The sequence below is a fragment of the Streptomyces sp. NBC_01498 genome (genome assembly GCF_036327775.1).
In the GTDB taxonomy this organism is placed as follows: domain Bacteria; phylum Actinomycetota; class Actinomycetes; order Streptomycetales; family Streptomycetaceae; genus Streptomyces.
The window spans coordinates 5,403,956-5,461,626 of the sequence record NZ_CP109598.1 but is presented as its reverse complement, the minus strand read 5'-3'; the positions used below and the strand labels follow the sequence as shown (position 1 = coordinate 5,461,626).

At 71.3% G+C, this 57,671-nt stretch carries 40 protein-coding genes (1 of these 40 cut by a window edge); 15 read left to right on the top strand and 25 right to left on the bottom strand.

Features of this window, described 5'->3' with window-relative positions; all coding sequences use genetic code 11:
• The first annotated feature begins 211 nt into the window (after positions 1 to 211).
• Positions 212 to 445 carry an SCO2195 family GlnR-regulated protein gene (locus OG875_RS23310; RefSeq protein ID WP_330176170.1) on the top strand — a complete coding sequence of 78 codons (234 nt, stop codon included), beginning with the start codon at positions 212 to 214 and terminating at the stop codon, positions 443 to 445.
• A 19-nt stretch (positions 446 to 464) separates the two neighbouring features.
• On the top strand, positions 465 to 1,163 hold the full coding sequence (locus OG875_RS23305) for a DUF4191 domain-containing protein (protein WP_330176169.1): 699 nt from the start codon (positions 465 to 467) through the stop codon (positions 1,161 to 1,163).
• 137 nt (positions 1,164 to 1,300) lie between these two features.
• Here the strand turns inward: OG875_RS23305 and OG875_RS23300 are convergent, their stop codons facing one another.
• The gene (locus OG875_RS23300) at positions 1,301 to 1,765 is read right to left on the bottom strand and encodes an RDD family protein (RefSeq protein ID WP_330176168.1); all 465 of its coding nucleotides are present in this window, start codon (positions 1,763 to 1,765) and stop codon (positions 1,301 to 1,303) included.
• 294 nt (positions 1,766 to 2,059) lie between these two features.
• On the opposite strand from OG875_RS23300, the gene glnA reads away from it, so the two are divergent.
• A complete protein-coding gene (glnA, locus tag OG875_RS23295; protein ID WP_330176167.1) occupies positions 2,060 to 3,469 on the top strand; it encodes a type I glutamate--ammonia ligase in 1,410 nt (469 codons plus the stop codon).
• Between the two features lie 517 nt (positions 3,470 to 3,986).
• Here glnA and OG875_RS23290 read toward each other — a convergent pair.
• The 5 genes from OG875_RS23290 to OG875_RS23270 all read right to left on the bottom strand — a co-directional run bounded on the left by OG875_RS23290 (position 3,987) and on the right by OG875_RS23270 (position 8,308).
• Positions 3,987 to 4,595 carry a hypothetical protein gene (locus OG875_RS23290; protein ID WP_330176166.1) on the bottom strand — a complete coding sequence of 203 codons (609 nt, stop codon included), beginning with the start codon at positions 4,593 to 4,595 and terminating at the stop codon, positions 3,987 to 3,989.
• Positions 4,592 to 5,194 (bottom strand): 3'-5' exonuclease, encoded by a 603-nt coding sequence (locus OG875_RS23285; RefSeq protein WP_330176165.1) that lies wholly within the window; start codon positions 5,192 to 5,194, stop codon positions 4,592 to 4,594. The genes OG875_RS23290 and OG875_RS23285 overlap by 4 nt, the downstream gene beginning before the upstream one ends.
• Positions 5,191 to 5,685, bottom strand: a complete 495-nt coding sequence (locus OG875_RS23280) for a hypothetical protein (protein ID WP_330176164.1) — start codon at positions 5,683 to 5,685, stop codon at positions 5,191 to 5,193. The genes OG875_RS23285 and OG875_RS23280 overlap by 4 nt, the downstream gene beginning before the upstream one ends.
• Positions 5,686 to 5,926: 241 nt before the next feature.
• On the bottom strand, positions 5,927 to 6,628 hold the full coding sequence (locus OG875_RS23275) for a DJ-1/PfpI family protein (protein ID WP_330176163.1): 702 nt from the start codon (positions 6,626 to 6,628) through the stop codon (positions 5,927 to 5,929).
• A 171-nt stretch (positions 6,629 to 6,799) separates the two neighbouring features.
• Positions 6,800 to 8,308 carry a DUF4246 domain-containing protein gene (locus OG875_RS23270; RefSeq protein WP_330176162.1) on the bottom strand — a complete coding sequence of 503 codons (1,509 nt, stop codon included), beginning with the start codon at positions 8,306 to 8,308 and terminating at the stop codon, positions 6,800 to 6,802.
• Between the two features lie 765 nt (positions 8,309 to 9,073).
• On the opposite strand from OG875_RS23270, the gene OG875_RS23265 reads away from it, so the two are divergent.
• Positions 9,074 to 11,137 (top strand): glycosyl hydrolase family 28-related protein, encoded by a 2,064-nt coding sequence (locus OG875_RS23265; RefSeq protein WP_330176161.1) that lies wholly within the window; start codon positions 9,074 to 9,076, stop codon positions 11,135 to 11,137.
• Positions 11,138 to 11,268: 131 nt separating this feature from the next.
• Here the strand turns inward: OG875_RS23265 and htpG are convergent, their stop codons facing one another.
• The 5 genes from htpG to OG875_RS23240 form a co-directional block, all read right to left on the bottom strand.
• Complete coding sequence (htpG, locus tag OG875_RS23260; protein ID WP_330176160.1) at positions 11,269 to 13,191, bottom strand: molecular chaperone HtpG; 1,923 nt, start codon at positions 13,189 to 13,191, stop codon at positions 11,269 to 11,271.
• A gap of 231 nt (positions 13,192 to 13,422) precedes the next feature.
• A complete protein-coding gene (locus OG875_RS23255; protein WP_330176159.1) occupies positions 13,423 to 16,101 on the bottom strand; it encodes a glycosyl hydrolase family 95 catalytic domain-containing protein in 2,679 nt (892 codons plus the stop codon).
• 134 nt (positions 16,102 to 16,235) lie between these two features.
• Positions 16,236 to 18,764: a PQQ-dependent sugar dehydrogenase gene (locus OG875_RS23250; protein WP_330176158.1), complete on the bottom strand. Its 2,529-nt coding sequence runs from the start codon at positions 18,762 to 18,764 to the stop codon at positions 16,236 to 16,238.
• 150 nt (positions 18,765 to 18,914) lie between these two features.
• A complete protein-coding gene (locus OG875_RS23245) occupies positions 18,915 to 20,639 on the bottom strand; it encodes a ThuA domain-containing protein (protein WP_330177872.1) in 1,725 nt (574 codons plus the stop codon).
• Between the two features lie 420 nt (positions 20,640 to 21,059).
• On the bottom strand, positions 21,060 to 22,019 hold the full coding sequence (locus tag OG875_RS23240) for a hypothetical protein (protein ID WP_330176157.1): 960 nt from the start codon (positions 22,017 to 22,019) through the stop codon (positions 21,060 to 21,062).
• Between the two features lie 171 nt (positions 22,020 to 22,190).
• On the opposite strand from OG875_RS23240, the gene OG875_RS23235 reads away from it, so the two are divergent.
• The gene (locus OG875_RS23235; protein WP_443079179.1) at positions 22,191 to 23,717 is read left to right on the top strand and encodes a CoA transferase; all 1,527 of its coding nucleotides are present in this window, start codon (positions 22,191 to 22,193) and stop codon (positions 23,715 to 23,717) included.
• Positions 23,718 to 23,825: 108 nt separating this feature from the next.
• Here the strand turns inward: OG875_RS23235 and OG875_RS23230 are convergent, their stop codons facing one another.
• Positions 23,826 to 24,113: a hypothetical protein gene (locus tag OG875_RS23230; protein ID WP_330176155.1), complete on the bottom strand. Its 288-nt coding sequence runs from the start codon at positions 24,111 to 24,113 to the stop codon at positions 23,826 to 23,828.
• Between the two features lie 241 nt (positions 24,114 to 24,354).
• Here OG875_RS23230 and OG875_RS23225 point away from each other — a divergent pair, with 241 nt between their 5' ends.
• Positions 24,355 to 25,053, top strand: a complete 699-nt coding sequence (locus OG875_RS23225; RefSeq protein ID WP_330176154.1) for a hypothetical protein — start codon at positions 24,355 to 24,357, stop codon at positions 25,051 to 25,053.
• A gap of 126 nt (positions 25,054 to 25,179) precedes the next feature.
• Here the strand turns inward: OG875_RS23225 and OG875_RS23220 are convergent, their stop codons facing one another.
• Positions 25,180 to 26,115, bottom strand: a complete 936-nt coding sequence (locus tag OG875_RS23220) for a Gfo/Idh/MocA family protein (RefSeq protein ID WP_330176153.1) — start codon at positions 26,113 to 26,115, stop codon at positions 25,180 to 25,182.
• Between the two features lie 584 nt (positions 26,116 to 26,699).
• Between OG875_RS23220 and OG875_RS23215 the strand changes: the two genes are divergently transcribed.
• Together OG875_RS23215 and OG875_RS23210 are read left to right on the top strand one after the other, a co-directional pair.
• Positions 26,700 to 27,620: a DUF6891 domain-containing protein gene (locus OG875_RS23215; protein WP_330176152.1), complete on the top strand. Its 921-nt coding sequence runs from the start codon at positions 26,700 to 26,702 to the stop codon at positions 27,618 to 27,620.
• 317 nt (positions 27,621 to 27,937) lie between these two features.
• Entirely contained in the window at positions 27,938 to 28,498 is a 561-nt protein-coding gene (locus tag OG875_RS23210; protein ID WP_330176151.1) for a winged helix-turn-helix domain-containing protein, read from the top strand.
• 75 nt (positions 28,499 to 28,573) lie between these two features.
• On the opposite strand, the gene OG875_RS23205 is transcribed toward OG875_RS23210, so the two are convergent.
• Positions 28,574 to 30,136 (bottom strand): PepSY-associated TM helix domain-containing protein, encoded by a 1,563-nt coding sequence (locus OG875_RS23205; RefSeq protein ID WP_330176150.1) that lies wholly within the window; start codon positions 30,134 to 30,136, stop codon positions 28,574 to 28,576.
• A gap of 57 nt (positions 30,137 to 30,193) precedes the next feature.
• The gene (locus OG875_RS23200) at positions 30,194 to 30,880 is read right to left on the bottom strand and encodes a hypothetical protein (protein ID WP_330176149.1); all 687 of its coding nucleotides are present in this window, start codon (positions 30,878 to 30,880) and stop codon (positions 30,194 to 30,196) included.
• Between the two features lie 248 nt (positions 30,881 to 31,128).
• On the opposite strand from OG875_RS23200, the gene OG875_RS23195 reads away from it, so the two are divergent.
• The 4 genes from OG875_RS23195 (at position 31,129) to OG875_RS23180 (ending at position 36,066) form a co-directional block, all read left to right on the top strand.
• The gene (locus tag OG875_RS23195) at positions 31,129 to 32,133 is read left to right on the top strand and encodes an NAD-dependent epimerase/dehydratase family protein (protein WP_330176148.1); all 1,005 of its coding nucleotides are present in this window, start codon (positions 31,129 to 31,131) and stop codon (positions 32,131 to 32,133) included.
• A 265-nt stretch (positions 32,134 to 32,398) separates the two neighbouring features.
• The gene (locus tag OG875_RS23190; protein ID WP_330176147.1) at positions 32,399 to 33,694 is read left to right on the top strand and encodes a sensor histidine kinase; all 1,296 of its coding nucleotides are present in this window, start codon (positions 32,399 to 32,401) and stop codon (positions 33,692 to 33,694) included.
• On the top strand, positions 33,679 to 34,332 hold the full coding sequence (locus tag OG875_RS23185; RefSeq protein WP_330176146.1) for a response regulator transcription factor: 654 nt from the start codon (positions 33,679 to 33,681) through the stop codon (positions 34,330 to 34,332). Before OG875_RS23190 ends, OG875_RS23185 begins: the two co-directional genes overlap by 16 nt.
• 219 nt (positions 34,333 to 34,551) lie before the next feature.
• Positions 34,552 to 36,066 (top strand): DUF1996 domain-containing protein, encoded by a 1,515-nt coding sequence (locus OG875_RS23180; protein WP_330176145.1) that lies wholly within the window; start codon positions 34,552 to 34,554, stop codon positions 36,064 to 36,066.
• A gap of 85 nt (positions 36,067 to 36,151) precedes the next feature.
• Here the strand turns inward: OG875_RS23180 and OG875_RS23175 are convergent, their stop codons facing one another.
• Positions 36,152 to 36,691, bottom strand: a complete 540-nt coding sequence (locus OG875_RS23175; RefSeq protein WP_330176144.1) for a hypothetical protein — start codon at positions 36,689 to 36,691, stop codon at positions 36,152 to 36,154.
• Positions 36,692 to 36,836: 145 nt separating this feature from the next.
• Between OG875_RS23175 and OG875_RS23170 the strand changes: the two genes are divergently transcribed.
• On the top strand, positions 36,837 to 39,983 hold the full coding sequence (locus OG875_RS23170) for an alpha-N-acetylglucosaminidase (RefSeq protein ID WP_330176143.1): 3,147 nt from the start codon (positions 36,837 to 36,839) through the stop codon (positions 39,981 to 39,983).
• A gap of 149 nt (positions 39,984 to 40,132) precedes the next feature.
• Complete coding sequence (locus OG875_RS23165; RefSeq protein WP_330176142.1) at positions 40,133 to 41,083, top strand: hypothetical protein; 951 nt, start codon at positions 40,133 to 40,135, stop codon at positions 41,081 to 41,083.
• A 20-nt stretch (positions 41,084 to 41,103) separates the two neighbouring features.
• Here OG875_RS23165 and OG875_RS31060 read toward each other — a convergent pair whose 3' ends face one another.
• The gene (locus tag OG875_RS31060; RefSeq protein WP_443079178.1) at positions 41,104 to 41,979 is read right to left on the bottom strand and encodes a hypothetical protein; all 876 of its coding nucleotides are present in this window, start codon (positions 41,977 to 41,979) and stop codon (positions 41,104 to 41,106) included.
• 52 nt (positions 41,980 to 42,031) lie between these two features.
• On the opposite strand from OG875_RS31060, the gene OG875_RS23155 reads away from it, so the two are divergent.
• Entirely contained in the window at positions 42,032 to 42,769 is a 738-nt protein-coding gene (locus OG875_RS23155; protein WP_330176141.1) for a TetR/AcrR family transcriptional regulator, read from the top strand.
• 16 nt (positions 42,770 to 42,785) lie between these two features.
• Here the strand turns inward: OG875_RS23155 and OG875_RS23150 are convergent, their stop codons facing one another.
• The 8 genes from OG875_RS23150 to OG875_RS23115 all read right to left on the bottom strand — a co-directional run.
• Entirely contained in the window at positions 42,786 to 43,490 is a 705-nt protein-coding gene (locus OG875_RS23150; protein ID WP_330176140.1) for a DUF4230 domain-containing protein, read from the bottom strand.
• A gap of 116 nt (positions 43,491 to 43,606) precedes the next feature.
• Entirely contained in the window at positions 43,607 to 45,643 is a 2,037-nt protein-coding gene (locus tag OG875_RS23145; protein WP_330177871.1) for an ATP-binding protein, read from the bottom strand.
• A gap of 249 nt (positions 45,644 to 45,892) precedes the next feature.
• Entirely contained in the window at positions 45,893 to 51,223 is a 5,331-nt protein-coding gene (pulA, locus tag OG875_RS23140) for a pullulanase-type alpha-1,6-glucosidase (RefSeq protein ID WP_443079177.1), read from the bottom strand.
• Between the two features lie 149 nt (positions 51,224 to 51,372).
• Positions 51,373 to 53,073 (bottom strand): carbohydrate-binding module family 20 domain-containing protein, encoded by a 1,701-nt coding sequence (locus OG875_RS23135; protein WP_330176139.1) that lies wholly within the window; start codon positions 53,071 to 53,073, stop codon positions 51,373 to 51,375.
• A gap of 481 nt (positions 53,074 to 53,554) precedes the next feature.
• On the bottom strand, positions 53,555 to 54,616 hold the full coding sequence (locus tag OG875_RS23130) for a LacI family DNA-binding transcriptional regulator (RefSeq protein WP_330176138.1): 1,062 nt from the start codon (positions 54,614 to 54,616) through the stop codon (positions 53,555 to 53,557).
• Positions 54,601 to 56,304 carry a glycoside hydrolase family 13 protein gene (locus OG875_RS23125; protein WP_330176137.1) on the bottom strand — a complete coding sequence of 568 codons (1,704 nt, stop codon included), beginning with the start codon at positions 56,302 to 56,304 and terminating at the stop codon, positions 54,601 to 54,603. Before OG875_RS23125 ends, OG875_RS23130 begins: the two co-directional genes overlap by 16 nt.
• 126 nt (positions 56,305 to 56,430) lie before the next feature.
• On the bottom strand, positions 56,431 to 57,321 hold the full coding sequence (locus OG875_RS23120) for a sugar ABC transporter permease (RefSeq protein WP_330177869.1): 891 nt from the start codon (positions 57,319 to 57,321) through the stop codon (positions 56,431 to 56,433).
• Between the two features lie 5 nt (positions 57,322 to 57,326).
• On the bottom strand, positions 57,327 to 57,671 hold the end of the coding sequence (locus tag OG875_RS23115; RefSeq protein WP_330176136.1) for a carbohydrate ABC transporter permease. It continues 669 nt past the right edge of the window; the window shows 345 of its 1,014 coding nt (coding positions 670-1,014); its start codon lies off the right edge, out of view; it ends in the stop codon at positions 57,327 to 57,329.

The following is a 57,671-nucleotide window of genomic DNA, read 5'->3' as shown; positions in this document are numbered from 1 at the left end:
CACGGCCGTTTGACCGCTTGGTCACCCACTGGTAACACCGGGGAGCGACCCTGGTGACCACGCGCCCTCGTACACCGGTTCGCGGCCCGGCCCCGGGTCCGAACCACCCCGCCGGTTCCACGACCCGTACGCGTACGGACCCCGCACCCGCACTCGCGCCGCACCCGCACCCGTAACCCGCCCCGTACTCGTTCCCAGGAGGAACAGCCACATGCAGGCCGCCCCGGAAGGACCGCTCACCGAGGTGATGGCGGCAGCCACCCGCCCCACCCCGCTCCCCTCCGTCTCCCACGCCCTGCGCGCCATGGAGTCGCTTCTGCTCAGCAGCGGCCAGCGCCGGGCCCGCAGGAACGCCTGGACGGCCGTCCTCGAGGACCGCCGCAGGGCCCAGGACCGGGTCGAGGCGCAGCACGTACTGGAGGCCGCGTCGGGCCGCACTCCCTGAGCCACGTAAACTGCGGTTCATGGCGAGGAAGGAAAACGCAGACACTGCGGCGGAAACTGGGCGACTGAAACAGATCGCTCTTACCTACAAGATGACCCGACGGGTCGACAAGCGGGTCGGTCTCGTCCTCGCGGGCGTGGGAATCGTCACCTTCGGTGTCCTCCTCGCGATCGGCTTTCTGGTCGGTCACCCCGTCTACCTGGGCATCCTTGGCTTCATTCTGGCCTTCCTCGCGATGGCGATCGTCTTCGGCCGCCGTGCCGAGGCCGCTGCCTTCGGGCAGATGGAGGGCCAGCCGGGAGCTGCGGCGGCCGTGCTGGAGAACGTGGGCCGGGGCTGGTCCACCACTCCCGCGGTGGCGATGAACCGCAGCCAGGACGTGATCCACCGCGCGGTCGGCAAGGCCGGCATCGTCCTGGTGGCCGAGGGCAACCCGAACCGGCTGAAGGGGCTGCTGGCGGCCGAGAAGAAGAAGATGGCCCGCATCGTCATCGACGCACCGGTGCACGACATCATCGTCGGCGACGGCGAGGGCCAGGTGCCGCTCAAGAAGGTCCGTACGACGATGCTCAAGCTGCCCCGGGTGCTGTCCGGCCCGCAGGTGACGGCCGCCAACGACCGGCTCCGGGCGATGGGCGACCTGATGAGCAACATGCCGCTGCCGAAGGGCCCGATGCCGAAGGGCATGCGGATGCCGCGCGGCGGAAAGATGCGCTGACCGGTCTTCACCGGACACCAGGAGGGCGGCGGGAACCGAGTTCCCGCCGCCCGCTTTGCTTCCTCTCCGTCTTTCCCCGCTGTCGTCGCCGGATCCCTCGTCGCTGTCGTCGCCGGATCCCTCGTCGCGCCGGATCCCTAGATCCGGACCTGTACGGCGCGGGCGAGCCGGTCGTGCAGCCCGCGCCCGTCGCGGTCCCAGATGAGCGCCGGTACGGCGAGGCAGAGCAGCACGGCGCGGACCACTGCCCACCCGAGGCCGAGCCGGTCACGGCCCTCGGAGATGACGCGCAGCCCGAAGACCCGCTTGCCGGGCGTGGAGCCGATCGTCCCGACGGTGACGACGTGCAGGAGCAGCAGCACACCGAGCGCCCAGTTGGCCGCGGTCTGCGGGTCACGTGCGAACAGTCCGTACGCGATCAGCAGGCACAGCGCCCAGTCGAGGAAGAGCGCGCCGAAACGCCGACCGAAGGAGGCGACGGAACCGGGCCCTTCCTTAGGCAGCCCGAGCCGCTCGCCCCGGTACCCGAAGTCCGCGCCCATCTCCTCGGCCGTCGCGCGCGGTCCGGAGAGCCACGATCCGATTGCTTGCCTGTTGTCCACCCGACCACGGTACTGCGCGGGGGTGCGTACACCCGCTCCCGGGGGGTACGGATCACCACGGACCCGACAACGCACCGGCCCACGCGCCTGCTGCCGTCCGAGCGGTTTCCGGCCGCCGTGGCCGATCCGTGGAACGGCGCACATCCAGGCCGGTTAACTTCAGCGAAACAAATGGGTCATGCTTGAGAAATCACGCATACCTATGGTCGGGTCCTGCGTGTGCCACCGCACTGGCCGCACGACCAGTAGCGACAAACCCCCGCCCCTCCCCGGGACGGGAGGAGGAGGAGCTGGATGTTCCAGAACGCCGACGAGGCCAAGAAGTTCATCGCCGACGAGGACGTGAAATTCGTCGACGTCCGGTTCTGCGACCTGCCGGGCGTGATGCAGCACTTCACGATCCCGGCCAAGGCGTTCGACCCGGCGGACGAGCTGGCTTTCGACGGCTCGTCGATCCGCGGTTTCCAGGCGATCCACGAGTCGGACATGGCGCTTCGCGCGGACCTGTCGACGGCCCGGGTCGACCCCTTCCGCCGCGACAAGACGGTGAACATCAACTTCTTCATCCACGACCCGATCACGGGTGAGCAGTACAGCCGCGACCCGCGCAACATCGCCAAGAAGGCGGAGGCGTATCTCGCCTCCACCGGCATCGCGGACACCGCGTACTTCGGCCCCGAGGCCGAGTTCTACGTGTTCGACAACGTGCGCTTCAACACGACGTCGAACGAGAGCTTCTACCACATCGACTCCGAGGCCGGCGCCTGGAACACGGGCTCGACCGAGGACAACCGCGGCTACAAGGTCCGCTACAAGGGCGGCTACTTCCCCGCCCCGCCGGTCGACCACTTCGCCGACCTGCGCGCCGAGATCTCCCTGGAGCTGGACCGCGTCGGCATCGAGGTCGAGCGCCAGCACCACGAGGTGGGCACCGCCGGCCAGGCCGAGATCAACTACAAGTTCAACACGCTGCTCGCCGCGGCCGACGACCTGATGCTCTTCAAGTACATCGTGAAGAACGTCGCCTGGCGCAACAACAAGTCCGCGACCTTCATGCCCAAGCCGATCTTCGGCGACAACGGCTCCGGCATGCACGTCCACCAGTCCCTGTGGGCCGGCGGCGACCCGCTCTTCTACGACGAGCAGGGTTACGCGGGCCTCTCGGACACCGCCCGCTACTACATCGGCGGCATCCTGCGCCACGCGCCGTCGCTGCTGGCGTTCACCAACCCGACGGTCAACTCGTACCACCGCCTGGTCCCCGGCTTCGAGGCCCCGGTCAACCTGGTCTACTCCCAGCGCAACCGCTCGGCCGCGATGCGCATCCCGATCACGGGCTCCAACCCGAAGGCCAAGCGCGTCGAATTCCGCGCCCCGGACCCGTCGTCCAACCCGTACCTCGCCTTCTCGGCCCTGCTCCTCGCGGGCCTCGACGGCATCAAGAACAAGATCGAGCCGGCGGAGCCGATCGACAAGGACCTCTACGAACTGGCCCCCGAGGAGCACGCGGGCGTGGCCCAGGTCCCGACCTCCCTCCCTGCGGTCCTCGACGCCCTGGAGGCGGACAACGAGTACCTCCAGGCGGGCGGCGTCTTCACGCCGGACCTGATCGAGACCTGGATCGACTACAAGCGCACCAACGAAATCGCCCCGATCCAACTCCGCCCGCACCCGCACGAGTTCGAGCTGTACTACGACATCTAAACCGCAAGGTCGGGCCACTTGGGCGGAAGGCTCATAAACAGGCACTGACCGGCGAGAACACTTCTCACCAGTTCTCACAGTGACCGCTCGCTTTCCACCCCTTGTGCACCGAGTGTGCGCCGCAGGATCGATGTGCTGACGTGACGTCAGAACACTACGAGGGCCGCTACCCCATTGCCGGGGTGGCGGCCCTCGTCGGCTTGTTCGGTCGCTGTGTGCGGCGGCAGGTATCCGAGAGCCGCCCTTCAGCCGCAACTGCAACCACGCAAGTGGCCGCTCTCAGTCGCGGCGCTCGGCTTCGCGTCGTCGCCTCCTCCTGAGCATGCGACGGCCCGCAGGTACACGGGGTGGCCGTGCGGAACCCACCCGTTGGGAGTCGGCCGGACCATGCCGACTTTCGTCGCAATGGTCGCCGGAGTCGCCCCAGGTGCCGAGGTCCGGTCAGGCGCGTGGTGTCGAGATCGAGGCGGGAGACGGTTTTCCCGGCGATGTCATGGCGCCGCTGGCGGCGTGCTGCTCATGGCGCGGCCTGGTTGAGGCAGAGTTGAAGCGCCAGTTCGACGGCATGCGCCTGGCTGTCGGGGTCGCTGGTGACGCGCTGGTGCGGGATCTCGTCTTCGGCGAGGAACGCGTGCGTGTGGTGATCGACCAGGGCTCGGTAGCGGGCGTCGTAGTCGTGCTTGCTCTCGACCGGTAGGGCCTCGTCGAGGACCGTGGCCAGGAGCAGGTGGTACTTCTGCGCCTGCGTGGAAGTAAGGAGCCGGAGCCGTTCGCACTCCAGCGGGTCGGGGGTTTCCTGTCGCCATGCTTGGGCGGCGTGGAAGTGGGCGAGGGCGTCCCAGACCGCGCGGTCGGCGAGGATGACCTGGATCGGTTCGGGACCGGGGTGGGCGGTTGCGGCGATTTCGTCGGCGATGCCTTGGGTGATGATCCACTCGGTGGAGGCGGCGGTGTGGTGCTGCATCTTGGGCAGGCCGGTGAGTGCGGCGCGTTTTCCGAGTCGGCCGGTGCGGGTTACGGGGATTCCGTGGGCTCGTAATTCCATTTCGATGCGTTTGAGGAGTGTGGTCTTGCCGGTGGAGTGGGTGCCCATGACGCCGATGCGGACGGGCTGAGGGGTGGTCACCACAGGGTGGGGTCCTTGTCTGGTTCGGGGGCTCCGGGCAGGCCGGGCGGCACGGCCGCGGCGACGAGCTGGTCCCAGGTGTCGTACCGGTCGGCCATGAGGATCAGGAGCTGGGCGGTGGCGTAGGCGTCGAAGGTGGCGCGGTGGCGATGTGCGGGGGCCCGGGTCAGGTCCGGGCGGAGGTGTTCGATCAGGGCGTCGAGGGTGTATTTGGGCAGGCCGGGGTGGGTGGTTTTGGCGAGGCGGAGGGTGTCGATGACTCCGGCCGGCTGCCACGTCGGGAGGTGTGCGGAGAGCACTCGGTGGTCGACGTGTGCGTTGTGGGCGCAGATCCATGAGGTGCCGAGGAGTGTGTGGACCTGGTCGGCGATCTCCTCCCAGCCGGGTTCGTTTTCCAGCCGGTCGTTCGTCAGGCCGTGGACGCGGGCGGCGAACGGGGTCACTGGATGCCGGGGCTTGGTCAGCCACGCACCCGCCGTGCCAGTGTCCGGGTGTCCCTCGCGTACGGGGAGGGCGGCGACCTCGACGAGGTCGGGCGGGTTGGCGCCGTTGCCTTCGACGTCGACCACGAGCAGCGGGGGCCAGGAGGAGAAGTTCATGCGGGGGTGGGTCCGTTCTCCGCCGTCCAGCCGATGGGGGCCCGGCCGTGTTGGCGGTGGTGGTGGGGTCTGGTGCGGTCGTGGCACTGGTAGCCGAAGCCGTGCTGGAGGAAGTAGCGCGGCGGCTCGTCCAGTCCCTCCACGACGATGGCACGGTCGTTGACCTCCACCACACCGGTCGCACCGAGTGCTCGGGCTTCGCGCGTGACGGCTGCCGGATCAGGCTTGACCCACGCGGCCCGGCACCGGGCGATCTGGTCCTCGGGGCAGATGTCGCACAGTTCCCGGATGCCGAAGTGGCCGTTGTAGTCGGCCTCTCCGTGCGCGTACGCGACCCCGCAGCTCGTCTTGCGGAACAACGCCCCCCACGTGCCGTCCTGTTGGAAGGCGTCGAGGATCCGCTGCTCGGCGACCTCCGGCATGATCTTCCGTCGTGCTGTCTCGTCGTAGGCGCCAATAAAACGTCGGGTCAGCTCCTGTGCTCCCCGCACCTGCGAGGTTGGTCCCCTGACCCCGCACCCGATCCGCCTGTACGACGCGTACTCCCCGCGCCGGCGGGGTTTCTGGTCCCCCGGACCTGCCCGTCGACGTCGTACGGCCGGATCGCGCGGCACGTCGGGTGTGATCGGCAGGACGTCCGAGGCTCCGTGAGGGCCGCGACTCAGGCACCAGAAGCGCGGCCCCTCCGGATGTGTGGCCACAGAACGCCAAGTGCCGTCTCCGGGCCGTCGTTCAGGGCCGTCGCCAGACCGTGCCGCGTCGCTCGTACTCCAGGACCGTCTCCACCCGCTGGGCGAGTTCCGCGCCGACGAACCGCTCCACCAGCCACAGTGCGACGTCCAGGCCGGAGGTGATGCCGCCGCCGGTGATCAGGTCGCCGTCATCGACCACGCGGGCGCTGATCACCGTCGCGCCTTGAGCTGCCAGATCCGCCTTCGCGCCCGCGTGGGTCGTCACATTGCGCCCCTTGGTCAGCCCCGCCGCGGACAGCACCATCACGCCCGTACAGATACCGACCGGCAGGGTCTCGGACGCGGCCAGCCGGCGGAGAAGACCCCGGTCGGCGATGAGCTTGTTCACGCCCGGTCCGTCCTTGGCCGTGTAGCCGCCGCCCGGCACCACCAGTACGTCCGCCGCCCGAGGCGACCAGCCGTTGTCGACCCGCACCTTCGTCCCGTAGGTGCAGGTGATCGTGGCCGGCCGGTCGGTGGTCACCATGGCTGTCGTCAACGCGCCGGCACTCATCCGCCCCGCGAGTCCGAGTACCTCCACCGGGGCGATGAAGTCCTGCTCCTCCACACCGTCGAACATCAGTATCCCCACACGCAGGGGATTCGCCGCCGATATCGCCGACGCGCCCTCGTCGAGTGCTCCGACACCGGCTGCCGCGCCGACGGACAGAGCCGAAGCGCGCAAGAACGTACGTCGTTCCATGACCGACCTCCCTGGATTTGTCGTCCCCTCAGACGTCGGCCGGTGTCCGCATTCAGTTCCCGGGCTCCCCGAATCTGGAGTCCGGCTGCGGCTCCGGTCGTTCAACTCCTCCGACGGGTTCCCGGCGAGGGTGGTGTTCTTGAATCTTCCGAGGAAATCCGGAGGGCCGGATCAGTGCTCGCAGAGGGAGAATTCGCGCTCGTAGAGCTGCTCGTTGTGTTCGTCGATGAAGAACTTGCGTTCCCGCATCAGTTGTTCGCGGTAGTTATTGGCTTGTTCCAGCGTCATGGTCGAGTCGTCGGACCATGGTTGTTGGGGTGGCACGTCGGAGGTCGAGACGATCGTTTCCGACGGGTCGACCAGGAAGAAGGCGAGGATTTTTCGGTGTCCCGGCCGGGCGGGGTCCGTGAGGCGGAATGAGCCGACGCGGTGTTGCAGCATGTTCGGGAATGCCAGGCAGCGGCCCGCCGGGGTCGATGCCGATCCCAGCGGCTGGTTCAGCGCGTCTTCGTCCTCCAGGCCGTAGACCTCGCGGAGGCCGTTGTCGTCGTTCTGTTCGTAGTCGGGGTCGTCGAGTGCCGCGCGGAAACTCAGGCGGCTTTCGGTGATGTTCTCGCTGTCCCAGTAGTAAATCGCGGTCGAGACGATCCGTTCGTTCAGCATGCCCTCGACATGCCAGGAACCGCCTGGGTACTCGGGCTTGTCCGGGGTGAGATGAATGGTGGCGAGCTTGGCGATGACCTGGAGACGCCGGCCGCGCAGGTCGACCCGGGTGGATTCGTCGGGCAACTGGGGTGGGGCGAAAGCCGGGGCGTCGGGGACGACCGGGCGGCGGTTCTCCCACCAGTCGTCCTGGGCCGCTTCCCACGCGTGGAGGGCTTCATCGTAGGCCGCGTCATCGCTGAAGGAGGATTTGTCCGGAGGCTCCGGCTCCGAGTCGTACCACCCGAAGGGATTGACCTTGATACGCGGGGGCCGCGGATGGCGCAGATCGGTGAGCACGTTCTCCAGCAGGGGACGCAGGCGGGCGAACAGGTCCGGCAGGACGGAGGCCAGTTGGCGATGATTCTCGGGGTGGACGTTGTTGACGTACGAGCGGAAAGTGACATCGCCGTCGTCACTGACGTCGACATCCGTGGGCAGCCACTGGAACCTTTCCGAGAATTCGTACTTCGAGTACCGGTTCGTCGGATTCTTCCAGGCCCGCTCGGGAGCCCCGCTCACTTCTCTCACCAGGCAGAACAGCGAGGGGTGTACCAGATCCAGTACCTGGCCGTCGGATCCGGGATGCCAGTCCTTTTCCGCTTCGGGGACCTGCTCCAGGACCCGGACCGCCTCACGCAGGCGGGATCGGAGTTCGTCGTCGATCAGTGCGTCCGACTGCCACACTCCGTCGACGGCGGAAACCTCGACGCCGGTTCGTCCGTCCCGCAGCGCGGCGTAATGCGGGAGTTCGGCGAGTACGTAACGAACCTGCGCCTCCGTGAGGCCCTGGGCGACCGCTTCCCGGGTCCACCTGGCGACAATTCCGGCATCGTTCATCTTGTCGAACCACCCCGGCTTCGCCCGGATGTGTGAGCTGCACTGCATCATCTGAATTTCCCGCAGCGTCCGGGGAGTCGCGAACGATATGGAACGGGAAGCATGAAAGGGCAGCGGGAAAGCGGACAGGCCGGTCAATTCGCTTGGTCCTCCGAGTCGCTGTGCAATGGCGGGAAGGATACTTCAGCGGACTGACAGTCCCGCCGTGGTCCGTGATGCCGCAAGCGCGACGAGGGCCCCGGCCCCCGCGGCGACACCGAGGCCCGGCCCGTCTCGTGGTGTCGGCGCCTGGCGAAGCCCGGTCCCACTGGCCCAGGAGCAGTCCCTCGGCGTACGGACTCCACTCGGTGAGACCACCTTGTCGCTGCCGATCGCGACCGGTACGAGCCGGTGGTCGCACTCGCCACCACCGGGCACGACGCCCGAGGCGACCAAGCGCTTGTACAGCTCCGGTTCATCGATCCGGTGCCCGTGGCCCGCGGCCCTGACGAGAGCGTTTCTGGAGCGGGTCCTCGCCCGCGTGGCGGGCGCCGCTGAGCAGCGCGGAGGTTCTCAGCAGTGCGGTCGACCTGTTGCGCGCGAATTCCATGAACCTTCCAGGCGCGTGGCATCCCTCGTCACCTACTTCTCCCGGCGGGACGGCGCTGCCCCGCCTACCCGTGTCGCCCTGCATACCCGCGCTGACGCGCGGGAGGAGCCTCGCTGTGCCGGACCCCGGAACTCGTAAAGGATCTTGATGTTGACGCAAGAAATTGACGCACCAACGCACTTGAGGTGCAGACTCACGAAAGCTCGTCGCAGGCATCTTGTGGAAGGGACCGCCCGGCGCCTAGTGTCCACCACACCCCCCACGGCTTCCGCGCCCGGTGTTCGTGTGTCCTCCTTGAGAGAATCGAGCCTTAGATGTCGTGGAGATTCACCCGTGGGCGCCGCGGTGGTGCCCGTCAGCGGGGGGCCGTTGCCGGGGTGTTGGTCGTTGCGCTCGGGGTCGGGCTGCTGAGCGGGAGTGGTACCGCCGTTGCCTCGCCGTCGGACGGCAGGGCCCCCGTGAAGGGGCCCGTCGTCACCCGGGCCGGGGTGGATCCCGCGCTCGTTGCCGGGCGTGGGGCGCGGGTGGGGTTCGTGGAGCAGGAGGCGGAGGGCGCGGTCACCGACGGGGTGGTCATCGGGCCCGGACGGGCCGCGTACACGCTGCCGTCGGAGGCCTCCGGGCGCAGCGCCGTGAAGCTGACGCCCGAGCAGTACGTCGAGTTCACGCTGCCCAGGGCCGCCAACGCGATCACCGTGCGCTACAGCATTCCCGACGCGCCCGGTGGCGGGGGGATCACCGCGCCGCTCGATGTCACCGTCAACGGCAAGGACCGCCGGACCATGACGCTGACCTCGCAGTACGCGTGGCTGTACAACCAGTATCCGTTCTCCAACGACCCAGGCGCCGATCTGCTGCATCCCGACTGGTGGATCACCGAGTGCGCGTGTGTGCCCGCCGCCACCACGCCGGCGCCGGTCATCGCCAAGCCGTTCCGGCCGAGTCATTTCTACGACGAGCAGCGGCTGAGGCTCGGCAGGACGTACCGGGCCGGTGACACCGTACGGCTGACGGTCCCAGCCGGCAGCCGGGCCGACTGGACCGTGGTGGACCTGCTCGACTCGGAGGTGGTCGGGGCGCCGCACGTGCGGATCGTCGCCGCCAACGTGCTGCTGTTCGGTGCCGATCCGACCGGGCGGCGGGACTCGGCCGACGCGTTCGACCGGGCGATCGCGTACGCGAAGCGCAAGAAGCTCACCGTCTATCTGCCGCCCGGCACCTACCAGGTGAACCGTCACATCCTGGTGGACGACGTCACCATCGAGGGCGCGGGCAACTGGCACACCGTCGTCAAGGGCCGCCAGGTCACCCTCGACGAGCCCGCGCCGGACGGCTCCGTCCACACGGGGGTCGGCTTCTACGGCAAGGACGCGGCGGACGGCGGCAGCCGGAACGTCCATCTGTCCGGCTTCGCCATCGAGGGCGACGTACGTGAACGGATCGACACCGACCAGGTCAACGGCGTCGGCGGGGCGATGAGCCACTCCACGATCACGGGGCTGCACATCCGGCACACCAAGGTCGGGCTGTGGTTCGACGGGCCGATGTCCAACGTGCGGATCTCCGGGAACATCGTGGTCGACCAGATCGCCGACGCCCTCAACTTCCATACGGGCGTGACGGATTCGGTCGTGTCGGACACCTTCGTCCGCAACACCGGGGACGACGGCCTCGCGATGTGGTCGGAGAAGACCGCCAACGCGCGGAACACGTTCACGCGCAACACGGTGCAGTCCCCCGTCCTCGCCAACGGCATCGCGATCTACGGCGGTACGGACACCACCGTCTCGGGCAATCTCGTCGCCGACCCCGTCCGGGAGGGCAGCGCGCTGCACGCCGGGTCCCGGTTCGGCGCGGAGCCGTTCACCGGGGCGCTGCGCTTCACCGGCAACACCACGCTCCGCGCCGGGACGTACGAGCTGAACTGGAACATCGGGCTCGGAGCCATCTGGCTCTACGCGCTCGACAAGGACATCGACGCCGACGTCCGGGTCACCGGCGACCACTACCTGGACAGCACGTACAACGCGATCATGCTGGTCAGCGACTACGCGGTGAAGGACCTGTACGCGATCGACGGGGTGCGCTTCAAGGACGTACGGATCGACGGGACGGGTACGTCGGCGGTCAGTGCCCGGGTGAAGGGGTCGGCGTCGTTCGAGAACGTGGACGCGCGCAACGTCGGCGCGGTCGGCGTCAACAACTGCGGTTCCTTCAACTTCACCCCGGCCGGTTCGGAGTTCGCGCTCACCGACCTCGGTGGCAACGACGGGGGCCGGGGCACCGAGTCGTGGCTCGCGCCGTGGCTGCTGCCGAACACCATCACCTGCGACGACCGTCCTCCGGTGGTGGCCCCGCCGGCGCCCGCTCCCTGGTGATCGACCGGTCGGCGCGGGAGGGGAGTTGAGACCGGGTCCCGCACTCGGGGCGACCCTCGGCGTCGTACGTCCCCGTGGCCCGGAGCGCACAGCGCGCTCCGGGCCACGGGGCGCTCAGCGCCCGGCGTGATTCACAGGGTGCGCTCCAGGCGGTCGGCCATCAGCCTGACGAAGCGTGCCGGGTCGGCCAGTTCGCCGCCCTCCGCCAACAGGGCGAGGTTGTGCAGGAGTTCGGCCGTCTCCTGGAGGCCGGTGGCCTCGGCGTCCGCGGCGTACGCCCGGTTCATGCCGCTCACCAGCGGGTGTCCCGCGTTGAGTTCGAGGATGCGCCGTACGCGCGGCACCTCCTGGCCCATGGCCCGGTACATGTTCTCCAGCGCGGGCGTCACGTCGTGGGCGTCCGAGACGACACAGGCGGGGGACACGGTCAGACGCGAGGAGAGCCGGACTTCCTTGATGGTCTCGCTCAGCCGGTCCGTCATCCAGGCCAGCAGCCCCGCGTACTCCTCCTGTTCCTGTTCCCGCTTGCTCTCCCGCTCCTCCTTCTCCTCCTTCGTACCGAGGTCGACCTCGCCCTTGGCGATGGAGAGCAGCTTCTTGCCCTCGAACTCGGGCACCGCCTCGACCCACACCTCGTCCACGGGGTCGGTGAGCAGCAGGACCTCGATCCCCTGGGCGGTGAACGCCTCCATGTGCGGGGAGTTCTCGATCGACTGGCGGGAGTCGCCGGTGAGGAAGTAGATGTGGTCCTGTCCCTCCTTCATCCGCTCCGCGTACTGCCGCAGGGTCGTCGGCGCGTCCTTGTCGTGGGTGGTGGCGAAGGAGGACGCCGCGAGGATGGCGTCGCGGTTCTCGTAGTCGCTGAGCAGTCCTTCCTTGAGGACGCGGCCGAACTCCCGCCAGAACGTGGCGTACCGCTCCGGCTGGGCGGTCATCATGTCCTTCACCGTCGCCAGCACCTTCTTGACCAGGCGGCGGTGCATCAGCTGGATCTGCCGGTCCTGCTGGAGAATCTCGCGGGACACGTTCAGCGACAGGTCCTGGGCGTCCACGACGCCCTTGACGAAGCGCAGGTACGGCGGGAGCAGCGCCTCGCAGTCGTCCATGACGAAGACGCGCTTGACGTAGAGCTGCACGCCGCGCTGGTAGCCCTGCTGGAAGAGGTCGGCGGGCGCGTGGGACGGGATGAACAGCAGCGCCTGGTACTCGAAGGTGCCTTCCGCGTGGAGCCGTACGGTCTCCAGGGGGTCGTTCCAGTCGTGGCTGATGTGCTTGTACAGCTCGTGGTACTCGGCGTCGGTGACCTCGTCGCGCGAGCGGGCCCACAGGGCCTTCATCGAGTTCAGGGTCTCGGGCTCGCGCGGGGCCTCGTCGTCGCCGTCCGGGTCGCCGACCGGGGCCGGCATGACCATGCGGATCGGCCAGGTGATGAAGTCCGAGTAGCGCTTGACGAGTTCGCGGATCTTCCACGGCGAGGTGTAGTCGTGGAGCTGGTCCTCGGTGTCCTCGGGCTTGAGGTGGAGGACGACGGAGGTGCCCTGCGGGGCCTCGTCGACGGTCTCGATCGTGTAGGTGCCCTCGCCCGTCGAGGTCCAGCGGGTGCCCCGGCTCTCGCCCGCGCGCCGGGTCAGGAGCGTGACCTCGTCGGCGACCATGAAGCTGGAGTAGAACCCGACACCGAACTGTCCGATCAGCTTCTCGCTGTCGGCGGAGTCGCCGGCTTCCTGAAGTTCCCGCAGGAACTTGGCCGTTCCCGAGTTGGCGATCGTTCCGATGAGCCGCACGACCTCGTCGTGGGACATGCCGATGCCGTTGTCCCGGACGGTCAGTGTGCGGGCGTCCGGGTCGGTCTCGATGGCGATGTGCGGGTCGGACAGGTCCGCGCCGGACACCTCGTCGCGCAGCGCTTCCAGCCGTAGCTTGTCGAGAGCGTCGGACGCGTTGGAGACCAGCTCACGCAGAAACACGTCCTTGTTCGAGTAGACCGAATGAATCACCATCCGCAGAAGCTGGCGGGCTTCCACCTGGAACTCGAACGTCTCAGTCGTCGGCATATTCCGTATTTCCCTCTCGGGCCAATCAGGTGACGAATACTGGCGTTCGACACTGTAGAGGAATCGGTCGCGACGCCCTTCCGGGTCACCTGAACCCGTCCGCCCGGAGCGCGCGGCCCGCCGGGACGGTGTCCGTCAGGGCCCGCCGGGGACGGTGTCCGGCCGCTGTGTGCGGACAGGGGTGTGGCCCCGCTCGGCGTCCCTCCGCGCGGGGCCACAGTCATGGTGCCGTCAGGGGGTGATGCGCAGCGCGTCCACCATCCCGACCGCCGTACTGCGGTTCACGATCCTGATCGTGTGCGAACCGCTGCCGAGCCCCTGTTTCTGCCACACGACCTGCTGGGCCTGTCTCGCGCCGTCGACGCGGAGGTTGACCGTCGCCTGGAAGACGTTGTCGAGATAGACGTCGACCGTCCCCATGTCGCCGTTGCGTTCGGACAGGTACTGGACGCCGGTGCCGCTGAACGTGTACGACGCGGCGGCGTTCACCGTGTTGCTGTGGTGGGTGTCGTCGTTGTAGTCGCCGTAGCCGCGGCCGGTGGTGAGGTACCAGTTGCTGTCGTAGGTCAGCGCCGTGTTGTTCACCATGGGGTCGGCGGTCCCGTTCGACCCGAGGGTGGAACTGGTACCGGCCAGGGACTTCATACCCTGGTTGGCGGTGCCGGTGAGCTGCGTGGACGTGTAGTTGCTCAGCGGCTTGGCGGTGCGCTCGACCACGTACACCTGGTTGGCCGCGGTGTTGAAGGTGATCTCCCCGGCCGTGGAGGTGGTGAGGATCGCGTTGTCGGAGGTACGGCGGACCCGGACCTCCTGGGTGCCCCACGGGTTGACGACCCGGGCGGCGTTCCCGTACTGGCTCCGCACGCCGACGTACTTGATCTCGCCGGCCTCCCGTTCCGAGCTGACCATGAATCCGCCCTTGGCCAGCAGGCTGAATTTGCCGACGAAGGTGGAATCGGTCGGCACGGCGGGAAAGACCCGGATCTTGTCGTTGTACGACTGGAGCAGGGATTCGTTCGTCGCGGCCAGATGCACCCCGAGGTATTCGAAGACACCGTTGGTGTTGCTGGTCATTCCGTTCGGATAGTTCTGGTACTTCTGGAGCATGGTCTTCAGACCCTGGAAGGTCTGGTTGCCGAGTCCGAGCCGGGCGGCCTGGATCGCGTCGTTGGCCCATACGTTTCCGTACGGGAACGGCCGGGCGTTCCAGGTGTTGATCGCCTTCTGCTGGTCCGGATAGCCGATTCCCGTGAGGTCGTAGGGCCAGATGATCTCGGCCGCGACATTCTCGTTGTTGCGGGTCTGCGATATCGGCGGGGTGTGCGGCAGATACACGTTGGAGTCGGACGGGTACGCGATCAGGTTGTCCAGGATCTGCTGCCACTGCGGGCGCATCCCGGCGTCCAGGCCGAGCTGGGTGCTGGCCTTGATGGCGAGCGGGAACAGGGTGCGGACCGCGGCGAGGTCGGTGATCGCGTTGGGGACGTTCCAGTACGTCTCGTGGGAGTGGGACGAGGCCACGTAGTACTTGCCGGTCGAGCTGTTGAACGACAGCTTCGCCTGGTAGAACTTGGCGACCTCCCGCATGAACGGATAGGCCGTGTTCCGCAGGTAGTTGGTGTCGTTCGTGTACGTGTACTGGAGGTACATGTTGTACGCGGCCTCGGTGCCGGTCGACCAGATGTTGTTCGTGTAGTCGCTGTTGACCGTGCCGCGCGCGTTGCCGTCCCAGCCCATGGTCTCGGGGACCCAGATGCCGTCCACGTTGTACCGGGTGCGGGTGTACGCCTTCAGCGCGTCGAAGTTACGGCTGTAGAGCTTGTTGAACCCGGCCATGAGATCGGCGTGGTTGGAGGCGAGGAACGAGTTGTAGATGTCCCGTTGATTCCAGTACCAGTACGAGTTGCTCCATTTCGTGGCGTCACCGGTCGACCGGAAGACGCCGTTGATGAAGTGCGCCGGGTAATTCCCGTAGCCGGACGCCGCGATCATGTAGGTGGAGAGGTAGTAGACGTTCTCCAGGTAGTCCGCCTCCCGGGAGCCGTTCGAGTACTGCACGAACGACTTCTGCCAGAACGCGTGCCACCAGTTCAGATAGCTGTTGTAGGTGTTCGTGTAGCCGGCGGACTGGGCCGCGGCGAGCGCGCGCTTCGCCTCGGCGACCGAGTTGTGGCTCGGCGCGTTGAGGCGGCTGCTCGCCGTGAACCAGATGGTGTAGCTGGAGTCCGGGGTGATCGACAGCCGTACCTTGCGGCCGTCCACGACCCGCGCCGTGTACGAGGCGCCCTCCACGGTCGCGCCGAGGGTGTAGCCGAAGTTCTGCGGGTCGGCCTGGCCCCGGCTGATGCCGGCGCCGGTTGAGTCCGCGTACGTCGACACCGTCCGCCAGGTGTCCATGTTCGGCACGTCACCGTTGTTGCCGAGGTTCGCGACGTCCCACAGGCTCAGGTCCAGCGTGATCGCGGAGACCCCGGAACGGGAGTCCTCCACATGGATGCCCATCACCTCGGAGTTGGGCTGGCCCATCACCGTGATGGTGCGGTTGTTGTCGTACTTGGTGGTGAGGGTGCCGTCGTAGAGGTTGAGGCGCTGCTGGAAGGTGGAGTAGCCGCTCTCCAGTGCCGGGGTGGTGGACAGATTGACCAGCCCGGCGCCGAAGGCGGTCTGCTGCGAGGTGTCCACGCCGGACACCTGCATGCTGAGGCCGTTGTTCTGCCACGCCATCGCGCCGGTACGGCCGTTGCCGACCGTGAGGCCGTACTTGGGGTCGGTGTTGGGCCGGTTGTAGACGATGTCGTGCTTGGACAGATAGCTCGCGTGGTTCACGTTCAGCATGCCGGTCGAGGAGTTGAAGGCCGCGTCGGTGGGTGAGGCGGCGGCCGGGGACACGCCCGACAGGCCGCTCACCATGCAGACCAGGACGAGGAGCGCGCCCAGGAGGCGGGCGGTACGCGTGGTCCGTCCGCCGGGGCCTCCGGGTCGTCCTCTTCTCGTCGGCGTGGTCGACCTTGTCGGCCACGCCGGTCTCAGGTGTCTCGTGCTGATCATCGCTGGTCACTCCCACGGCCGGTCACGGAGGCGGGGCGGCTGATGCCGGGCCCGGTGAAGGTGTAGCTGTCGAGGTCGAGAATCGCGCCGGAGCCGCCGGTGAAGACCACGAAGAGATCACGTGGCTGCTCGACGGCGTTGGTCACGGGCACGTTGATGTCGTTGTACGTCTCCCAGCCGCCGGTGTTGGGCACGGTCACCCGTGCCACCACCGGGCCGGTGACGGAGTCGTACCGGAAGGTCGCCACGTTCCCCGCCTTGTCGGAGGAGACCCGCGCCCGGAGCCCGGTCACGCCCTTGAGACTCACCGGGTGGTACTTCACCCATTCGTTGTTCTGCACGTCGCCGAGGCGCGCGCCGCCCTCGGCCCCGGCGGCGGTGATGACCTGCGGGCCGGACAGCTGCGCGAAGTGCTCCGCCTGCCACTTCTTGGGCCACACGCTGAGTTCCTTCTCACCGGTCAGCGGGACGGTGCCGGTGGCGCCCCTGTCCGTGTAGCTCGCCCGCACCACGTAGAACTGCGTGGCGTCCAGGCCGGAGTGGATCGGTCCGGTGTTGAACGTCGTGGAGCAGCCGGTGCCCTCGGCGACCTCGTGCGCGTGCTCCTGGTGGCCCAGGGCGATCCGTACGATCACCTTCGAGCAGTCGATCGCGCCGTCCTGCGGGTCGGTCGCCGACGCCGTGACGGTGACGTTCTCGTTCCACTCGAAGACGCTGCCCGCCGGTGGCTGGGAGATCGTCAGGGTCGGGCGGTTGTTGCCGACGACGACCGGGACGGTCGTGGTGCCGCTGCGGCCGGTGCCGTCGCTGACGGTCAGCCGGGCCTGGAAGCTGCCGTTCGACGAGTAGGTGAAGGTCGGGCTGGCGGCGGTGGAGTCGGTGCTGCCGTTGTCGGTGAAGTCCCACGCGTAGCTGAGCGGGTTGTTGTCGGGGTCGCTGCTGCCCGCGCTGGAGAAGGTCACGGCCAGCGGCGCGAGACCGTTGTCCCGGTTCACGGACGCCTTGGCGATCGGGGACCGGCCGCCCTGCACGTAGTTGATCTTGTAGAGTCCGGCGTCGGCGGCGCCCGAGAAGTAGCCGCTGCCGTACTCCAGGAGATACAGCGAGCCGTCCGGGCCGAACTCCATGTCGATCGGGTGGACGAGGTTCATCCCGGCGAGGACCGGCTCGATCGCGGTCGGTGTCCCGGTGGAGGCGTTGCCGTTGTTGAACTGGACCTCCTTGATCCAGTTGCGGCAGTACTCGGAGATCAGCAGCTTGTTGTCGTAGTACTGGGGCCACTTGACGTCGGAGTTGAGATTGGCGTCGTAGTGGTAGACCTCGGTGTGGTTGGGCGAGCCGCAGCCGCCCGGGTTGTCCAGCTGCGGCCACTCCTTGCTGCCGCCGTGCTGCTCCCACACCAACGAGGACTTGGTGGGCGGCAGTTGCTGGATTCCGGTGTTGCGCGGCGAGTTGTTGACCGGACCGGTGCCGCCGCCGCAGGGGAACCAGCCGCGCGGCTGGTTGGCCGCGAAGTCCCAGTCGTTGTACGCCACGTTGGGGCCGCCGCAGTAGGGCCAGCCGAAGTTGCCGGGGCCGGTGGCACGGTTGAACTCGTCGTACGCCGCCGGGCCGCGGGCCGGAATGGTGGCGCCCGCGTCGGGGCCGACCTCGCCCCAGTACAGGGTGTTGTTCGCCTTCTTGTCGACCCAGACCCGGTACGGGTTGCGCACGCCCATCACATAGACCTCGGGGCGGGTGCCCGAGGTGCCCGGGGCGAAGAGGTTGCCGCTCGGAACGGTGTAGGTGCCGTTGTCCTCCGGGTGGATGCGGTTGATCTTGCCGCGCAGGTCGTTGGCGTTGCCGGAGGTGCGCTGGGCGTCGAACTGGGCGTGCCGGGACGGGCGTTCGTCGATGGGCGCCATGCCCTGCGCGTCACCGCCGGAGTTGGTGTTGTCGCCGACCGCGAAGTACAGGTTGCCCGCCGTGTCCCAGGACATGGAGCCGGCCGAGTGGCAGCACATCTCCCGCTCGGTGGGCCACTCGATGATCATGTCTTCGCTGGACGCGGCGATGGTGTTGGTGCTCTGGCTGAAGGTGAACCGGGAGATGCGGTTGACCAGCGGAGTGCTCTTGGGCGAGTAGAAGAGCATCACCCACCCGGTGGTGGCGAACCTCGGGTGCAGGGTGATCCCGATCAGCCCGTCCTCGAAACGGGCGTCCAGCGGGACGGTCAGCGCGACCGTGGTGGACCGGGTCGCCGGGTTGTAGAGACGGACCTGGCCGCCGGCGGCGCTGGTGCCCCGGTTGATGTAGAGGACCTTGCCGTCGGGCAGCACGGCGAGCTCGATCGGCTCCCCCATGCCCAGCCCGCCGTCGAGTTTGACCTTCTCGAAGCCGCTGGTGGGCGGGGGTGCGGCTGCCTTGGGCGGGGCGGCGGCGGGTCTCGCGCCGCCGTCCGGGTCGGCGGCTGCCGCGCCGGGCGCGAGCAGCAGGGCGAACAGGGTGAACAGGGCGGTGAGGTAGGCGACGGCGCGCGACAACACGGAGCCTCCAGGGGCCGATCGCGGGTGGGGGCGCCCCGACGGCCCGGCGCGCGACGGGTGGGCGCGCGCCAGGTGGTCCGGGCGGTCGATCGATGAACGTGTGGTGGTGGGTGATGCCCGGCTCGGGGCGGAGCTCGGGGCGCGCGTCGGCTACTGGCCCGTGCCGAACACCGCCAGGTCCCAGAGCGAGTAGCCCCACTGGGTGGCGCGGGCGGTGCCCAGGACCCGTACGTACCGTCCTGTGCCGCTCACGGCCAGTTCGTCCAGGCCGCCGTCGCCCGCCGTGACCGTGGCGGCGGTGCGCCAGGTGCTGTTGTCGGTCGACGTCTGGACCGTGTACGCCGTGGCGTGGGCGGTCTCCCAGTTGAGCCGGACGCTCTGGAGGGTCCGTACGCCCCCGAGATCGACGGTGATCGACTGCGGGTCGGCGTACGCGCTGCCCCAGCGGGTGGCGGGGTTGCCGTCCACCGCGTTGGCGCCCACGTGCGCGCTGCCGGGCTCGACACTGGTGACCGTGACGGGCCTGCCCCGCGCGAGATCGGTGGCCACCGCGCCGTCCTGCTTGATGCGGACGTTGCGGTAGCTGATGTCGAGACCGGCGCCGTCGTTCTGGAGGCCGATGTGGCCGAGCGCGATGTCACGGGTGCTGGTGTAGTCGTTGATCTTCACACCGTTGAGGTGGATCTCGACCTGCCGGCCGTGCACCGCTATCTCGTAACTGTTCCAGCTGCCGGGCGGGTTGAGCGCTGCGGCGCGGGCCGCCGTGTCGGGTGCCTTGAAGCTGTAGACGCTGCCGGTGGTACGGGTCGGGTCACCGTCCGTGGCGTCGATCTGGATCTCGTGGCCGAGGTCGACCGGCTTCCACGGGTCGCCCTGCGGGTCGGGGAAGCCGATGAACACCCCGCCGTTGTCGTCGCCCGGCATCATCCAGTCGGCCTTGAGCGAGTAGTTGGCGAACGGTGTCACCGGGTACCAGAGCAGGCCCATGCCGCCGACCGAGGAGAGCGTGCCGTCGGCCAGGCTGAAGCTGCCGGCGCCGGCCTGCCGCCATTTGTCGAGGCTGGCCCGGCTGCCGTCGAACAGCGGGGTGTAGCCGGTCTCCGGGCGGCAGTCGGCGGCCTTGGCGCGGGCCGCCGTCTGGATGCCGCCGAGCAGCATGGTGGTGAAGGCCGGGTCGGCGTACGACTCGTCGGTGTGGCCGAGGCCGGTGTACCAGGAACGGCCGCCCCGGTAGTCCTGGCACCAGGCGATCGGATGGTCGCCCATGGTGCCGCCGGAGTACGAGGTCTCGTCCAGGCTCGCGAGGACCTTCACGGCCGCGCGCGGGTTGGCGCGGTAGTTGTACCACTCGTCGGTGCGGGTCCAGCGCTGCGGCAGGTGCGAGGTGGAGGGCGACGCGCGGTCCTCGACCTTGATCGTGGCCTGCTGGGTGGCGGGGTGGGAGGCGAAGTACGCGCCGACGAGGCCGCCGTACCAGGGCCAGTCGTACTCGGTGTCGGAGGCGGCGTGCACCCCGACGTACCCGCCGCCGCCGGCGACGTACGACTCGAAGGCGGCCTGCTGGGTGGAGTTGAGGACGTCACCGGTGGTGGAGAGCCAGACCACCGCCTGGTACTGCGCGAGGTTGGCGGCGGTGAACGCGCCCGCGTCCTCGGTGGCGGTGACGGTGAACCCGTTGGCGGCGCCGAGCCGTTGGACGGCGGCGACACCGAGGGGGATGGACGAGTGGCGGAATCCGGCGGTCTTCGAGAAGACCAGGACCTTGGTCAGGGGCGCGGCAGCGGCGGCGGGCGCGAGGGCCGCCCGCGCGGTTGCCGGGTCGGGGGCGGCGGCGGCCTCCGCGGAGGGAGCCCTCGGTACGGCGACGAGCGACATGGCCGCCAGGACGAGCGCGATCAGGGCACGGGACACAAGACGCACGATCCGGTCCTCTCTCGGGGCGCCCGGGGGCGCTGGCTGAGCGAAGCGGGGGTTCTCGACGAGGCGGCGGCGTCGTCAGGCGTAGTGAACATCGGAGGTATAGGGGGGTCAAGGGTCGGCGCTGAACATTCCCAGAATTAGTTTTGGCCCATGACAAAATGTCCCGCTTGGGCTCTCTCCTGGCCAGGACAGCCCTCAACGGCGGTCTGTGAAGCGGGAATCGGCCACGCGCGATTGATCGGATCTTCGCGGGGTCGCGAACAGGACGGGTGCGGGCGGTGCGCCCGGAGACCGGCAGGACGCGGCGACGACCGGCGGGAGAGGTGGGACGAACAGGACGGGCGGCAGCAGGTCCGGACGGAACGTACGCCGCCGTCAGCTCAGGTCGAGGACGGGGCGGACGCCGAAGTCGTCGCCGATCTCCGCGCCGTCCGGGCCGTGGAGGAATTCGGCCATGCCCGGATTGCGGTTGGCCGTCGCCAGGGGCAGCCAGGAGACGAAGGAGCCGTAACCGCCGCAGACCGCCTCGCCGCCGTCGCCGCCGTAGACCGATGCCGGATCGGACGTCACCTCCGACTCGTAGACGTCGCGGGCTATGTGGAGGCCGAAGGCGTTGGGGCTCCGCCGGTGGTCCGCCCTGTCCCCGGTGCCGGGGATGCCGGGGGCGCCGGTGTCAGGGGTGTGCGTGCCGGAGGTCCGCGGGTCGGAGGTCTGCGGGTCGGAGGTGTCCGTGCCCGGGGTGTCCGTGCCCGGAGCGACGACGTACCGGACGACGCCGCCGTACGGGGGTTGGTCCAGCGGGCAGGCCGAACCCCAGCGGAACAGCGTGTCCGCGCCCGCGCCGCAGGCGTGCTCCCACTCGTCCGGACCGGGCAGCCGCAGTCCGCGCGCCGCGAGGGACCGCGCGAGGAACTCCGCGACGAACTCGTCCTCCCCCTCGGGCTGCGGCGACTCCTCCGGCTCCACGGCCATCCACACCGTGGGCACCGTGACCGTACGCCTCGGAGTGACGTACCGCGCGACATGCTCGACGAGGTCGTCGGCGAAGCCGAAGCCGCCGGCCAGGGTCTCCGTCCGGTACGACGCGAGCAGTTCCGGCAGGGGCCGCCAGCCCGCCAGGTCGAAACCCACCCGCACCTCACCGCCCGGTATCAGGGCGAACCGCCGTCCCCCGCGCTCGATCACCGCGCGATACAGGAAGCCGCCCGGATGCGGCCCGCCGTCGAACGCGACCAGTCGTCCGTCGGCCCGCCGCGCCGCTTCGCGCGCGTGACGGTACGCCGCGTCCCGGTCCAGGGCACGCCAACGATCGAAAGTCAGGTCCGTGAGAGCCATGATGGGAAGTCTGGCACCTGCCACTGACAATCCCGTCGACCATGGGTGAGCACGCGCCCGCGCACGGACCGATACGTGAGTCGGCGCGGGGACCGGTACACGCGGAGACCAGTACACGCGGAGATCAGTACTTGGGTGAACGCGTGAACGAGCGCGGGAATGAGAGCGCGAATGAACGGGGAAGACGTCCGCACGGAGAGGACCTCGCACGTGACACAGGAGATCGACGCGGCGACCGCGCACGCCTGGACCGCCCTCGGCGGCGCGCGGGAGTCGGCGGAGCACGTGACGTACGTGACCGCGCCCGGCGTACTGCCCGCCCGGCTGCCCGTACGGCAGCTGGCGCGGGCGAGTGTGGGCGTGTGCTCCCTGGCCGCCGCCGAGTTGGCCGCGCGCCGCTCCGGGGGCGGGACACCGGAGGTCCGGGTGTACGAGGCGGCCGTCGGCGCGGCGTTCGTCAGTGAGCGGCTGCTGCGGATCGACGGGAGGTCCCTGTCCCCGTTCGCCCCGCTCTCGTCCTTCTTTCCGGCGGCCGACGGATGGGTGCGGACGCACGCCAACTACCCCCATCACCGGGCCCGTTTGCTGTCCGCGCTGGGCATCCCGGGCGGCGAGGACGACGACACGCTACGGGAGCGGCTGGCCCGAGAGCTGCGGGCGCGGCCCGCGCGGTCGATCCAGGACACGGTGTACGCGGCGGGCGGCCTGGCCGTGGAGGTGGCGGCGCCCGGTACGGAGCCCGGCGCCGAGCCCGGGACGGAGCCTGCTGCGGAGCGCGGAACGGAGTCCGGTACGCGACGCCGGCCGCTGATCGAGAGCCGGCGGGTGGGTGCCGGTGACGGAGGCGGCTTCCCGGCCGGCCGCGGACCCCGTGGCGGGTCCGGCCGCCGTCTGTCCGACGGGGCCGGTTCGCTGCCCGCGCACGGGGTGCGGGTCCTCGATCTGACACGCGTCATCGCCGGGCCGGTGGCCACCCGCACGCTGGGCCTGCTCGGCGCCGACGTCCTGCGCGTCGATCCACCCGGACTGCCCGAGGACCCGAAGGCACACGCGGACACCGGCTTCGGCAAGCGCTCCACGCGGCTGGAACTGGGCGACCCGGCCGACCGCGCGGTCTTCGGCGACCTGCTCGCCTCCGCCGATGTCGTGATCCTCGGCTACCGCGCCGGTTCGCTGGAGCGGTACGGGCTCACACCCGGCGCCCTCCTGGCGCGGTATCCCGGACTGATCGTCGCCGAGCTGAACGCCTGGGGATGGACGGGGCCCTGGCGGGAGCGGCGCGGATTCGACTCGCTGGTGCAGGCGGCGACGGGCATCGCCCTCGTACAGCGGGAGGCGGACGGGCCGTCCCCGGACGGGCGGCCCGGCACCCTGCCCGCGCAGGCCCTCGACCACAGCACCGGCTACCTCCTCGCCGCCGCCATCCTGCGGGCGCTGACCGAACGGGAGGACGACGGGGCAGGACGTCATCTCCGGCTCTCGCTCACCGGAACCGCGTCATGGCTGACGGACGGCGTCCGCCCGGAGCCGGAGGCCGCCGACGAAGGGACCGAGGACCCCGGCGCATGGCTGGCCGAGACCCCTTCCCCGTACGGCCGCCTCCGCTATGTCCTGCCGCCCGTCGCCTACGAGGGAGGGCCCCGCGACTGGCCCGGCCCGCCGTCGCTCTGGGGCACGGACGCGGCGCGCTGGCTCTGAAGGCCCTCGGGGTCAACTGACGTACGGGAAAGCCCTGTACGGGACCGGCCCGGAACGTGTTCCGGGCCGGTCCCGTACAGGACTCGGACGCTCGCCGATCGCGGCTTGTCAGCGCCCGTAACGGATCAGGGCCCGCACCATGCGGCACGTCGTGTCCGACGGCGGGTGGATGCCCACCCGGGCCGCCGTCGCGCGTATCTTCCGGTTGTTCGCGCCCGCCGGGTGATAGACCCCCGAGTCGAGCAGGACGATGGCGAGGCGCATGGCCTTCAGACGGCGGTTGTGGGTCTCGTACCACTCACGGGGCTGTCCCGCGGGCAGCGGCTTGCGACGTACGGTCGGGGCGGCTGGCGAAGTGATGTCGAAGAGTTTCGTCGTGATTGTGGCAACGGCCATCGGCGACCTCCCGGCACAGTGGTGGAACCCTCACGAACACTCCCAATTCTACCGCCCCCCACTGACAATCGCCCCTGGCCAGAGGGGGTTTGACGAGGTTTTACGGGCCCGGACACAGAACTGTGGTCGGGGTGAGGGAAGTTGTCGCCGGGGTGTTTGAGCGGGACGGGTTCGCCGGCCGTACCTAACGGCACACGGAAGCCAGCCGGCCGCCCTCGCGGCCGGGGACAGGAGCCCCCACGTGTCGCGCAAGAAGTCCTTCACCCCGAAGAAGAAGATCGCCCTGTTCGTCGGCGCGGTCGCGCTGGTCGGCGGTACGGCGGTGGCCATGACCGGCACCAGCCAGGCATCGGTGGAGTGCGACGGGCTGAACACCGCCCTCGGCAGCAACCAGCGGTTCATCGACGGCCAGCGGGCCGCCCCGGACGCGCTGTCCGACGCGCGGATCGCCAACCGGCAGGCCGTGATCGAGCAGATCAAGCGGCAGCAGGCGGCGGCCGGGTGCGAGGTGGGCGCGAGCGACCCCGGCGCGGCTCCCCCGGCGGAGGCCGCGCCGCCCGCCGAAGCCGTACCCCCGGCCGAGCAGGCTCCCCCGGCCGGGGAGGCGCCTCCCGCCGACCAGGGCGCGGGGGACGGCGGGGACGCGGGGGACGGCGGGGACGCGGGGGACGGCGGTCAGGCCGGCGCGGTCGGTGAGGTCGTCTGTGCCGGGTCGACCGTGACACTGTCCGGTGAGGCGGGCGCCCCGGCGGCGTCGAGCAACCAGTTCCCCGCCGGCACCACCCTCAAGGTGACCAACCTCGACAACGACAAGTCCATCACCGTGAAGGTGACGTCGGTGTCGGGCAGTTGCACGCTGCTGAACGACGCGGCGTTCGAACAGGTCCGTGAACCGGGCAAGTTCCTGATCCGCAACGCGCGGATCGAGCGCGTCGGCTGATCCCGGGAAACATCCGGTCCGACCGGTCCGGATGGATCCCGCCCGGTCGGACCCGGTCGAACCTGGGCGGAGCCATTCCGACCGGGACGGACTGATTCGGGTGTGTTCGGAGTCGCTCAGGTCCGGTCAGGCGCGCGTCAGTTGTGCCTCCGCCTCCGCCAGGATCTCCGTCAGCCGCAGGCCGAACCGCACGTCGCAGGCGTGCGGTTCGCCTGTGCGCGCCGCTGTCAGCAGGGCGTCGATCGCCGTCCCGAAGGCGACGGCCGGGTCGGCCCCGCCCTCGGGCAGGGTCACCGTCCCGTGCTCGCCCCGCAGTTCGACCCCCGCGCCCGCGCCCCGCGCCGGGGCGCTGAGGCTCAGCGCCGCCGAACTCGTCACGCCCGACGCGTGCGTGAGGACGAGGTGTGTGAGATCGGGCTCGGACCGTACGGCCGTCACCGCCGTCACGTCGCCCAGCACGGGCAGGAGCGCGGAGAGGGCGTGCGGGCCCACGTCCCACAGGCCGCCCTTCTCCCGGCGCCAGGGCGAGTCCGCGTACGGGCTTTTCTCGCCGCCCGCCCCGTACAGCGCGCCGAACCAGTACGCGTGGGCCGTGAACCAGCCGCCCGCCGCCGCCTGTTCGTCGACCCACTCCGCCGTCCCGGCGGCGAAACGCAGCGTGCAGAAGACCAGCGAGGCGACCCCGGCCGCCTTGGCGGCGTCCGCGACGGCACGCGCGCCGGGCACCGTCGTGGCGACCGGCTTGTCCATCAGCAGGTGGCAGCCCGCTGCTGCCGCGCGGGCCGCGAGCGGTGCCTGGATGTCGGGCGGCAGGGCGAAGGCGACCGCGTCGCTCACGGCCAGCAGCGCGTCGAGGCCGTCGAGTCCGCCCTCGCCGGGACCACCGTCCGCACCCCCGGCGTACGCGGTGGTGCCGTGGAGCGCGGCGAGCGCGGAGGCGGCCTCGGGGCGCCGCCCCCACACGCCGCTGAACGCCGCGTCCGGGTGGGCCGCGAGGGCGGGGGCGTGGGTGCGCTCGGCCCAGGGGCCGGTGCCGAGAAGTGCGATGCGTGGCTGGCTCATGGGATCAGTGTGCCGCCCGCGCCCCGCCCGGCCCAGAGCGCCCCGGAACGGGGGGCGGCCCCCGGTCGCCTGCGACGAGTCGTCGCGGCAGACACGGCGGCGGTGCCTGCCGGGCGAGGGCAGCTGCCGTCCGGTCCGGCCGCCGCCGCCGACGGGCGGCCGGACCGGACGGCGGCCCGGCCGCGCACGACGGCCGAGGCGATCGTGCGCCGTGTCCGCGCGACCGGGGAGGCTCGCGCGCGGGTCTCCGGGACTCCGGGTCTCCGGGTCTCCGGGACTCCGGCGCTCCGGGACTCCGGGACTCCGGGACTCCGGGACTCCGGGACTCCGGGACTCCGGCACTCCGGCACTGCGGGACTCCGGGACGCCGGGACTCCGGCACTGCGGGACTGCGGGACTCCGGGACTCCGGCACTGCGGGACTGCGGGACTCCGGGACTCCGGGACTCCGGGACTCCGGGACTCCGGGACTGCGGGACTCCGGCGTTCCGGGACTGCCCGAATCCCGGCACCCGTACCTGGTGGTCCCGGCCGCCGGAACTCTCCCGCGCGGGACTGTCAGTGGGCTGTGTCACTGTGGGTTCCGTGCTGGACATCAGGGTGACCACCGGGGACGGGCGGGAATACGGGCGGATGTCGGCGGGCCGGCTCGGGGAGCTGGTCGCGTCGGTCGGGATCGGGGCGTATCAGTTCGTGGCCGTGCGCCGGATACCCGATCTGCCGGACGTGTTCGTCCAGGTGGCGCGGGACGCCGCCGGGAGCTGGCTGCTGGAGCACCGGGACGGGCGGCCCGGTGTGCTGTTCGGTACCCGGCTGCCGGGCGCGGAGCCGGTGGCCCGGATCATGGTGGCGTGGGCCCGCCGGGAGGACGGCTGGGACGCGGCGGCGGGGTGGGAACGGGTGGAGCTGGGGCCGGTCGAGCCGGTGCCCGAGCTGGACACCGGGACGCGCCGGGAGGTCGAGGAGTACGTACGGGGGCTGATCAGGCGCGGTTACGACGGCAGGAAGCAGCTCGCCGAGGACGCCGAGGAGTGGCTGGTCGACGGGGGCGAGCGGCCCGTCTCGGCCGCGCAGGCCCGGCGGATCGTGGACCGGCTGTGGCTGGAGCGCGTCGAGGAACAGGCCGGGTGGGAGGGCGTGACCGATCCCGAGCGGATCACGGCGGTGTTCGCCGGGCTGGAGGCGCGGGGCGTGGTGGCGCGCGAGAACTTCACCTGCTGCCGGAGCTGCGGGCTGGCGGAGATAGGGGCCGAGCGCGAGGACGGCGATGAGGGGGCGGTGCGCGGCTTCGTCTTCTTTCACGCGCAGTGCGTCGAGGCGGTGGCCGCCGGGGGCACGCTGTCGCTCTGCTACGGGGGGTTCGACGGCTCGGAAAAAACCACGGCGGCGGTCGGCGGGGAGATCGCGGCGGCGCTGAGGGAGGCGGGGTTGTCGGTGCGGTGGGACGGTTCGCCGGGGTCGGCGATCGCTGTCACGGGCCTGGACTGGCGCAGGCGGCTGGGCTGAGCCTGGCCGGAAACGGACGGCGCCCGGCCGTGCGGGGTGGGCCACGACCGTATCGACCAGTGAAAGGGCACTGCTGCCGGGGCGGCATATCTGCTTCAATGAGGCCATGGCCAGCCATCAGCACGACGCATCGGGTCGCTTCGACCTTGAGCCGTTCTGGCCGTCCCGGCAGCACCACGACTTCGACCGGGTGTGTTGCCGCGCGAGGAACGCGTCGGCCCTCTAACGCCTCTCACCGGGCCTTCGGCCGTCGCGGATGACGTACGTCCCGTCCTGTCGACTCGACGACATCCTTCGCGCGAAAGAGCTGACTCCTCATGGCGAACCCCCGTTCCTTCTCCTCGGCCGCGTCCGCCGCCGCGTCCTCGGGCCGTCACCGGCTGCGAGCCGTCGACCGCGACGAGGTCGTCCCGCCCGCCCCGGCCGCCCAGCTGGTCGACCTCCTGCCGCCCGGCTCGACGTGGCTCCCGGCCCCGGCGCACACCCTGCCGGTCCTGCCGGGCAGACCGCCGATGGTGGGCTACCTCGTCCTCGTCCCGGCCGACCAGCACCCGGTGGCCGCCGCCCCCGCTGCTGTCCCGGCCGCCACCGACGGCCCCGGCCCCGTGCGGATCGACTCGGCCCGCCGGATCGCCGAGGTCGACGGCCGGCCGCTGGACCTCACGTACCTCGAATTCGAGCTCCTCGCCCACCTGGTGGCCCACCCCCACCGGGTGCACACCCGCGACCAGTTGGTGACCACCGTCTGGGGCTACGGCCATGTGGGCGACGGCCGCACCGTCGACGTCCATGTGGCCCGGCTGCGCCGCAAGCTGGGCGCGGACCGCCGCCACACGATCCGCACGATCCGCCGGGTCGGCTACACGTACGCCCCGTAGGACGCGCTCCACGACGTGTGAGGCCCCCACCGGTCCGCCCGGCGGGGGCCTCACACGTCGTGGACGGCGTACGGATCAGGTACCCGTCGTCGCCTCCGCCCGCTTGGCGCGGGTGCGGGCGACGAAGCCGAGCACCGTGTCGAGGACCAGGAACGCCAGCAGGCTGATGCCGAGCAGCGGCACGAACCAGCCGACCAGCGCCGTGGCGGCGAGCAGCGGCAGCAGTGCGGTCACCGGCAGTCTGCGCCAGGCGCCGCGGGGCATCGGCCGGCCCACGCCCCAGGTCCGGTCCTGGAGGGGCCGTCGCTGCCACCACATGCGGTAGCCCCAGACGATGATCAGGATCAGCGAGAGGGCGACGGCGGCCAGCACGAGCTGGTTGACGACGCCGAAGGTGATCCCCATGTGGGCGTCGATGCCGTACCGGGTGAGTTTGGCCAGCAACGGGTAGTCGGCGAAGCGCAGTTCGTCGATGATCAGTCCGGTGCCGGGGTCGACGGCGACGGAGTCCAGCCGGACCGGGAACTGGCTGTCGCGCTGGGCGACGACGTACGCCGTGTCCTCGGCGGGCGGCTTCACGACCACCGGTCCGTCGAGTCCGGCCTGGCGCGCGGCGGTCAGGGCGTTGTCGATGCCGATGTCCATGCCTTGGTGCTCACCGTCCGCCCCGCCCGCGCCGTGGCCCTCGTGCTCGTCGGCTCCGGCCGCCGTGCCCTCGCCGCTCTTCAGGGTGGCGGAGACGACAGGGGTCGCACCGCCCAACTGGTCCTGTACGGCGCCGATGTTGACGCCCGCGTAGGTCGACCAGGTCAGGCCGGTCGCGGAGAGCACCAGGAATCCGGCGGCGGCCCACAGGCCCAGCGAGCCGTGCCGGCCGAGTGTTCCGCGGCGTCCGGTGGCGCCGCGATCGGGGCGGAGCATGGCCCGCTTGGAGGTTCGTCTGCGGCCGATCCAGAGCAGCAGCCCGCCGAGCGCGACGACCCACAGCCAGCTGGCGGCCAACTCGCTGTAGATCCGGCCCGGGTCGCCGAGGTGCAGATGGCGGTGGAGTTCGGAGAGCCAGGCGCGCAGCGGGAGCGCCCCGGAGCCGCCGTAGCTGTCGAGTTCGCCGCGTATCTGGGCGGTGTGCGGGTCGACGAAGACGGCGAGGGAGGTGCTCTCCTCGCTGTCCGGCATCGTCATCAGGACGCGGGTGGACTCCTCGGACTCGGACGAGGGCCAGACGGCGGTGATCTCGCCGTCGGGGTGTGCCGCGCGGGCCGCCTCCACCTGCTGGGAGAGCGGGGCGGTGCGGTCGCTGTCCGGGGAGCGCAGTTCCTGGCGGTAGACGATCTTCTCGGCCTGGAACGAGAGCGAGTAGAGGAATCCGGTGGTGGCGGCGATCAGCAGGAGCGGGGCGACGAGCAGTCCGGCGTAGAAGTGCAGCCGCAGGACGAGGGGGCGCACGGCGCCCCAGGTGCTGCCTCTGCCCGGCCCGCCGGGATTCGTCCCGGTCGCGGGGTCGGCCGTCGGGTCGGCATTCGTGTCGGTCGCGAGGCCGGTCGCGCCGTCCGTCCGGGGGTCCGTCTCGGGGTCCGTCGTCGTGACAGGGCCGGTGCGTGAACTGTCGGGACGCTGTACGGGGTCGTCAATGGCCATGACTGTCCTAGGAGTTGGCGCGGGTACGGGGACATGGCCCCCGGGCCCCCGCCCAGGTCAGACCGTGGCGGCGGCCCCGGAGGCCGTCGTGAGCATCGGGAGGGCGCACCACGCGGGCGGGCCGCGCCGGGACACCGCGTGCGCCAGGAGCGTGCCGCGCGGCGGGTGCGGCGCGCGGGTGCGGTGCCGGGCCCGTACGGGCGGCGGCGGTACGGCGAGCGGCCGGGCCCCGGCGAGCAGTACCCGCAGGGGGGTGAACGCGAAGGCCGCGACCGTCTCCGCGAGCCGGAAGAACGCGGCCTCGCCGCGCGCCAGCCAGAGCGCGCAGACGGCGCCGGCGAGCAGATGCGCGGCGAGCATGCCGGGCGAGGTGTCGGCGGCGGCGGTCAGCAGGGCGTCGCCGAGTCCTCCGGAGACCGGGTCCTCGCCCGTGGCGGCGCCCGTGGTCGTCATCGCGTGGCCGTGGCTCCGGCCCGCCCCGGCGCCGTGGGCCCCGGCGGCGGAGAACGTCACGTGCAGCGCCGCCTGCGCGGTGAGCACGGCGGGCCCGATGAACCGGATGCCCCGGCGCCGCCCGGCCGCGAGCCACGCGAGCGCCGCGACGACCACGAACGCCACCAGCGGCACACCGGGTGGCGTTTCATGGGCGGACATGGACGAATGCCCCACCGCGGCCAGTGTCACGCACACCGCCGCGAGGATCGCGGCCCGCGAGGCGCGCATCGGCGACCGGGCATCTGTCATGGTGCGCTCATGCTGCCATCCCGGTGACGTGAGCGGCAGATGGTGCGAACGGCTCGAACCTGCTATGCCATCACGGCCGGAACCCGCTGTACCCGCGGCCCGGACGCTCCGCCACCCACGGTCCGGACCCGCCCGGTCCCCGGCCCGGACCCGCTGTCTCCACGGCCCCGCCCCGCTCTGCCCGAACCCGCTCTGCCCGCAGCAGAACGCCGCCGGGTTCCGGAGAACGGCGTGGCAGGGTTCCGGACATGCGACTTCTGATTCTGGGTGGTACCGAATTCGTGGGCCGTGCCGTGGCCGAGTCCGCGCTCGCCCGCGACTGGGAGGTGACGGTCTTCCACCGGGGCCGGCACGAGGCCCCGGCGGGCGTCCGTGTCCTGCACGGTGACCGGACCGTGCCCGACGGCCTCGCGGCCCTCACCGGCACGGGCGGCGGGGCGGCGGACGAGTGGGACGTGGTGGTCGACACCTGGTCGCGCGCGCCGTCCGCCGTGCTCGGGGCGGCGCGGGTGCTGGAGGGCCGGGCGGGGAGTTACGCGTACATCTCCAGCCGTTCCGTGTACGGGGTTCCGACGGCGGCCCGTCTCACCGAGGACGGCGCGCTGGTGGAGGGAGCCGCCGCCGACGCGGAGGAGCGTGACTACCCGCGCGACAAGGTCGGCGGTGAACTGGCCGCCCGGGCGGTCTTCGGGGACCGCGCGCTGCTGGTGCGGGCGGGTCTGATCCTCGGCCCGTGGGAGAACGTGGGGCGGCTGCCGTGGTGGCTCGGGCGCGTCGCGCGCGGCGGGCCGGTGCTGGCGCCGGGGCCGCGTGACAACCCGTTGCAGTACATCGACGTACGGGACCTCGCCGAGTGGACGCTCGACGCGGCGGGGCGCGGGCTCGGGGGCCCGTACAACCTGACGAGCGAGTCGGGGCACACCACCATGGGCGAGTTGCTGGAGGCGTGCGTCCGGACGACCGGTTCGGACGCGGAGTTGCGCTGGACGGACCCGGACACGGTCCTCGCCGCCGGGATCGAGCCGTGGACCGACCTGCCGGTGTGGCTGCCGCCCGGGGAACTGCACGACACGCTGCACCAGGGGGACGTTTCCAAGGCCCTGGCGGCGGGGCTTCGTTGCCGGCCGGCGGAGGAGACCGTACGCGACACCTGGGCCTGGCTGCGGTCGATCGGCGGGAAGTCCCCGAGGCGGCCGGACCGGCCGCCGCTCGGGCTGGCACCGGAGGTGGAGGCGGCCGTGCTGGGCCTCTGAGCGACGCGTACCGCCACCAATGCCGGGGGCCGGTGGGACGCGTACGCCACGACAGCCGGGGCGCCGAGCCGCGCGCCGTGACGGCCGTGGGCCGGTGGGACGGGGGATGTCCCGGGTGTCCAAGTGGTGCTGGATACACCCCCGATTGGGGGCCGAAACCGCTCACGCCCGGTCCACCGCTCCCGGCAGACTTGCGTCGTGCCCGGTGAACGGGCGGAGAGCCGGTCGCCGACGGGGCACGGGCGACGAGGAAAGGGACACGGCGATGAGCGGCACGACGAGCGGAACCACGACGAGCGGGGCGAGGAAGGTGGTCGTGGAGGCGGCGACCACCGCCGGCCGGGGGCTGGTGCTGGGGGTCACCGCCCTCGTCGGCTCGATCACGCTGTTCGTCCTGTCGGTGCTCTCGATCAGCTTCGTCCCGCTCGGCATCGGCGTCTTCACCACCCCGTACGTCCTGGCGGCGGTACGGGCGCACGCCAACCGCCGCCGGCTGCTGGCGGCGACCTGGTCGGACGTCCGGATCGCCGTGCCGTACCGGCCGATGCCCGACGACCCGCGCACCGGCGTCACCGGCCGGGTGGAGCGGACGACACTGCTGCTGAAGGACCCGGCGACCTGGCGGGACCTGGGGTGGCTGCTGGTCGACATGACGGCGGGCGCGGCGCTGGCCCTGTTCTCCATGGCGCTGTACGTCTACCCGCTGGAGGGTCTGCTGCTGGCCGCCGGGCTGTGGCGGGTCTTCGAGGACGATCCCTACCCGTACGTCTTCGTCTTCGTCGACAGCCAGCTGACCGGGCTGCTGGCCGCCGCGCTGGGGGTCGTCATCGCCGCGCTGGGCGTGCGGTACGCGAACGACGTGCAGCGCGGCCACTTCCTGCTGGCCAAGTCCCTGCTCGCGCCGGGCCACGACCAGGAACTGGCTCAGCGCGTCGTGCGCCTCACCGAGTCGCGGCACGACGCGGTGGACACCTCGGCCGCCGAGCTGCGCCGTATCGAACGGGATCTGCACGACGGCGCGCAGGCCCGGCTGGTCGCCATGGGCATGGATCTCGGCACGATCGAGGCGCTCATCGAGAAGGACCCGGCCAAGGCCAAGGTGCTGATCGCCCACGCCCGCAAGTCGTCCGCCGAGGCGCTGACCGAACTGCGCGACCTGGTCCGGGGCATCCACCCGCCGGTGCTGGCCGAACGCGGTCTGGGCGACGCGGTGAAGGCCCTGGCGCTGCGGATGCCGGTGGAGACCGACGTCCAGGTGGCGCTGCCCGGCCGCGCGGAGGCGCCGGTGGAGTCGGCGGCGTACTTCGCGGTCAGCGAGCTGCTCACCAACGCGATCAAGCACGCGGGCGCCGACCGGATCTGGGTCGACATGACGTACGCGGAGTCCGCGCTGCGCATCACCGTCGGCGACGACGGAAGCGGCGGGGCGTCGGTCGGTTCGGGCAGCGGACTGAGCGGACTGGAACGCCGGCTCGGTACATTCGACGGCATCCTGGCCGTCAGCAGCCCCGCGGGCGGCCCCACCATGGTCACCGTGGAGATCCCTTGCGTGTTGTCCTAGCCGAAGACCTCTTCCTGCTCCGTGACGGCCTGGTCCGGATGCTGGAGGCGTACGACTTCGAGGTCCTGGCCGCGGTGGAGACCGGGCCCGAACTCACCAGGGCCTTCAAGGAACTTCAGCCGGACGTCGCGGTCGTCGACGTCCGGCTGCCGCCGTCGCACACCGACGAGGGGCTCCAGTGCGCCCTCGCGGCGCGCCGGGAGCGGCCGGGTCTGCCGGTGCTGGTCCTGTCCCAGCACGTGGAGCAGTTGTACGCGCGCGAACTGCTGGCCGACGGCACCGGCGGCATCGGCTATCTCCTCAAGGACCGGGTGTTCGACGCCGACCAGTTCATCGACGCGGTGCGCCGGGTCGCGGCGGGCGGTACGGCGATGGACCCGCAGGTCATTCAGCAACTGCTGTCCCGCAGGGCCCAGGACAAGCCGATCGGCCAGCTCACGCCCCGTGAGCGGGAGGTCATGGAGCTGATGGCGCAGGGGCGGTCGAACGCGGCGATCGCCGCCCAGCTCGTCGTCACGGAGCGTGCGGTGTCCAAGCACACGTCCAACATCTTCGGGAAGCTGGGGCTGCCGGTCTCGGACGACGACAACCGGCGGGTGCTCGCGGTGATCGCGTATCTGGACCGGGGACAGCGGTAGGGCCCCGTCCGGCGGACCTTCGCGGGCCCGGAACGCCCGGCCGTACCCGGGAAGGAGGCCGGGTGGGGGTGTTGCGGGTATCCGCCCGGTTTGTTGATGGAGATTTCTATGAATTCCCCGAGTGGCTGAACAGGTTTCGAACGGCGTCCGTATGGGACGGAGCGCTTCCTCCCCCCGCCGGAGATCCCCCTGAACCGGCAACGAAGCTTGAGGAGTTCCATGGGACGCACGTCTAGAAAACGCTCGACAGTGGCGAACCGGGCCATCGCGGCCTCGGCCGCCTTGATTCTGGGCGGGGGTGGGCTGGTAGCGGTAAATGTCTACGCATCCGCAGGAGAAGGCCGCTCCGGTCCCGACCGTATCCAGAACGCCGGCCGGCAGATGTCCACCATCGACTGTCCTGAGGTCGTCAACGAACTGACCAGGGTGCCGCGCCGGGCGCGGGCCCAGGTCGACCGGGAACTCGCCCGGATGGACACGCAGATCACTGTCGCCTACAAGCGGTTCGCCGACAACAAGGCGAAGTTGGAGAGAGACCCGAAGCTCACCGAGAAGAAGATTCTCAAGCCGCTGAAGCAGCAGCGGCTGGTCAGCCTCAAGAAGATCCGTTCCGCGATCAAGCGCGCGGGTCACCCGCAGAAGAACCTGGACTCGCTCGCGCCGTGCACCATGCGGCCCGACGACGCGGTCAACGAGGGCGATCCGGGCGGCGGCCAGAACGGCGGCGGCCAGGGCGACAACGGCGGTCAGGGCCAGAACGCGGGTCAGGACGGCGGCCAGGGTCAGAACGCCGGTCAGGACGGCGGCCAGGACGGCGGTCAGGGCGGAGAGCAGCCGCCGCCGGCCGGCAACGGCCCCGAGGCCGGGGACTTCGTCGACATCCAGTCCATCGAGCCGAACGTCCAGGAGCCCCAGGCGGGCGAGCAGGCGTCGACGGGCACCTTCACCACCGAGTGCGGACGTAACGAGAACGGCCTTTTCAACTCGGACAACGTCATCGCCGCGCCCGGTGTGAGCAACGGCGCCCACCACAAGCACGACTACGTGGGCAACCAGGCCAACAACGCCTTCGCGAGCGACGACGACCTGGCCAACGGTGAGACGACCTGCAACGAGCAGGGTGACAAGTCCACCTACTACTGGCCCGTGATCCGTCTCCAGAACGGCCAGAACGAGGCCGACGCGGCCGAGGACGGCGGCGGCAAGGACGGCAACGTCGGAGAGATCCAGACCCCGTCCGAGGTCACCCTTCAGTTCGCCGGCAGCGCGGCGTCGCAGGTCACCGCCATGCCGCGGTTCCTCCGCATCATCACCGGCGACGCCAAGGCGTTCGTCAACGGCAACGCGAACGCGAACGCGTCGTGGAGCTGCACCGGTTTCGAGGACCGGCAGCTGAAGGACAAGTACCCGATCTGCCCGGCGGGCAGCCAGGTCGTGCGTTCGTTCAACTTCCAGAGCTGCTGGGACGGAGTGAACACCGACAGCGCGAATCACCGCACCCATGTGGCGTTCGCCGACCAGAACGGCCAGTGCGCCGAGGGATTCAAGGCGATTCCGCAGCTGCGGCAGCGCATCGTGTACGACATTCCGCCGGGCCCCGGATTCGCGGTGGACTCCTTCCCCGAGCAGCTGCACAAGCCCATCACGGACCACGGTGACTTCATCAATGTCTTCGACGACGCCGTGATGACGAAGATGGTCGACTGCATCAACACCGGTAAGGAATGCAATTGAACGAATGAGACCCAAGGTGTGAGGTGAGTTCGAAGCGCCGGCCGGGCTGTGTACGCAGCCCGGCCGGCGTCTTCGTCGTGTCCGCTCAGTTCCCGCCGGTGTGCCCGGCGTGCTCCCCGCCGTCCTCCTGGCCGGTACCGTCCTGACCGGTCTCCTCGTGACCGCCGGTGTCGTGACCGCCGCTCTCGTGTCCGGCGGTGTCACCGCCGGTGGCGTCGCCGCCCTCGTGGTCACCGCCGCCGTGCTCCGCGCCCTTCTCGACGCTCCCGCCCAGCCGGCCGCGCAGCGACTCGATCACCTTCTCGTCGCCGCTGGCGACCCATTTCCTGCCGACGAGATACGCGCCGCCGTAGTCGTTGGCCTCGTTGATCCACTCCCGCAGACCGCGGTCGGTCGCGAACGTGGTGAGGATGTATCTTCCGTCACTCGTTGTGCAGTTGGCCTGACGCAACTCCTCCGCGTCGGTCTGCACGTTCGGGTCGCATGTGGCCTTCTCGGCCAGCTGTTCGAGGCTCCCGGTCGCCGTTCTGGGCACCTTCGGGGCCGCGTCGTCCTTCGCGCCGCAGCCGCTCAGCAGGGCCAGGGCCAGTACCACCAGTGCCACTCGGGGTCGCTCTGTACGCATTCGGCCATCGTGCCCTGTCCGCAAGCCCCCGCGCGAGTGAACGACGCATCGCATCGTTGCCCACCCCCCTCCTCGTCGTTAACGTGCGCTCCGCACGCACCTGTCGTCACACCCTGTAGTCACACCCCGTAACAGAGGACCGCTGATGAACGAGCTGCCGCCGCCCCCCTCGTCCCCCTCCCGGCGCGCCGTGCTGGCGGGCGCCGGAGCCGTCGGGATCGGTACGGCGCTGACCGCGCGTTCCTCCGCCGCGGCCCTCCCCCCGGCCGCTTCCGCCTCCCGCCGGGCCGCAGACCCGGCCGCCTCGGTCGCCGCCGCCCGCGCCGCCGTCGGCCGTCTGCTCCCCGCCCACGCCGACCAGTTCCACTTCCAGGTCCCGGACGGCGGCGGCCCCGAGCGGTTCCGCGTCACCGGCTCCGCCGGCCGGATCGAGGTGTCCGGCACCGACGCCGGAGTCCTGCTCACCGGGGTGCACTGGTATCTGAAGTACACCTGCGGCGCCCATCTCACCTGGTCGGGAAGCCGGACCGACCTCCCGGCCACCCTGCCCGCGCCCCGCCGCCCCCTGGAGCGCTCGGCGACCGTACGCCACCGGTTCGCCCTCAACGACACCCACGACGGCTACACCGCCCCGTACGCAGACTGGCCCCGCTGGGAACGGCTGCTCGACATCCTCGCCCTGCACGGCTGCAACGAGATCCTCGTCACCACCGGACACGAGGCGGTCTACCACCGGCTGCTGACCGGCTTCGGCTACACCGACGCCGAGGCCCGCGCGTGGCTGCCCACCCCCTCCCACCAGCCGTGGTGGCTGCTCCAGAACATGAGCGCGTACGGCGGCCCGCTCTCCCCCGAGCTGATCGGGCGCCGCGCCCGGCTCGGCCGGCGGATCACCGACCGGGCGCGCGAACTGGGCATGTCCCCCGTGCTCCCCGGCTACTTCGGCACCGTCCCCGACGGATTCGCCGCCCGCAACCCCGGCGCCCGGACCGTGCCCCAGGGCAGCTGGAACGGTCTGCCCCGCCCCGACTGGCTCGACCCGCGCACCCCCGTCTTCGCCGAGGTCGCCGCCGCCTACTACCGGCACCAGGGCGAACTCCTCGGCCCGGTCGACCACGTCAAGATGGACCTGCTGCACGAGGGCGGCATCGCCGGCGACGTGCCCGTGGCCGACGCGGCCCGCGCCGTCGAGACGGCGCTCCGCACGGCCCGCCCCGACGCGACCTGGGTGATCCTCGGCTGGCGGAACAACCCCGTACCGGCGCTGCTCGACGCCCTCGACACCGACCGGGTGCTGATCGTGGACGGCCTGTCCGACCTCGACTCCGTGACGGACCGGGAACGGGACTGGGGCGGAACGCCGTACGCGTTCGGCACCATCCCGAACTTCGGCGGCCGTACGACGCTGGGCGCCAACACCGACCGCTGGACGGAACGGTTCACCGCCTGGCGCGACAAACCGGGCAGCGCGCTCGTCGGCACCGCCTACATGCCGGAGGCCGCCGAGCGCGACCCGGCGGCCTTCGAGCTGTTCAGCGAACTCGCCTGGCGCCGGGAGCCGGTCGACCGCGCGAGCTGGTTCCGGTCGTACGCCGATCTGCGCTACGGCGGCGAGGACACCGCCGCACGGGACGCCTTCGGGTTCCTCGCGGCGACCGCGTACCGGCTGACGACCGCCGACGGCCGCCCCGTCGACTCCCTCTTCGCCCACCGTCCCTCGCTCACCGCCCCCGTCGAGACCGGCTACGACACCGCCGAGTTCGACAAGGCGTTCGACTCGCTGCTGGAGGTGGCGGAAGGGCTGCGCGGCTCGGACGCGTACCGCCACGACGTGACGGAACTGGCCCGGCAGGCGCTGGCCAACCGGTCCCGGCTGCTGCTGCCGCAGTTGCGCGGCGCCTACCAAGGAGGCGACACCGAGACGTTCCGCGCGCTGGCCGCGCTGTGGCTGAGACTGCTGCGGCTGAGCGACACCATGGCGGGCTGCCACCGGGCGTTCCTGCTGGGGCCCTGGCTGGAGGACGCCAAACGGCTCGCGACCGGCCCCGAGGAGGCCGTGACGCTGGAGCGGACGGCACGGGCGCTGATCACCACCTGGGCGGACCGCTCGGCGGCCGACGTCCTCAGCAACTACGCCAACCGCGACTGGCACGGCCTGCTCTCCGACGTCCATCTGCCGCAGTGGCAGACGTATCTGGACGGCCTGGCCGACGCACTCGCGGACGGACGGGCGCCCGAGCCGCTCGACGAACGGGACTGGTACCCGGACGAGGAGGCGTGGACACGGGCGCGCGACGCCTACCCGGTCCGGGCCACCGGGGACGCCCACCGGACCGCCCTGCGGGTACGGGACGCCCTGGCCGGCGCCCCGTACCAGGGCACCGTCACCGTCACCGCCGACCCGCCCGCCCTCGCGCCCGGCGCCACGGGCACCCTGCGGGCCGACTTCCGCAACACCAACGGGCTGCGCGGCACCGGCCCCGTCGACCTCACCCTCACCGGCCCCGACGCCCGCCCCGACGGCCCGGCCCGGCTGCCCGCCGTCGAACCGGCCGGCACCGGCTCCGCCTCCTGGTCGGTCACCGCCCCCGGTGAGCCGCTGACGGCGCCGCTGCGCCCGCAGCCGTACGCGCTGGCGCTCACGTACGGGCCCAGCGGCGAGGAGCGCGTACTGACCGTCCGGCGCGGCACCCTGTACGTCGCCGGTCCGCCGGCCGCGCGCTGGCGCACGTACACGAGCAACGGGGCGGTGTTCGGGCAGCTCGGCGACCGCTTCGCGATCAACGGCGGCGGGCGGGACCTGTGGCGGGCGACCGCGCAGTTCGGCACGGCCTACGAAGGAGGCGCCCTCGGGGACGGGGCGAGCGCGACGGTGCGGGTCACCGCGCAGGAGGACACCGGGGCGTGGGCCCGCGCGGGCGTCGTCGCCCGCAACGGCCTCGCGACGCCCGGCTCCCCCGGATTCGTCAACCTGGCGGTGACACCGTCGAGCGGCGTGGTGCTGTCGTACGACGCGACGGGCGACGGCACGCTCGACACCTACCGGCGTGTCACGGGTGTCACCGCCCCGGTGCTGCTGCGGCTGGCGCGCTCCGGCACCAAGTTCACCGGGTCGTTCTCGACGGACGACGGGGCGACCTGGCGCACGGTCGCCACGGTCACGGTGCCGGGCGCGGCCGGTGCGCAGGACGTCGGCCTGTTCATGAGCGCGTCGAACGGCGGCAGCGAACTGCGCGGCACGGTCGAGTTCGACGGATGGGCGGTGTCGGCCGGAGGCCGGAACGGCAAGTAGCGCGGCGGGCGGCGGGGCCCGGACGGTCCCGCCCGGTGGGCGGGTGATCACCGGGTGCCGTGGTGAAGGCCCCGCCGCGGAAGGGGAGTTGACCGCCGCCGTCGGGGCGGGAGCAGTGACCGCGGGACGCGTCGCTCGTTCTGCTGGACGTGCCCCCACCCGACGCCGCCACGGCCTCCGCCCACGCCGCCGCTCCACACCGGCCCGGCCCCTCCCCCGCGCCGGTCGGTGTGGAGGAGGCCGAGGCCGCGCTCGTCGAGCACTACCCCCGGCTGGTGCGGATCGCCTCTCTCGTGCTGCCGCCCGCCCTCGGCCGCAACCGCCGGGTACTCACGGCGCACTCCGTCGTGCAGCGCTCGCTGCCGCGCGCCCGTACGGCCGCGACCCGCGACGACGCATACGCCGTCGTACGCGGTCAGGCGCTGCGGCAGGCACTCGACGCGGGGCGTCCCGAGCGCCGTCGGGTGTGGCCCCGGCGCGGACGGCTTCCGTCGCCGCTGCCGCGCGTGTGGGGCCTGCGGCTGTTCCCGCGCTCGGGCGGCGCCGACGAACTCGCCCCGGACCGGCGCCTGTCGGCGCTCTCCTCCCCCGCCAGGGCCGCCTTCGTACTGAGGGGGCCGGAACGGCTGCCCGATCCGGAGGTGCGGCGCCTGCTCACCGCCGCCGGGGTCGCGGACCCACGCGCGGCACTCGCGGAGGCCGACGGCATCGGTACGGAGGGCGCGGCGCTGCTGGAGTCCCCCGAGTACGACGCCTGTTCGCTCCAGGTGCGCCCGACCGATCTGCTGCGGCGGCTGCCGCCGTCGGCGGCGGCGGCGCAGCCGGGCGCGGGCGCGGCGCGGGCGGAGAACTCGCCGGCGTGCGGCGCGCGGGAGCCGCGCGTGCTGGCGGGCGTGCTGGCGGGCGTGCTGTGGAAGTCGCGCGACGGCGGCTGGTACGTGCTCGCGGCCGGGAGCGACGCGTTCCGTTCCGTGCGGGCGACGGGCGGTGTCACGGGCGAGGCGCGGGGCCGGGTGCTGGCGGTACGGGCGAAGCCCGGTGAGCGCGCGGAACTGGACGGGGCGCCGGCCGACGGGACACGGGCGGGCGCCCCGCGCTGACGGGCCGGGCCCGCCCGTGGTCAGGGCAGGAACAGCACGTCGGTGGCGAGCGTGGCGACGACGACGAAGCCGAGGAGCCAGCTGGCGAGGCGGGTGCGGCCGTACCGGCTCAGTTCGATGACGACTCCGCAGAGGACCGTCGCGAGGCCGTAGACGCCGAGGACGAGCACGGAACTGCCGCCCGCGAGACGGACGGCGAGCACAACGGCCATGGCGACCAGGAGCACCGAGGCGACGATGACACGGATACGGCGGGCCTGGCTCGGGGTGAGGGCGGTGTCGTCGTGCCCGGCGGGGTCGCGGTGGCCGGGGTCCCCGGGACGCTCGTCCGGATGGGGGCGCTCGTCGCGCTCGGCCGGGTCGGCGGGATCGCCGTGGCCGTCCGGACCGGGACGCTCGTCGTGGCCGGGACGCTCCGCCGGCCCGCCCGGATCCGCCCGCTCGTCCGGATCTGCTGGATTGGCGTGGCCGGGACGCACGGCCGGGTCGGCGGGATCGGCGTGCCCGCCCGGATCGGGACGCTCGTCGCGCTCGCTCCGCCCGTCGTGCCCGTCGCGCTCGTCCGGGTCGGCTTCGTCGTCCACCTCGGCGGCGGCGCCGCCCCGTGCGTCAACGCCGCTGCCGTCCTTGTCGTCGCTGTCGCTGCCAGGCACGTCGTCGCGGTCACCGCCGTCTTCGTCGGCGTCCCGTTCCGAGCCCTGCTCCACATCCCGTTCCGAGTCCCGTTCCGAGCCCTGTTCCACGTCCCGTCGCGCGACCCGTTCCGTGTCCGCGGCGCGTTCCGCGCGCTCGTCGTCGGCGCTCTCCCGGTCGAGGTCCGCCGCCTCCCGCTCCTGCTCCGACTCCGGTGCCGGTTCCGGGATTTCGGTGACCTCTTCCTGGTCAGATGCGCTCATGGTCGGCGAGCGTAACCGACAGGCTTCAGCCACCGACGGTTAGGCTGTTCATATGACGACCGGGGTCCGACGCAGAATGGGCGTCGAAGAGAGACGCCAGCAACTGATCGGTGTCGCGCTGGAACTCTTCAGCCACCGCTCGCCGGACCACGTCTCCATCGACGAGATCGCGGCGGCGGCCGGTATCTCCCGCCCCCTCGTCTACCACTACTTCCCGGGCAAGCAGTCTCTGTACGAGGCCGCGCTGCGGCGGGCCGCCGACGAGTTGGCCGACCGTTTCACCGAGCCGCGCGAGGGCCCTCTCGGGGCCCGGCTGCTGCGCGTCATGACGCGCTTCTTCGACTTCGTGGACCAGCACGGCCCCGGCTTCTTCGCGCTGATGCGGGGTGGCCCGGCCGTGGGTTCGTCCACCGCCAACGCCATGATCGACGAGGTGCGGCAGGCGGCGTACGAGCAGATCCTGGCCCATCTGGCGGTCGAGTCGCCGCCGCCCCGGCTGGAACTGGTGGTGCGCTCCTGGGTGTCGCTCGCCGAGTCGACCGCGCTGCTGTGGCTGGACGGCCGCCGTGTCCCGCGCGGTGAGCTGGAGTTGCAGCTCGTGCACGACTTCGCCGCGCTGGCCGCCGTGAGCGCCGCGTACGACGACGAGATGGCCGGAATTCTGCTGCCGATCCTCGCGGACGAGCCGCCCGGCGGCCCGTTCACCGATCTGGTGACCCGGCTGGGCGCCCTCGCGGCAGCGGTGCCGTCACCGCGATCGGCACCGCTGCCCGCCCCGCGCGGGGCGTGAGACACGCGCCGGACCGTCAGCCGGTGCCGTACACCACCGTCACTTCCTTGAAGCCCAGCGACGTCAGCAGCCCTTGCAGCATGCTGGTGGTGTTCTTCTCCGCGCGCTCGGTCAGTTCGCTGTCCTTCGCGGCGGTCTGGATGTGCCGGGCGGCGAGCTTGTTGACGGCGCGCTCGTCGGCCGGGTTGTCGGAGAAGAAGTCACCGAGCCGGTCGAGCAGTCCCCGCTGCTTGGAGACGGCGTACGAGCGGTCCGGGTCCAGCGTGGCCTTGCCCAGCTGGGCGTGCGGCAGCCGCAGTGTCGCGGTGGTCCGCTCCTTGTTGACCTGGACGTTCTCGTCGCTGATCCCGCCGAGGTCCACGTACGACCCGACGCTGCCGGCGCCGACGTAGAGGGTGCGGCTGCCCTTGATGGTGTCCGGGAGGTACTTGGCGTCCTTCTCCAGGTCCACCACGACCTGGAAGTTGCCGGACGCCGCCTGGTAACGGCTGAGGTCCTGGATCGACTTGAGCAGCGTCGGACCCGTGCGGTCCTGGGTCTTCTCGCCGAACACGTCGTCGAAGCCGGGCACGAGGTCGAGCCGGCTGCCGAGCCCGAGCAGCACGACGAGCACCACGAGTCCGACGGGCAGTTTGACCCACCAGGGCGCCCTCGACACGCGCGGGACGCGCCCCTTGCTCCGGGCCGGGTCGTGTTCTGGTTTCACGTCGGTGGACGTCATACCTACCGCATTACCCGTCCACCGGAGTTCACGCACGGAGGGACCCGCAACAAGTTCGCGACAACTCCCCCGCGTACGGCACACCTTGGCGCCCCGCCCCGGCGGGAGCCGCCCGGTTACGGGATCGGTCCCCGCAGCGCCCCGGCCGGACCCGACCGGCCGCCCTCCGCCAGCCCCCGGCCGAACGCCTCCTCGTACACCCGGTCCCCCACCGACGCACGGGCCCGGCGTTCGCACTCGGCCCGCACCTCGGCCAGTTCGGGAGTGCCGCGCTGCGGGTGGCCGACCAGCTGCCAGTACGCCTGGCCGGTGCCGTAGAGGAGCGCGGCGCGTTCGCCGTCGCCCTGCGCGGCCACCGCCGCCGCCAGCAGGTCGAGGCCGAGCGCGATGCCGAAGCTGTCGCGCAGCTGGTGCTTGCCGGCCAGCATCGCGCGGGCGTGGGTCTCCGCCTCGTGCGGCCGGCCGGTCAGCAGCCGGACCAGGGAGAGCTGGTAGTCGGCGTACGAGCGGGTCCAGACCTCGCCGCGTTCCGCGCACTCCGCGCGGAGCTCGGCGGCTTCCCGGCCCGCCTCGTCGAGCCGCCCGAGGCCGGTGAGGGCGAAGACACGGACGAGGCGGCAGCGCAGTTGGGAGGGGTACGAGAACCCGTCGCCGCCCACGGCCTCCAGCGCGCGGTCGGCGAGTGTGTGGCCGGCCTGCGCGTGCCCGGTCATCAGGGAGGTGAGGCCGCTCAGATACGCCGCCGAGAGCGCGGACTCGGGGTCCTTGTCGTGCCGGGCGACCCGGCCGCACCGTTCGCCGAGGCGCCGCGCCTCCTCGTGGTCGCCCTGGAGCATCACGGTCAGGCCGAGCGCCCACAGCGTGCGGGTGCGGTCCGGTCCGAGGGTGTGGTGGGCGGCGAGCGCGCGCTCCAGGTAGATCCTGGCCTCGTGGAGATGGCCGCAGCAGGTCCAGAAGAAGCCGACCCGGCCCGCCATCTCCTGGGCGGCGGCGGGGTCCGTGGCGAGGAGGTGGTCGAGGGCGGCGCACAGGTCGGAGTGGCTGTCGGCGACCCTGGTGTACCACGCGACCTGCTCCCGGCCGAGCCAGCCGCCGTGCGCCTCGCGGACGAGCGCGGCGAAGCGCGCGGCGTGCCGGTCGGCGAGCGCGCGTTCCTCGCCGAGTTCGGCCAGCCAGAGGGCGCCGTACTCGCGCAGGGTGTCGAGCATCCGGTAGCGGGTGCCGTCGCGCCGCAGCACCGAGCGTTCGGCGAGGCCGGTCAGTGCGCGGCCGACACCGTCGGGGGTGAGAGGGCCGCCGGCGCAGACGGCGCGCGCGTCGGTCTCCTCGATGTCGCCGCCGAAGACGGACAGCCGTGCCCACAGCAGCCGTTCGAGCGGGGCGCACAGTTCGTGGCTCCAGCCGATGGCGGTGCGCAGCGCCCGGTGGCGGCGGGGCCAGACGGTGTCGTCGGTGAGGACGTCGAGACGGGAGGTGAGCCGTTCGGCGATCTCCGTGACGGTGTTGTCGGCGAGGCGGGCGCAGGCGAGTTCGAGGGCGAGCGGGATGCCTTCGAGGCGGCGGCAGATCGCGTCGGCGGCGGCTGCGGCGGCCGGGCCGGCGAGGGAGACGCCGGGGGCGGCCGTGGCGGCGCGTTCGCGGAAGAGGGTGAGGGCGAGGCCCTTCTCGTCGTCGCCGTCCAGCGGCAGGGGTGCCACTTCGACGCGTTCCTCGGCGGGGTGGCCGAGCGGCTGGCGGCTGGTGGCGAGGACGGTGAGGCCGGGGGCGGCGGCGAGGAGTTCGCCGACGAGCCGGGCGCAGGCGCCCACCAGCCGTTCGCAGCAGTCGAGTACGAGCAGGGCCCGCCGGTCGGCGAGCCAGGCGCAGAGGGTCTCGACGGGCGTGCGGAGGGTGTGGTCGGAGAGGCCGAGCGCGTCGGAGACGGTGATCAGGAGGAGCCGTTCGTCGGCGAGCGGCGAGAGGTCGACCCACCACACGCCGTCGGGGTACCGCTCGTCGGCGTGATCGGCGGCGCGGAGCGCGAGCCGGGTCTTGCCCACGCCTCCGGGGCCGGTGAGCGTCGTCAACCGGCGCTCCCGCAGTGCGTGTTGGACCACGGCCAGCTCGGCCGTGCGTCCCACGAAACTGGTCTTCTCATCGGGAAGGTGTCCCACCACGGGGGACAGTCTGGACCCGTCGGGGCCCGGGGACCGCCCCCATGGTGAGAATCAGTCAGAAACGGACTTGTTTACTCGGCCTGCCGAAACTCGAACCGCCGCTGATCGGGCTGCCGAAGCGCGAACCGCCCCTGATCGGGCCTGCCGTTGACCGGACCGCCGACAACCTGGGCAGTTTCCTCCGTCCGAGACCGGTCTCCCGGCGGTCGGCGCGCCGGACACGGGCGCGCCGACCGCCGGGTGCGGTCAGGCGCCGGTCCGGAAGACCGCCACCGTCCGTGCCGGTACCGAGAAGGTCCCGGAACTCGCCTCGTACGACGCCCGTTTGACCGTCGCGTCCGCTCCCGCCGCCTGCACCGGGTGCAGCCCGTACGGCCGTCCGGCGAGCGCCGTGACCCGCTGGGTGGCCGTCTCCGGGGCGGCGTTGAGGACCACCACCAGCTCGCCGAGGCGCATGGTGACGACGCCGGGGGTCTCGTCCGGTCCGGAGAGCGGGAAGGACAGCGCGGACTGGACCGCGCCGATGGAGTCGAGTCCGAAGGCCGGCTCCGTGGTGCGGATCGTGAGCAGATCCCGGTACGCGGCCGAGGCCCCGGTGATCTCCGGGCAGTCGGGCGTGATGCCCGGTGTCGCCAACAGAGGTTTGGCGAAACCCCACTTGGGCTCGTTGTCGGTGGCGGGTGGCAGACCGCGCCCGAAGCCGTTGCCGTCCCGGCAGTCCCAGTGGATCGCGTTGAACCAGTCGCCGCTGTCGTAGGAGTTGCGGTCCAGCGACTTGGAACGCAGCAGGTCCGTGCCCGCCTGGGAGAGCGACGGCCCCTGGGTGAGCGCCGCCGTCGCCATCGCGAGCACCTGTGCCCTGGCCCGGTCGGCGGCCGGTGTGGCGCGCGGGAGTTTGAAGGCCAGCGCGTCGTAGAGGCTTTCGTTGTCGTGCGCGTCGGAGTAGGCCAGCGCGTCGCCGGGCGCCTCGGCGTACCCGGCCGGGGCGCCGTTGTAGTCGACCTCGGAGCCCTTGACGGTGCGGCCCGAGCTGTCGGTGAAGGTGTAGTCGGCGAGGTTGCCGGTGAGGCCGACCTTGATCAGGTCCTGGTAGTGCAGCAGCCGGGCCCGCTGCTCGGCCGGAGTGCCGTTGGCGGCCCAGGAGTTGGGGTCGGTGAAGAGACCGGAGGCGAAGCCCTGGACGCCGGGGTCCTCGTCGAAGGGGCCGCCGCCGCGTACTGCGTCGCGCGCCCGGTCGGAGAAGGTCGCGATCCCGGTGCCCGCCATGTTCTTCTGGGTGGCCTGGACGAAGCGGGCGTCCCCGGCGATCTCGCCGAAGTCCCAGCCCTCGCCGTAGAGGACGATCGCCTTGCCGTCGACCCCGTCCTTCGCGACGGTCAGCGCGTCCAGCGCCTTGCGCACGGCGAGGATGTTGGCCTTGGGGTGATGGCCCATCAGGTCGAAGCGGAAGCCGTCGACCTTGTACTCCCTGGCCCAGGTGACGAGGGAGTCCACCACGAGCTTGCCCATCATGGCGTGTTCGGGCGCGGTGTTGGCGCAGCAGGTGGATGTCGCCACCGTGCCGTCGTCCATCAGCCGCTGGTAGTAGCCGGGCACGATCCGGTCGAGTACGGACTTGGGGTCCTGGCCGCTGGCCACCGTGTGGTTGTAGACGACGTCCATCACGGTCCGCAGCCCGGTGCCGTTGATGCCCTGCACCATCCGGCGGAACTCCACCGTGCGCTTCGTGCCGTTCGGGTCACTCGCGTAGGAGCCCTCGGGCACGGTGTAGTGCAGCGGGTCGTAACCCCAGTTGAAGCCGTCCTTCGCCGCCGCCTTCGCGACGCACGCCTGCTGCTCGTCGGAGTCGGGGGCGTACACGGACAGCTCACAGGCCGGTTCCTGCTGGTCGGCCGGTTTCTCCGGGATGGTGCCGATGTCGAAGGCGGGCAGCAGATGGACGTAGGAGGTTCCCGCGCCGGCCAGCCGGGCGAGGTGCTTCATGCCGTTCGAGCGGGTGTCGGTGAAGGCCAGATAGCGGCCGGGGTGGTCCGAGGTGCGGTCCGTGATCGAGAAGTCGCGGATGTGCAGCTCCTGGATCTGCGCGTCGCGCATCGGGACGGCCTTCGGCTTCTTCAGCGCGGACCAGCCCTTCGGGGCGAGCTTCGGGTCACCGAGGTCGACGGCGAGGCTGCGCGCGGAGTCGGCGGTCAGCGCGGTGGAGTACGGGTCGGTGACCTTGTTGGTGACCCTCTTTCCCACGGTGGGCGCCCAGACGTCGACCGCGTACCGGTAGGGCTTGCCCGTCCAGTCGCGGGTGCCCCGCACGGACCACACGCCGGTGCGGTCGTCGCGCCGCATCGGCACGCTCCGGCCGCCGAGTTCGAGCTGGACGCGCCGGGCCGTGGGCGCCCACACCGACAGGGTGGGGCGGCCGTCGCGGAAGACGGGCCCGAGTGCGGCGCGGGTCGCCCCCGCCGCGTACAGGTCGTCCAGGACACCGGGGATCTGGACGCCGGTCGCGGCCAACAGGGCGCCGTTGGCGGCGCGTTGGGTGGCGATGAGCTGGCCGCGCAGCGACTCCTTCACCCGGTCGCGGTCGCGCGGGTCCACGGTGAAGGCCGGGAAGTCCTTCAGGTGCGGGTACTTCGCCCGCTGCGCGTCGGTCAGCGCTCCGGGAGTGAGCCGCAGCCACTGCCCCTCGTCGGAGAGCGCGCCGTTCTCGACGGTGATGCCGCCGTCCGGCGCGTACACGAGTTGCTGGCTGGTCGCCTCGGTGGCCTTCACCTTCCACACGACGGTGTCGCGGTCGATGAACTGAGCCTCGGCCTTGCCGAGGTCCGGGGCGGGGACGGCGCCGGAGGTGGGCAGCAGATAGCCGGGCCGCCCGGCGAGCATCCAGACCTCGTTGCCGTACGTGGCCAGGTCGAGCGACTGGTCGGACGGCAGGTCCTTCTCGTCGCCCTTGTGCAGGATGTAGCTGAGTGAGGTGGCGCCCTCGGCGAGCGGCACCTCGTACGTGACGCCGTACGCGTCCTGCTTCACCGGCAGCAGCGGCTTCGCCCAGTCGGTGGGGTCCTTGGCGCCGGTCCAGGTGTGCAGGCCCCAGCCGTCGTAGTCGCCGTCGGGCCGCTGGTGGTGCAGGACCGCCTTCGTCTTGTCCTGCGGCGGGTACGCCCCGTCGGGTGCCTTCTCGCTCTGGCCGTCCGCGCCCTGCTCGATCCACACCTCGCCGGTCTTCGCCAGGTCGACGGTGCGTTCGGGCCCGTCCGGGGTGCCGTTCTTGACGACGGTGTACGGGACGGACGAGGCGCCCTCGGGGACGTCGACCCACGCGAACGCGCCGTACGCGTCCCGGCCGGTGAACTCCCCCTTCTTGTCACCGGAGTTGAGCTGCCAGCCCTCGTAGTCGCCGTCGGCGCGCCGGTAGTGCACGATCGCGTGCTCGCGCTTCACCGCCGTCGGCGGTTCGGGCGCGGGTGTCTGTCCGGCGGTCGAGGAGGCCAGGTCCGAGGCGGTACGGCCCCGGCTGTCGACCGCGACGGCCTTGTAGCGCAGGGGTGTTCCGGCGGGGGCGTCCACGAACTGCGTGACCTTGTACGGCGCGTGGTCGGCGCTGCCGAGGGTGCGCCAGGGGCCGTTGCCGACCTGGGCGGCGAAGACGACACGGTTGAGCTGTCCGCCGTCGACGTCCGCGCCGAGTTCCACGGTGCCGGTGGCTCCGGCCCCGGGAGCGTCAAGGGTGATGGACGGCTCGGCGGTGGGCGGCGCGAGGGGTTCGGCCGCGCGCAGCACGAGGGAGGACAGCGCCGGGACGGTGACCTCGATGGCCGCGTCGGCCCCGCTGCGTACGGCGCCGGGTGTCCCGCCGTACAGCACGCGGAAGGTGGCGCCCGCCGAGCCGGTGGGCACCTTCACGGTCTTCGCCGTGGCGGCGTTGTTCACGGCGACGACGTACTCCTGCCGCTGCCTGGCGTCGGTGCGGGAGAACGCGTACACGGAACCGTCCGCGTACCGCTCGGTCTGGACGCCGTCCCGCAGCGCCGGGTGACTCTTCGTCAGCTTCGACAGGCCGGCGACGGCCCGGTAGAGCGGGTGCGCCGGGTCGTACGCGTCGGAGGCGTGCGTCCGGTCGGTACCGAGCTGGTCGTCGTCCAGATAGTCGGGGGTGGTGGACGCGAAGAGGCTCTGGCGGGCGTCCTTGTCGCCGCCCGCGCCGGTGAAGCCCTGCTCGTCGCCGTAGTAGATCACCGGGTTGCCGCGGCTGAGGAACATCAGCTCGTTGGCGAGACGGGCGCGCTTGACCAGTTCGGCGTCACCGGCGTCCGGGTTGTCCTGCCGGAGGAAGGTGCCGATACGGCCCATGTCGTGGTTGCCGAGGAACGACACCTGCTCGTAGGCGTTGGCCTTGTCGGTGGTGTAGCGGTAGTCCTCGGCGAAGACCTTCGCCAGCCGTTCGGCGGGCGCGCCCTGCGAGGCGTAGGCGCGCGCCGCGTCCTGGAAGGGGAAGTCCAGCGTGGAGTCGAGCCGGCCCCGGGTCACGTACGGCGAGGTGACGGCCGGGTCGGCGGAGTAGACCTCGCCGAACATGAAGAAGTCGTCCCGGCCGCGCTTCGCGGCGTAGGCGTCGAGCGCGGTGGCCCACTGGGTCCAGAAGTCGAGGTCGACGTGTTTGACGGTGTCGATGCGGAAGCCGTCGATGTCGAAGTCGCGGACCCACTTCTTGTAGATGTCCGCCATCCCGTCGACCACCTCGGGCCGTTCGGTCCACAGGTCGTCCAGGCCGGAGAAGTCGCCGTACTCGGAGCTTTCCCCGGCGAAGGTCGAGTCGCCCCGGTTGTGGTACATCGTGGGGTCGTTGAGCCAGGACGGGACCTTCTTCTCGCCCGCCTTGGGTGCCGGGGTGTAGGGGAACGCGTCGGCGTCCACCCGCCCGAGGCCCTCGCGGTCGTCGAAGGGGCGGCCGTTCTTGTCGAGATACGGGTGGGAGCCCTTGGGGCGGTAGCCGTAGACCTTCTCGGCGTAGTCGACGGTGTCGGCCGTGTGGTTGGTGATGACGTCGAAGAAGACCTTCATGCCCTTGTCGTGGGCCTTGTCGATCAGCTTCTCCAGTTCGGCGTTGGTGCCGAAGTGCGGATCGACCTGGGTGAAGTCGGTGATCCAGTAGCCGTGGTAGCCGGCCGAGACGTCGTCGCCCGTGCCCTGCACCGGCTTGTTCTTGAAGATCGGCGCCATCCAGATGGCGGTGGTGCCGAGGCCCTTGATGTAGTCGAGCCGGTCGGTGATCCCCTTGAGGTCGCCGCCCTGGTAGAAGCCCTTGTCGGCCGGGTCGTGACCGGTGTCGGTGCGTGAACCGGTCAGTCCGCCGCGGTCGTTGGACCGGTCGCCGTTGGCGAAGCGGTCGGGCAGCACGAAGTAGAACTGCTCGCGCGTCAGGTCGTGCCGGGCGGGCTCGGCGGCGAGCCGGGCGTCCGACGGCGGGGCCGGGGCACGGGCGGCGACGGCCGGCAGCGCGGGCACCAGGGCCGCGCAGAGGGCCGCGGCCACGACGGCGACGGCCGCCGTGCGCGGGAGCGCGGGCAGGGGCGGGCGAATCACGCGGGGTCTCCTCGGGGTACGGGAAGGCGGCCGGCCCGGCGACGGCGCGCGTGCCGGGGGCACGGGTGCGGGATCGCCGGGACGGCCGGATGGTGCGGGGGGTGCGGGGGGTGCGGGTTCCGTGGGGGGTAAGTCGGTTTGGGACGGGGTCAGTTGCGCCAGGTGTCGTTCAGCGGCAGCGGGCCGGACGCGGTGCTCGGCACGGTGGCCGTCCGGTTGGCGCCGCTCTCCCACGTCACGTTTCCGGCCGCGTCCTTGCGGATGTACTTGTACGCGAAGGACGTACCGGCGGGCAGCGGCACGTTCAGCTTCCACACCGGGTAGGCGGCCGGGTCGAGCTTGAGGGCGGCCCCGGTGTTCCAGTTGCCGAGTTCGGCGCGGTCCCCGGTGACATGGATGTTCTGGCCGGGCTGCGTCGTCGCGTTCACCCCGAACGTCACCCCGAAACGGCCCGGCTGCGGCGAGCCCCCGCCGCAGGAGCGGGCCCCGGCGTGCAGGGCGACGGCCGTGTTGGCGCCGAGCGTCGCGGTGAACTGGCCGGAGCCGTTCACCGTCACCCCGTTGCCGCTCTGCACGTCGCAGTAGTCACCGGCGGGCAGCGACGTCTGGAAGGTGCGGCTGAGCGCGGAGCCGGTGTAGTTGAGGGCGACGTACGCCTTCGAACCGCGCCCGAAGGCGATCCGGTCACCGCCGTCGTCCCACCAGTCGGTGACACCCTGGCCGCGCGCCGCGTTGCGGAAGCCGACCATGGAGGAGATCTCGCGCCAGGCGTGCTGGCACTTCCACCCGTCGGCGTAACAGGCGTTGACCGTGCCGCCGTTGGGCGGTCCGGCGTCGTGGTTGGAGAACTCGTAGCCGGAGTGCACGTCGGGCGAACCGTACGGGTACGCGAGCATGAACACGTTGGCCAGCGTGTACGCGGCGCCGTTCTTGTAGTTGAGGGTGTCGCCGCCGCGCTCGGTGTCGTGGTTGTCCACGAAGACGGCCGACTTGGCACCCTGCATGAAGCCCCAGCCCTCGCCGAAGTTCTTCAGGTACGCGAGGTTCTCGTTGAGGAAGACCTGCTTGAGGCCCCGGCCGTAGCGGAACTCCTGGACGTCTCCGGTGCCGAGGTACTCACTCGGCGACACGGCCTCCCCGCCGCCGAATATCGCCTCCTGCTTCCAGTACACGCCCGGATTGCTCAGCCGGGACTTGATGTTGGCGAGGTCGGCGGCCGGCATGTGCTTGGCGGCGTCGATCCGGAAGCCGTCGACCCCGAGCGAGCTGAGGTCGTTCAGATACGCGGCGATCCGGCCGCGTACGTAGTCCTCGCCGGTGTCCAGGTCGGCCAGGCCCACGAGTTCGCAGTTCTGGACGTTGCCGCGGTCGCCGTAGTTGCTGATCTGGGAGCGGCAGTCGTCCATGTCGGCGCCCGAATAGATGCCGGGATACTCGTACTTGGCGTACGAGGTGCCCCCGGTGCCGGTGCCCGAACCGGCCGACATGTGGTTGATGACGGTGTCGGCGACGACCTTCACCCCGGCGGCGTGGCAGGTGTTGACCATGGCCTGGAAGGCGGCACGGTCGCCGAGCCGCCCGGCGATCTTGTAGCTGACGGGCTGGTACGAGGTCCACCACTGGCCGCCCTGGATGTGCTCCTGGGGCGGGGAGACCTGGACGTAGCCGTAGCCGGCCGGGCCGAGGGTGTCCGTGCAGGCCCTGGCGACGGAGTCGAAGCGCCACTCGAACAGGACGGCGGTGACGTCCTTCTCGCCGGGCGGCGCGGCCTGGGCGGGGCTTCCCGGAGCCACGAGGGCCGCCGCGCCCGCCACCAGGGCGAGTACGAGGGCGGGAACTCTGCGGGCCATGTTTCCTCCTGCGTGGGGGAGGTGCGGACGACGGGGAGAGCTGGGCGGGACCAGGTCCTGTCCGGGCCCTCAAGGCTCTTGAATGTTCTTGCTGCAAGAAAGCAAAGCGTGTCGCGACCAGACCGTACGAGCCCCGCAACTCCCGGTCAACCCTCTGGACAACACCGGGTAACACCGCGGAAATACAGGAATCGACGGACCGCAAGAACTTCCGCAAGGTGTTGCGCGGGGGTACGTTCGTCAGGACTCCGGTCCGGCGCGGGGAGCCCCGGGGGTCACACCTCCCGCCGCCCCACCCGGGGCCCGCCCCCGGGGCTCCCGCGCGCACGCACGACCCGGGACCTCCCGCCACCCGGCCGGCACCGGGCGAGGACTCCCGCGCGCACGACGGACCGCCGGCCCGGGGCCCACGCGCGGGACGCGTCGAGCGGGTGACATCTGCCAAGCAAAGACGGTGCTCAGCCACGCACATGACGGCCCCTCAGCCCGTACGCGCGCCCGCCGTCGACCCCCGCACCACCAGCTCCGGCTGGAACACGTACTCCGTCCGCTGCACGGGACTTCCGCCGATCTCCTCCAGCAGCGCGCCCACCGCCGCGCCCGCCATCGCCTGCACCGGCTGGCGCACCGTCGTCAGCGGCGGGTCGGTGAAGGCGATCAGCTGCGAGTCGTCGAAGCCCACCACCGACAGGTCGTACGGCACCCGCACTCCTCGCGCGCGGGCCGCCCGCACCACCCCGAGCGCCATCATGTCGCTGCCGCAGACGATGCCCGTGCAGCCCAGGTCGAGCAGCGCGCCCGCCGCCACCTGACCGCCCTCCACACTGAACAGCGTGGAGCAGACCCGCTCCTCGGCCTCCTCACGGGTCAGCCCCCGTACGGCGGCCAGCGCGTCGAGGAACCCCTCGCGCTTGCGCGCCGACGGGACGTACCGCAGCGGCCCCGTCGCCAGCCCGATCCGCCGGTGTCCCAGATCCGCCAGATGCCCCACGGCCATCCGCATGGCCGCCCGGTCGTCCAGGGACACGAACGGCGCGCTGACCCGGTCGTTGCAGCCGTTGATCATCACGAACGGCACGCCCCGGTCGATCAGCGCGGCGTACCGCGCCGGGTCCGCCGACGTGTCCGCGTGCAGCCCCGACAGGAAGACGATGCCGCCGACGCCGCGCTCCACGAGCTGCTCGACCAGCTCGTCCTCCGTTGCCCCGCCCGGGAGCTGGGTGCAGAGGACGGGCGTGTAGCCGTGCCCGGCCAGCACCTGCTCGACGGCCTGGGCGAACGCCGGGAAGATCGGGTTGACCAGTTCCGGGGTCACCAGACCGATCAGCCCGGCGCTGCGCCGCCGCAGCCGTACGGGGCGCTCGTACCCGAGGACGTCGAGCGCGGCGAGCACCCGCTGGCGGGTGCTGTCGGCGACACCGGGCTTGCCGTTGAGCACCCGGCTGACGGTGGCCTCGCTGACCGATGCCTGTCCCGCGATGTCCGAGAGCCGGGGTGTCCCGGCTCCGGACCTGGGGAGGGGCAGTGTCACACCGTCCACCACACCGTGGTGTCGGCGGGCAGTTCGGCCTCGTGGACGCCCGCCTCGGCGCCGGGGCGGGTGACGGTGCCGGGTCCGCTGGCGAGCAGGAGACTGCCCCGCACCGGGACCCGCACCGGCGCGCCGGTGGTGTTGACGGTGCAGAGGAAGCCGGGCCGGGCGAAGACGAGGACCCCCTCCGGGGCGTCCCGCCAGTCGACGGACACCCCGGCGCCGAGCCCCGGGTGCGCGCGCCGGGCGGCGATGGCCGCGCGGTACAGCTCCAGGCTGGAGCCCTCCACGCCGGTCTGCGCCTCGACGCTCAGCTCGCCCCAGCCGACGGGCTGCGGCAGCCAGCTGCCGCCGGGGCCGAAGCCGTACGAGGAGCCGTCGCGGGTCCACGGGATCGGCACCCGGCAGCCGTCGCGGTAGCCGTCCTGGCCGGCCGCGCGGAAGTACGAGGGGTCCTGCCGGGCCTCGTCGGGCAGGTCGGTGACGTCGGGCAGTCCCAGTTCCTCGCCCTGGTAGACGTAGGCGGAGCCGGGCAGGGCGAGCATCAGCAGGGTCGCGGCGCGGGCCCGGCGCAGACCGAGCGCGCGGTCGCCCGCCTCCCGGAGCTGGGTGCCGAGGGAGAGGGGGTGGGCGAAGCGGGTGGTGTGCCGGGTGACGTCGTGGTTGGAGAGCACCCAGGTGGTGGGCGCGCCGACGGGGCGCATCGCGGCGAGCGAGGTGTCGATGACGTCGCGGAGCGCGGCGGCGTCCCAGAAGGTGCTCAGATACTGGAAGTTGAACGCCTGGTGCATCTCGTCGGGGCGCACGTAGTGGGCGGTGCGCTCGACGGTGGGGGTCCAGGCCTCGGCGACGGCGATCCGGTCGCCGGGGTACTCGTCCAGGATGGTGCGCCAGCTGCGGTAGATCTCGTGGACGCCGTCCTGGTCGAAGAAGGGCAGGCCCCGCTCGCTGCTGCCGAGGAGCCCGAGCTGGCCGCCGCTGCCGACGTCGGGCAGCCCGGCGGCCTTGACGAGTCCGTGGGCGACGTCGACCCGGAAGCCGTCGACGCCCATGTCGAGCCAGAAGCGCAGGATGGAGCGGAACTCGTCGGCGACGGCGGGGTGGTCCCAGTTGAAGTCAGGCTGTTCGGGCGCGAAGAGGTGCAGATACCACTCGCCGGGGGTGCCGTCCGGGTCGGTGGTCCGGGTCCAGGCGGGGCCGCCGAAGATGGACTCCCAGTCGTTGGGCGGGAGTTCACCGTCGGCGCCCTTGCCGGGGCGGAAGTGGTAGCGCTCGCGCAGCGCCGAGCCGGGGCCGTCCCGGAGGGCGCGGCGGAACCAGTCGTGCCGGTCGGAGGAGTGGTTGGGCACCACGTCGACGATGACGCGCAGGTCCTGCGCGTGCGCGTCGCGGATCAGCGCGTCGGCGTCGAGGAGCGAGCCGAACATGGGATCGATGGCCCGGTAGTCGGAGACGTCGTAGCCCGCGTCGGCCTGCGGCGAGGCGTAGAACGGGCTGAGCCAGACGGCGTCGACCCCCAGCGCGCGCAGATACGGCAGCCGGCTCCGTACGCCTTCGAGATCGCCCATGCCGTCACCGTTGGCGTCGGCGAAACTGCGCGGATAGACCTGGTAGATCACCGCGTCCCGCCACCAGCCGGCGGGCCGGCCCGGGGCGTCGTCGGACGTGCCGGTGGAGGGGGCAGCGAGGTGCTGGGTCATGTCGTCCCTGGGGGTCTGGGAGGGAGCGGCGCCGGGGTCCGGATCGGCCCCGGCGCCGCCGTCACTGTCGCTGTGCTGCGGGGTGCGGGTGCGGTGGTGCGTGTCGTACGGGCGGCGAGGGCGCCGTCAGCCCTTCACGGCACCGGCGGAGACACCGGTCACCAGATGGCGCTGCGCGAACAGGAAGACGATCGCGGCGGGTATCGCGATGAGCACGGACGCCGCCGTCATCGGACCCCACTGGGCGCCGTACTGGTTGACGAACTTCTGCAAACCGCCCGCGAGGGTGAGGTTCTCGTCGCCGACCATGAAGGCGGAGGCGTACGCCACCTCGCCCCAGGCGGTGATGAAGGAGTAGAACGCGGTCACCGCGAGTCCCGGTTTGGCGAGCGGCAGGATCAGCCGCCAGAAGGTGCCGAACGGGGTGAGTCCGTCGACCATGCCGGACTCGTCGATCTCGCGCGGGATGGTGTCGAAGAAGCCCTTCATCATCCAGGCGCAGAACGGCACGGCGATCGTGAGGTATGTGATCACCAGTCCGGCCGCCTGGTTGAGCAGGCCGAGGCTCGACATGATGTTGTAGAGCGGCACGATGAGCACGGCCATCGGGAACATCTGGGTGATGAGCAGGGTCCACATGAGGCCGCGTTTGCCGGGGAAGCGGAAGCGGCTGACGGCGTATCCGGTGGTGGCGGCGGTGAACACGCCGAGCACGGTGGTCAGTCCGGCGATCAGCAGCGAGTTGCCGAACCAGGTGAGGAACGGTGTGTCCGCCAGCAGCTTGGTGTAGTTCTCGAACGTCGTGTCCTTGAAGAAGTCCGTCGTCGTCGCGTACGCGGCGGGCTTCAGGGACGTCAGCAGTACCCACAGCACGGGGAAGACCGCCACGACGGACGCCACGATCAGGGTGGCGTGCAGGCCGACGGAGGCGACGGGCGAGCGGTCGCCCCGGCGGCGTACCTTCTCCGCCGGGCGCGCGGGGGCGGCGGGCGGGGCGCCCGCGCCGGTCTCGGTCAGGGCGGTCACCAGGTATCTCCCTGCTTGCGGAGGACTCGTTGGTAGACCACGGCGAAGATCATCAGGAGTACGAGGATCAGTACGCCCCAGGTGGACGACAGGGCGAAGTCGCGGGGGCTGATCTCGAAGGAGAACTTGTACGCCTGGGTCACCAGGATCTGGGTGGCCTCACCGGGTCCGCCCCGGGTCAGCAGGAAGATCACCGGGAACATGTTGAACGTCCAGATGGTGCTGAGCAGGACGACGGTCGTGCTGACCGAGCGGAGGCCGGGCATGGTGATGTGCCGGAACCGCTGCCAGGGGCCGGCGCCGTCCATCTCGGCGGCCTCGTACATCTCGCCCGGGATGGA

Bases quoted from the DNA above. Each gene is read 5' to 3' on its own strand.
- OG875_RS23310 (WP_330176170.1), top strand. From the start codon at position 212: ATGCAGGCCGCCCCGGAAGGACCGCTCACCGAGGTGATGGCGGCAGCC.
- OG875_RS23305 (WP_330176169.1), top strand. From the start codon at position 465: ATGGCGAGGAAGGAAAACGCAGACACTGCGGCGGAAACTGGGCGACTG.
- glnA (WP_330176167.1), top strand. From the start codon at position 2,060: ATGTTCCAGAACGCCGACGAGGCCAAGAAGTTCATCGCCGACGAGGAC.
- OG875_RS23285 (WP_330176165.1), bottom strand. From the start codon at position 5,194: ATGAACTTCTCCTCCTGGCCCCCGCTGCTCGTGGTCGACGTCGAAGGC.
- OG875_RS23275 (WP_330176163.1), bottom strand. From the start codon at position 6,628: ATGGAACGACGTACGTTCTTGCGCGCTTCGGCTCTGTCCGTCGGCGCG.
- OG875_RS23265 (WP_330176161.1), top strand. From the start codon at position 9,074: ATGTCGTGGAGATTCACCCGTGGGCGCCGCGGTGGTGCCCGTCAGCGG.
- htpG (WP_330176160.1), bottom strand. From the start codon at position 13,191: ATGCCGACGACTGAGACGTTCGAGTTCCAGGTGGAAGCCCGCCAGCTT.
- OG875_RS23255 (WP_330176159.1), bottom strand. From the start codon at position 16,101: ATGGTGAGCGGCCTGTCGGGCGTGTCCCCGGCCGCCGCCTCACCCACC.
- OG875_RS23245 (WP_330177872.1), bottom strand. From the start codon at position 20,639: ATGTCGCTCGTCGCCGTACCGAGGGCTCCCTCCGCGGAGGCCGCCGCC.
- OG875_RS23240 (WP_330176157.1), bottom strand. From the start codon at position 22,019: ATGGCTCTCACGGACCTGACTTTCGATCGTTGGCGTGCCCTGGACCGG.
- OG875_RS23235 (WP_443079179.1), top strand. From the start codon at position 22,191: ATGAACGGGGAAGACGTCCGCACGGAGAGGACCTCGCACGTGACACAG.
- OG875_RS23230 (WP_330176155.1), bottom strand. From the start codon at position 24,113: ATGGCCGTTGCCACAATCACGACGAAACTCTTCGACATCACTTCGCCA.
- OG875_RS23220 (WP_330176153.1), bottom strand. From the start codon at position 26,115: ATGAGCCAGCCACGCATCGCACTTCTCGGCACCGGCCCCTGGGCCGAG.
- OG875_RS23210 (WP_330176151.1), top strand. From the start codon at position 27,938: ATGGCGAACCCCCGTTCCTTCTCCTCGGCCGCGTCCGCCGCCGCGTCC.
- OG875_RS23205 (WP_330176150.1), bottom strand. From the start codon at position 30,136: ATGGCCATTGACGACCCCGTACAGCGTCCCGACAGTTCACGCACCGGC.
- OG875_RS23200 (WP_330176149.1), bottom strand. From the start codon at position 30,880: ATGACAGATGCCCGGTCGCCGATGCGCGCCTCGCGGGCCGCGATCCTC.
- OG875_RS23195 (WP_330176148.1), top strand. From the start codon at position 31,129: ATGCGACTTCTGATTCTGGGTGGTACCGAATTCGTGGGCCGTGCCGTG.
- OG875_RS23190 (WP_330176147.1), top strand. From the start codon at position 32,399: ATGAGCGGCACGACGAGCGGAACCACGACGAGCGGGGCGAGGAAGGTG.
- OG875_RS23180 (WP_330176145.1), top strand. From the start codon at position 34,552: ATGGGACGCACGTCTAGAAAACGCTCGACAGTGGCGAACCGGGCCATC.
- OG875_RS23175 (WP_330176144.1), bottom strand. From the start codon at position 36,691: ATGCGTACAGAGCGACCCCGAGTGGCACTGGTGGTACTGGCCCTGGCC.
- OG875_RS23170 (WP_330176143.1), top strand. From the start codon at position 36,837: ATGAACGAGCTGCCGCCGCCCCCCTCGTCCCCCTCCCGGCGCGCCGTG.
- OG875_RS31060 (WP_443079178.1), bottom strand. From the start codon at position 41,979: ATGAGCGCATCTGACCAGGAAGAGGTCACCGAAATCCCGGAACCGGCA.
- OG875_RS23155 (WP_330176141.1), top strand. From the start codon at position 42,032: ATGACGACCGGGGTCCGACGCAGAATGGGCGTCGAAGAGAGACGCCAG.
- OG875_RS23150 (WP_330176140.1), bottom strand. From the start codon at position 43,490: ATGACGTCCACCGACGTGAAACCAGAACACGACCCGGCCCGGAGCAAG.
- OG875_RS23135 (WP_330176139.1), bottom strand. From the start codon at position 53,073: ATGGCCCGCAGAGTTCCCGCCCTCGTACTCGCCCTGGTGGCGGGCGCG.
- OG875_RS23125 (WP_330176137.1), bottom strand. From the start codon at position 56,304: ATGACCCAGCACCTCGCTGCCCCCTCCACCGGCACGTCCGACGACGCC.